We start from the raw sequence: 54992 nt of genomic DNA on the forward strand, positions 1-54992 counted from the left end.
GCGAAGGAGATCTTCGCGGGCGACCCCGAGGTCTTCCACGCCGGCAAGGCCAACGGCATCCTCGGCCCGATCATGGGCGAGCACTCCCTGCTGCTGCAGGACTCCATCGAGCACAAGCGCGCCCGCAAGCTGCTGATGCCGGCGTTCAACGGGCACGCGCTGCGCGAGTACCAGGCGCTCGTCACCGAGGTCGCCCGCGCCGAGGTGGGCACCTGGAGCCCGGGCGAGGAGTTCCGCTCCCTCGACCGGATGAACCGGTTGACGCTCGAGGTGATCCTCCGCGTCGTCTTCGGCGTCACCGACGAGTCCCGGCTGGCGCGCCTGCGTCCGTGCGTCAACGCCGTCGTCAACATCAGCCCCGCGATCCTGCTCGGCTGGGGCTACCCGAAGCTCCAGAAGTTCGGCCCCTGGAAGCGCACCGTCGACAACCAGCGCCTGCTCGACCAGCTGATGTACGCCGAGATCCGCGAGCGCCGTACCGCTTCCGACCTGGCCGAGCGCACCGACGTGCTCTCCAAGCTGATCGTCCAGGGCGAGGACGGTGACGCACTGAGCGACACCGAGCTCCGCGACCAGCTCGTCACCCTGCTGCTCGCCGGTCACGAGACCACTGCGACCGCCCTGGCCTGGGCGCTCTTCGAGGTCGGCCGCAGCCCCGAGCTGCTGGCCCGCTGCCGGCAGGCGGCGACCGAGGGCGACGACGACTACCTCGACGCGGTGATGAAGGAGTCGATGCGCCTCCACCCGGTCATCCCGATGGTGGTCCGCACCCTGATGCAGCCGGCCACGATCGGCGGCTACGACCTGCCGAAGGGCACCACGGTCGGGCCGTCGATCATCATCGCCCACCAGCGCGAGGACAACCACGAGGACCCCGAGGTCTTCCGGCCCGAGCGGTTCCTGGGCCACAACCCGCCGACCAACACCTGGATCCCGTTCGGCGGCGGCGTCCGCCGCTGCATCGGCGCCGGCTTCGCCCTGATGGAGGGGGTGGCCGTGCTGCGCGAGGTGTTCGCGGCGTACGACGTCACCGCCGTCGGCGACGACGAGCCGCAGGTCCGCAACATCACCAGCGTCCCCCGCAACGGCGCGAGGATCCGCGTCACCCGATAAACGATTCGTCCGCGACCGTGCACCTGGGGGACGATCGTCCCTTGTGATCGACCGTCTCAAAGCACTCCGGATGGACACCACGCCGCTGCGTGCGTCCCGCGACTTCCGCCTGCTCTTCCTCGCCGGGTCGGTCTTCTACTTCGGCGCGATGGTCAGCTACGTCGCGATCCCGTTCCAGGTCTACAAGCTCACCGGATCCAACTTCGCGGTCGGCGCGATCGGCCTGGTCGAGCTCGCCCCGATCGTCGTCTTCGGGCTGTACGGCGGCGCGCTGGCCGACCACGTCGACCGGCGCAAGCTGCTGATCGGCACCGGCCTCGGGCAGGCGGTCTTCACCGCGATCCTGGCCGCGAACGCCTTCCGCGACGACCCCGACGTCTGGGTCATCTTCGCCGTCTCCGTCGCCCTCGCGTCCTGCTCCGCGCTGCAGCGGCCCTCGCGCGAGGCGCTGCTCCCGCGCACCGTCGCCCACGAGCAGCTGCCCGCGGCCAACGCGCTGTCCTCCTTCGGTATCCAGATCGGCCTGCTCGCCGGTCCGGCCGTCGGCGGCCTGCTGGCGGCGTACGTCGGCATCGGCTGGTGCTTCGTCATCGACGCCTGCGCGCTGGTGGTCGCGTCCTACCTCTACCTGCTGATGCGCTCCTACCCGCACCGCGAGCAGACGACCCCGCCCAGCCTGGCCGGGATCAAGGAGGGCATGGTCTACGCGTTCCGGCGGCGCGACCTGCTCGGCACCTACTTCGTCGACATCGTCGCGATGATGTTCGCCGCCCCGGTCGTGCTGTTCCCCGCGATCGCCGACCAGGTCTTCGGCCAGCCCCAGCTGCTCGGGATGCTCTACACCTCCGAGGTGGTCGGCGCGATGGCCGCGACCGCGCTGAGCGGGTGGACGGCGCGGGTGCACCACCACGGCCGCGCGATCGTGCTCGCGGCCGCCGGCTTCGGTGCGATGGTCGCCCTCGCCGGCCTGATGCCCAACATCTGGCTCGTCGCCCTGTTCCTCGCCCTGGCCTGCGGCTTCGACATGATCTCCGGCATCTTCCGCTCGACCGTGTGGAGCCAGACGATCCCGGAGTCGATGCGCGGACGCCTCGCCGGCATCGAGATGCTCTCCTACTCCGTCGGCCCGCTGGCCGGCCAGGTGCGCGGCGGCGTCACCGCCGACCTGTGGTCGGTCCGCGGCGCCGTCGTCAGCGGTGGCCTCGCCTGCGTCGCCGGCGTCGGCATCACCGCCGCCTGGCTGCGCGACTTCTGGACGTACGACGCCCGCACCGACGAGCACGCGGTCGCCGAGCGCGCCGTCCGTCAGGCGGCCGGGGAGGACTGACCCGGGTCGATCAGTCGTCCTTCTCGGTCGACGCGTCGCTGTGGCTGCCCACGTCGACGTCCGCCAGGTCGCCCTCGGCGTCCGTGTCGTTCGGGGCGACCGAGGTCGACGAGGGACTCGAGCCGACGGGGTTGCGCAGGAAGGTGACCGAGGGTGCGCTGTGCACGATGGTGTCCTGGGCCCACCGCTCGCTGAACCCGGCGAGGAACGCCAACGAGGCGAAGAAGAGGTTGGCCCGCCACTGGTCCGTCGGGACGTCGATGGGCACCAGCCCGCCGGCGACGAAGACGAAGAGCGCCAGACCGAAGACGGCGCCGATCACGGGGCGGATCGCACCGGCGAGGCCGGTGACGCCGTGGCCCTGCGCGCTGTCGATGTTGAGCGTCGAGCGCCGGGTGATCCGCGCCATCACGCTGACCACGCCACCCACGGCACCGCAGGCGAAGCAGACGCGCGCCTGGTCGGCCAGGTCCTCCACCCCGCGCCCGGCGAGCGGGTGGGTCCACCCGTCGGCGTAGTAGATGAGCAGACCGCAGGCGGCCATCCCGATGGGGATGCCGAGCAGGTAGTCGCGCAGTGACGCCCGCTTGGCGGCCTCGTCGACGAAGCGGTCGAGGCGGGTGAGCTCCGCCCGCGCCGACGCGATGGCGGAGGCGACGCGTTCGTTGCGCTCCCGTCGAGCGGTGTCGTCGAGGGCCTTGCCGTTCGTCGGCTCCGTGGCGTCGAGCACGCTGAGCAGGTAGACGATGATCGAGTAGATCATCTCCAGCAGGACCCGCCGGGACCGGCCGCCGAGGAGCAGCAGGGACTTGCGCTCCATGCGGCGAGCCCGCCAGATGGCGGTCTCGAACTCGGGTTGGACGCACGCGGTCGCGGTGCCGTCGTACCTGACGCACAGCGACCGTCGCTGGACCAGCCGACCGAACCAGCTGTTGGGTCGGAGCACCCCGGCGCCGGCGTGGATCCGCTTGGCGAAGTAGAGCTCCTGGAGCGAGCCGCGGTGCTCCTGGAACTGCCGGTGCGCCCGGGCGTAGCGGTCGGGGACCTCCTGGTAGGCCGTGATCAGCTCGTCGAACCCGGGGTCGTCAGCCGTCGCCACGAGGAGGCCGTGACTGGCCGGGCGGTCGTGCGGCACCTCGGCGGGGCCCCTCGGGCTCGCGAGGTCCGGGCGCGGCTCGCGACCCTTGACGGAGCGACTCGGCCTGCGCCCGATGGTCTCGCGGACCTCGGGCTTGGTGGCCACGTCGGTGGCGGGTGTTCTCGGCTGGGCCATCATGACCCCCTTCGACAGTGAGGATCTTTTCGACGTTCCTCCGACTCCCCGTGTTCGAACATGATCCGTTCGGGCCATGCCCGATGGCCCCGATGGGGAGTTGTGCTGCACGGGGGGACCAGGGGTGCCCTGGGGTCAGGTCCGGCGGAGCCGTCGTGCGAGGTACGGCGCCGTCGCACTGTCCTCGGCCTGCGCGACCTCGACCGGGGTGCCCGTCGCGACCACCCGGCCGCCCGCGTCGCCACCGCCCGGGCCGAGGTCGATGACCCAGTCGGCGGTGGCGATCGCGTCCAGGTCGTGCTCGACCAGGACCACCGTGTTGCCGGCGTCGACGAGCCGGTGCAGCTGGCGCAGCAGGAGGGCGGTGTCCGCCGGGTGCAGGCCCGACGTGGGCTCGTCGAGCAGGTAGAGCGTGTGACCGCGGCGGGCCCGTTGGAGCTCGGTCGCGAGCTTGATGCGCTGGGCCTCGCCGCCGCTGAGCTCGGTCGCCGGCTGCCCCAGGCCCAGGTAGCCGAGCCCGACGTCGCGCAGGGTCTCGAGGCTGCGCGAGGCCGCCGGCACGTCGCCCAGGAACGCCGCGGCGTCGTCGACGGACAGGTCGAGGACCTCGGCGATGTGCTTGTCGCGATAGGTGATCTCGAGGGTCTCGGCGTTGTAGCGGGCGCCGTGGCAGGTCGGGCACGGCGCATACGTGCCGGGCAGGAACAGCAGCTCGACGGCGACGAACCCCTCGCCCTGGCAGGTCTCGCAGCGCCCTTCCGCGACGTTGAACGAGAACCGGCCGACGCCGTACCCGCGCGCCTGCGCCTCGGCGGTCGCGGCGTACAGCTTGCGGACGGAGTCGAAGAGTCCCGTGTACGTCGCGAGGTTCGACCGGGGCGTGCGGCCGATCGGCCGTTGGTCGACGAGCACCAGCCGGTCGAAGGACTCCGCGGCGACCGGGTCCTCGGCGAGCACCTGGCTGACCAGGGTCGACTTGCCGGAGCCGGACACCCCGGTGACGGCCGTCAGCACGCAGAGGGGGATGTCGACCGACAGGTCCTGGAGGTTGTGGCGGGAGACCCCGCGCAGCTCGAGCCAGCCCTGCGGCGCCCGGACCTCGTGCTCCAGACGCTCGGCGCGACCGAAGAGGTGGGCGCTGGTAGCCGACTCCGCCACGTCCTCGAGACCGGCCACGGGGCCGCTGTAGAGCACCCTTCCCCCGGCGTCGCCCGCGCCCGGACCGATGTCGACGACCCAGTCGGCACGCCGTACGACGTCGAGGTCGTGCTCCACGACGAACAGCGAGTTGCCGGACGCCTTGAGGCGGTCGAGCACGTCGAGCAGCGGCTCGGCGTCGGCCGGGTGCAGCCCCGCGGAGGGCTCGTCGAGGACGTAGACGACGCCGAACAGGCCCGAGCGCAGCTGCGTCGCGATCCGCAACCGCTGGGCCTCGCCGGGCGACAACGTCGTCGAGCTCCGCCCGAGGCTGAGGTAGCCCAGGCCGAGGTCGAGGAGCACCTCCACGCGCGCGACCAGGTCGGCGCAGATGCGTACGGCGACCTCGTTGTCCTCGCCGGGGCGCTCGGCGACCGGGCGCAGCAGCGCGACGACCTCGGTGAACGGCAGGTCGTTGACCTCGGCGATCGAGCGACCCGCGAACCGCACCGCGAGCGCCTCCGGCCGTAGCCCGCTGCCGTGGCAGTCGGGGCAGGGCGCGTCCTCGACGAACCGCAGCGCCCGTTCGCGCATCCGCTCGCTCTTGGAGTCGGCCAGAACGTGCATGACGTGCTTGCGGGCGCTCCAGAACTTCCCGTAGTAGCCGTAGTCGATGCGGTCCCGCTCGGGCTTGATCAGGACCGAGGGCTGCTCGTCGGTGAAGAGCAGCCAGTCCCGGTCCTTCTTGCGCAGTCGGCGCCACGGTCGGTCGACGTCGATGCCGAGGCCGGTGACGATGCTGCGCAGGTTGGCGCCCTGCCAGGCACCCGGCCATGCGGCGATCGCGCCGTCGCGGATGCTGAGCGACGGGTCCGGGACCAGCAGCTCCTCGGTGACGTCGTGCACGACGCCGAGGCCGTGGCAGCGCGGACACGCGCCGGCCACGGTGTTGGGCGAGAAGGCCTCGGCGGCCAGGTGCTCCGCCTCGGAGGGGTAGACGCCCGCCCGGGAGTAGAGGATCCGCAGCAGGTTGGACAGCGTCGTGATGGTGCCGACCGACGAGCGGGAGGTCGGCGCTCCGCGGCGCTGCTGAAGCGCTACCGCTGGCGGCAGGCCGGTGATCTCCTGGACGTGCGGAGCCCCGACCTGCTGCAGCAGCCGCCGTGCGTACGGCGCGACTGACTCGAAGTAGCGGCGCTGCGCCTCGGCGTACAACGTGCCGAACGCCAGCGACGACTTCCCCGACCCGGAGACCCCGGTGAACGCGACCATGGCGTCACGGGGGATGTCGACGTCCACGTTGCGGAGGTTGTGCTCGCTCGCGCCGCGGACGCGCACGAAGTGGTCGGTCGCGTCGGTGGTCACGTCTCCTCGTACCCAGCCGGGTGGGAAGGCAACGGGATCAGTCGCCCACGCCGAGCGCCGCAGCGAGGCCCTCGGGGTCGGCGACGGCGAGTGTCGCGCCCGGGTGCCGGATGGCGCCGGTCGTGTCGATGGCCGTCACGGGCTCGGCGAACTCCAGGCAGAGTGCCCGGTCACCGTTGCTGGCCATCGTCACGCCGCGGTCGCTCAGCGACAGGTGCGGGGGACCGGCGGTCTTGACGAAGCCGAAGCCGCCGGTGACCTGCGCGCCGACCACGTTGGCGCGCGGGGTCAGCAGCTTCCACGGCCCGTAGTGGACGTAGAGCCACTGCGGGCCGACCTCGACCGACGTCGTCGCGGGGGTGATGCCGAACGGCCGCGCGGCCGCGGCGTACGCCGGGGTGAAGGCGAAGTCGAACTCTCGGACCACCTCGATCGGTGATGCCGGCTCGTCCGCGGCAGGCGCGACGAGTCGGCGCAGCGCGGCCCGCGCCAGTGGCCGGTAGGCCTGGCCCGGGACGGCGCTCGGACCGTGCACCTGCATGACTGCCCGGCTCCCGCCCGCCGCCGTGGGCAGCACGTAGTGGCGCATCCGCACCCGCGCCGGCCCGAGGACCACCTCCCACGACCAGGCGCGCAGCCCGGCATCGACCTCGACGACCTCGTAGTCGACGGCGACCGGGCCCGGCCCGATCACCCGGCCGGTGCCACCCACCCGCACCTCGGGATCGTCGGTCCTCACGTCCCGGATCTGCGACGCCCACGACGACCACTGCGACGGGTGGGTGAACCGCCGCCAGACGGCGTCCGGATGCGCGGTCCCCGAGGCCTCGACCAACATCTCCCGAGCCTGGCAGACCCCTCCAACCGGTCGGACGACCTGCCGCTCAGCGCGGTCGTGCCCCGAGACGTCATACGAATCGAGGCATGGAGACCTCGATCCGTATGACGTCCGTGCATCTGCAGCAGGCGCTCCGCCGACTCAGCCGATCAGCTGCCGCTCGCCGACCGGCACGACGGCCTCGACCCGGTTGCCGGCCGGCGCCAGGGGGCACGCCCAGGCGGGGTCGTAGGCGCAGGACGGGGCGTAGGCGAAGTTGAGGTCGACGACCAGGTGGTCGGGAGTGCCGCCGAGGTCGGCGCCCTTGACGGTGTCGAGGAGGTAGCGGCCGCCGCCGTAGCTGCCGTCGGGCTCGCCGCTGCTGCCGTCGCGGAGGGGCAGGAAGAGACCGCCGCCGTACGTCGCGAGGCGCCAGAGGTCGAGGGTGCCGAGGCCGGGGAGGGTGAGGGTGCCGAGGCGCTCGAAGGGGACGACGCCGTCGGTGCCGGTCTGCACCTCCCAGGGCGTCGGGTCGGCGGGCTGGATCTCGACCTCGAAGCGCCAGGCGGGGTCGTACGGCGCGATGTCGAGGCCCGTGAACGACGAGCGATCCTCGTCCAGCAGTGGGCTGGCAGGGTGGTGGGCGAAGAGGTCGTCACGACTCCGACGCCAGGCGGCGTGGCCGGCCTCCGGGGTGGCGGCGGCCCGTACCTCGGCGTACAGCGCGAAGACGCGGCGGCGCCAGTCGACGACGTCGAGAGCAGGGACAGCAGCGGCAGCGCTCATCGCTCCTCCAGGTAGGTGAGCTCGGCGCCGCGGTCGACGACGTCCTGGGTGGTGGTGACGTCGATGCGGGGGTCGTGGGCGATGTCGAAGAGCGTCTCGACGCTCACCGGGAGGTCGACCGTCCGCGGATCGCGGTGCAGGCGGGGGCCGTTGAAGGTGACCATGACCGTCTGCCCGTCGCTCTTGGGGACGAGGACGAACACGCCGCCGGGGTCCTCCTCGGGGTCGTCGAGGTTCCAGCGCAGGGTGCCGCCGTCGGTCTCCTCGCACGCCTGCGTGTAGAGCCCGACCGTGGCGTCGCAGTCGGTCAGCTCAGGTACGTCGAGCCTCCCGAGCGTGACCGTGAGGCCGTCGCCCGGATCGTTCTTGGTCGGGTGGTACCTCAGGTCGACGGCGACCGCGTCGTCGTCGAAGGCGTCGAACCAGTCGAAGGGCTCGGTCCCGGCGGTGTCCGGCGTGCCGGCGTGGTCGGCGGCGACGTACGCCAGCGCACCCGGGGTGATCGAGGGGTCGTCGTCGCAGCCGGTCGTCGCGAGCGCCAGCGCGCCCAGCCCGAGGACCGGCGCGACGACCCGCGCGATCATCGCTCGTCCAGCATCCGGGCCAGGAAGCGGCGGGTCCGCTCCTCGCGGGGGTCGGTGAGCACCTCGGCGCCGCCGCGCTCGGCGACGACACCGCCGTCGAGGAAGAGCACCTGGTCGGCGACGTCCTGGGCGAAGCGCACCTCGTGGGTGACGATGACGAGCGTCCAGTTCTCGGCGGCGAGGTCGCGGATGACCGCGAGCACCTCGCCCACCAGCTCGGGGTCGAGGGCCGAGGTCGGCTCGTCCAGCAGCAGCACCTCGGGCCTCAGGGCCAGGGCGCGGGCGATGCCGACGCGCTGCTGCTGGCCGCCGGAGAGCTCCGCGGGGTAGGCGTCCTCGCGGCCGGCCAGACCCACCTGCTCGAGCAGCGTGCGCGCGTCGGCGGTCGCCTCGTCGACCGGTCGGCCCTGCACCTGCACCGGCCCCTCGATGAGGTTGCCGAGCACCGTCTTGTGCGGGAAGAGGTGGTGGGACTGGAAGACCATGCCGCTCCGGGCACGCAGCGCCTTGACCGCTCGACGATCAGGCGGGGTCGCGAAGTCGATCGAGGCGTCGCCGATCCGCACGAGTCCGGCGTCGGGGGTCTCGAGCACGTTCATGGATCGCAGGATCGTGGTCTTGCCCGAGCCGGACGGCCCGAGCAGTGCCGTCACCGTCCCGGACTCGGCGGTGAAGTCGACGCCCTGCAGCACGACGGTGTCGCCGAACGACTTGGTCAGCCCGCTGACCTCGATGAGGTTGCTCATGCGACGTACCTGCTCAGTCGTCGTTCGAGCGGGCCCTGCGCCAGGCTGACGAGGTAGCAGACCACCCAGAAGTACAGGGCGGCCATCACGTAGAGCGGCAGGTACTCCGTGGTCGCGGCCGCCGTCACCTGCGCCTCCCGGAAGAGCTCGGGGACCAGCACCAGCGAGGCCAGTGCGGTGTCCTTGATCAGGGACAGCAGCGTGTTGCCCAGCGGCGGTACGGCGATCCGCGCCGCCTGCGGCAGGATGATCCGCCGCATCGACTGCCCGTAGTCCATGCCGATCACCGTCGCGGCCTCGTACTGGCCGCGTGGCACCGACAGGATCGCCGCGCGCACCACCTCCGCGGCGTACCCACCCACGTTGAGGCTGAGCGCGAGGATCGCCGCGGGGTAGGGATCGAGGTCGATGCCGATCGCGGGCAGGCCGAAGAAGACGATGAAGAGCTGCACGAGCAGCGGGGTGCCGCGGATGACCGAGATGTAGGCGCGGGCGATCCAGTCGAGGACCGTGATCGACGACAGCCGCGCGAGCGCGGCCGCGATCGCGAGCGCCAGGCCGATGACGAAGCTGATGATCGTGAGCGGGATGTTGCCCTTCACCAGTCCGACGAACATCGGCCAGGCGGTGTCCTTCACGACCTCCCACGTCGTCCGCGAGTCCGAGGCCTGCACGTCGACGTCCTCGGAGCCGCCCTTCACCGTGACGTCGGCGCCGAAGTAGTCGTCGGAGATCTTCGCGAGCGTGCCGTCGTCGGTCAGCTTCTTGATCGCGGCGTCGGCCTCCTGCTGCAGCTGGGGGTCGCTCTTGCGGAAGGCGAGCGCCTGCTCGAGGGTCTCGTCGCCGGCGTCGCCCGCGATCTTGACCTGGTCGTTGCCGGACGTCGCGAGGTAGTCGAGGACCGCGATGTTGTCGTTGACGATCGCGTCGACCCGGCCCTGGACGACCAGCTGGACGCCGGGCCCGAAGTCCTGGACGTACTGCACCTTCGCGCCCGCGTCCTTGGCGACCTGCGCCCAGTTGCTGCTGGCGGTCTGCGCCGTCGTACGCCCTTTGAGGTCGTCGAGCGACGTGATGTCGTCGGTGTCCTTCGCGGTGACGATCACGCCGTGCGAGTACGTGTACGGCGTGCTGAAGAGGTAGCGCGCCTTGCGCTCGGGGTTGATCGTCACCTGGTTGGCGATGACGTCGATGCGCTTCGAGTCGAGCGCGGGGAAGAGCGAGTCGAAGGGCGCCTCGACGAACTCGACCTTCCAGCCCGCCTCCTCGCCGATCGCCTTCATCACCTCGATGTCGAAGCCGGTCAGCTCGTTGGTGTCCGGGTCGCGGTAGCTGAAGGGCGGGTAGACGCCCTCGGTCCCGACCTTGACGACCCGCTCCTCGTCCGCGTGCGCGGCGGTGGGTACGCCGAGCGCCACGGCGCACGCCAGCACGAGCAGCGCGAGCAACCGGGGGAGGGGGAGAGGCACCTGCCCTTCCTACCCCACTGCGCCCGAACTGAACGTGTGTGTCCGCCGATGACCGGGCACTGGGGGTGGATGACCCGTCCCCATGTCCTCGCACTCATCCAGGCCGGCGGCGCCGGCGGGCGGATGGACGTCCTGACGCGGGAGCGTGCCAAGCCGTCGCTGCCCTTCGCGGGCGTCTTCCAGCTCGTCGACTTCCCGCTCTCCAACCTCGCCAACAGCGGCATCTCCGACGTGTGGCTCTCGGTGCAGTTCCAGGGCGCGGCGCTGGGCGAGGGCGTGTCCAACGGTCGGCCCTGGGACCTCGACCGCAACCGCGGCGGGCTGCGGCTGCTGATGCCGCAGGAGGGCACCGGCGGGACCGACGAGGAGGGATTCGCGCACGGCAACGCCGACGAGCTGTACCGCTTCCGCGACCAGGTCGTCGCGGAAGCGCCCACCGAGCTCGTGGTGCTCAGCGCCGACCACGTCTACCGCTTCGACGTCATGGAGGCGGTCGAGACGCATCGGCGTACGGGCGCGGAGTGCACCGTCGTCACCACGCAGATCCCGGTCGGGGAGGCGACGGACCACGCGACCGTGGTCGCCGACGACGATGGTCGGGTGACCGGCTTCGCGTACAAGCCCGAGGACCCGGCCACGGGGACCGTGGCGACCGAGATCCTCGTCTACGACCCTGCCGTCCTGGTGCCGCTGCTGGAGGAGCTGCACCGCGAGCTGGGAGCCGATGCGCCCGCGGGCGACAGCGGCCTCGGCGACTACGGCGAGCACCTGGTCCCCCGGTTGGTCGAGCGCGGGCGCACCTTCGTGCACGCGATGCCCGGCTACTGGAAGGACCTCGGCCAGCCGCACAAGTACGTCGCAGCCCACCACGACGTCCTCACCGACGACCTCGGCGTGCTGAACGACCCGGACTGGCCGATCCTCAGCCACCAGCAGCAGCGCGCGGCCGCCCGGGTCCTCGACGGAGGTCAGGTAGTCGACAGCCTGCTCAGCCCCGGCTCCTGCGTGCGCGGCACCGTGACCCGCAGCGTGATCGGCTCCGGGGTCGTCGTCGAGGAGGGTGCCGTCGTCCGCGACAGCGTCGTCTTCCGCGACACCCGGGTCGAGGCCGGCGCGCAGGTCGACTGGGCGATCATCGACCAGGACTGCGTGATCGGCGCCGGCGCGGTCGTCGGGTCGCCGGACACGGATCCCGACGACCCGGACGCGATCGTCCTGGTCGGTCAGCGCTCGACCGTCGGCGCCGACGTCGGCATCGCCGCCGGGTCCGGGTTGGAGCCGGGCACCACGGCCTGAGCGTCAGCTCCTCGGCCACGTTCGGTAGTCCCTGACGAAATGGTCCTGGATCGACCTGAACGAGAGCCGTTCCGTCAGGGACTACGCCGAGCCTGGGGCAACCGACCGGACCTGGGTGCTCCCGGGGAGCCGATCAGGCCTGCGAGCCGAGCCAGTCGTCCCAGCCCGGACCGCGGACGAGCGCGTCGTCGCCGGGGAGCATCGCGCCGGCCATCAGGCTCGCGGGGGCCTCGACCGCCTCGACGGTGACGTCCTGCCCCGAGTGCTCGACGAGCGCGCGGACCTGGTCGACCAGGTTGACCCGCTGCGGGCCCGCGAGGTCGGTGTCGCCCTCGATGACGCCGGTCGCCAGGTCGAGCAGCACCTCGACGATCTCCTGGGTCGCCACCGGCTGGGTCGGCACGTCGATGATCGTGGCGACCCCGTCCTGGGTGTTCCACGCCAGCATCTGCGAGGCGAAGTCGAGGAACTGCGTCGCGCGCAGGACCACCACGCCCGGCGCCGTCTCGCGGTACGCCGTCTCCTGGGCCAGCTTGGCGACGTAGTAGTCGTAGTCGGGGCTGCGGTCCACGCCGACGATCGAGAGCACGACGGTCCGCCGTACGCCGGCCGCGGCCGCGGCGGTGCCGATGTTGCGGGCGACCGTCGGGAAGAAGGTCGCCGCCTGGTCGAGCGGGCACGCGGTCACGTCGACCACGGTGTCGACGCCGGCCAGCGCCTGCTCCAGGCCGCTGTCGGGGGAGAGCAGGTCGAAGCCGGTCTCCCGGGCGACCTCCACGACCTCGTGACCCTGCTTGCGGGCCAGGGCGGTGAGCTGCGAGCCGATGCGGCCGGTGGCCCCGGCGATGGCGATCCTCATGTCGTGCTCCTCATCTGATTAACGCGGATAGTTGATATCCGTGATTAGAGCACAGAACTCGGACACTTGTCATCCATGAATTCGGTAGGATGGCGTCATGAAGCTGTCCGGAGGCGTCGAGTGGGCCGTGCACTGCTGCGTCGTGCTCAGTCGCGCCGAGGGGCCGGTCCCGGCCACCCGCCTCGCCGAGTTCCACGGCATCTCGCGCACCTACCTGGCCAAGCACCTCCAGCAGCTCTCGCGGGCCGGGCTGGTCAGCTCGACGGAGGGGCGGGTCGGCGGCTACGCCCTGACCCGGCCGGCCGACGCCATCACGCTGCTCGACGTCGTGCAGGCGATCGACGGCCGCGAGCCGGCGTTCCGCTGCACCGAGATCCGGCAGAACGGCCCGCTCCCCGCGAGCCCGCAGGCCTGCCGGAAGGCGTGCGGCGTGGCCCGGGCGATGCACGCGGCCGAGCAGGCCTGGCGCGACTCGCTCAAGGCGGTCACCGTCGCCGACCTGGCCGCCGGTGTTGAGCACGACGTCGGCCCGGACACGTTCGTCCGCGTGCGGGAGTGGCTGGGGTCGTAGGCCCCGACCGGCGACCGCGAATCTCGACCGCCGCCTCACGACCGCAGCGCGGCCCACGCCAGGCACGCCAGCGCCGCGGTCGAGGTCGCGGTGCGGACGACGTTCCAGCGCACCCAGGCCGTCTCGAAGTCCGCGCGGGAGCCGCCCGCGGCGAGCGCGTCGTTCAGGGGGATGTTGCCGACGCCGGTCACGACGACGGTCGCGACGGCGAGGGCGGCGCCGGCGATCGCCCAGGTGCGCGCCGGGCCGCTCGTGGTGACGACCGCGAGGACGGCGAGGGCGGGGGCGCCGAGGAAGCTGAGCATGAAGACCGGGTTCACGATCGCGACGTTCATGTGGTTGAGCGACGAGGTGAAGGTGCGGTCGTCGGTCTTCGCGAGCCCGGGCATCACGCCGCACGCCCACACGTAGTAGGTGCCGGCCTGGAGGCCGGCGGCGACGGTGGCCGCGAGGAGGACGGGGGAGCGGAGGGTCTCGAGGAGGTCGGTCATGGGATCAGCACACCGCGGATCGGTGAGACGATCCATCGCCGTACGGCGCTCTTCCATACGCGAGCGTCTCGCCGTACGGTGAGGGCATGGACGGCCTCGCTGCGCTGCTCGACGGACCCCGCGCCCGCGGGGCGTTCCTGCTCCGGTGCCTGATGGACGCGCCCTGGTCGGTGCGGCTGCAGGACGAGTCGCCGCTGTCGCTGACCGCCGTCGTGCGCGGCGGACTGTGGGCGCTGCCCGACGGGGGCGAGCCGTTCCGGCTCGAGGCGGGCGACGTCGTGGTCGCCCTCGGCCCGGACCACTGGACGATCGCCGACGAGGTCACGACGCCGCCGCAGGTCGTCATCCATCCCGGCCAGCACTGCACCACGCTCGACGGGCAGTCGCTCGAGGAGGAGATGCACCAGGGCGTACGCAGCTGGGGCAACAGCGCGGTCGGCGAGACCGTGATGCTCACCGGCGCCTACCTCTTCGAGGGCGAGGTGAGCCGGCGGCTGCTGCGGGCGCTGCCCCGGTTCGTCGTGCTCAGCGAGCGCGAGGTCGGCTCACCGCTGGTCACGCTGCTCGCCGACGAGATCGTCAAGGACGAGCCCGGCCAGGACGCCGTCCTGGACCGGCTCCTCGACCTGCTGCTGATCGCGGTGCTGCGGGCCTGGTTCGCGCGGCCCGACGCCGATCCGCCGGCCTGGTACGTCGGCCAGTCGGATCCCGTCGTCGGCCCGGCCCTGCGGCTGATGCAGCACCACCCGTCGCACCCGTGGTCGGTGGCCGAGCTCGCGGCTGCCGGCGGCGTCTCGCGCGCCGCCTTTGCCCGCCGCTTCACCGACGTCGTCGGCGAGCCGCCGATGACCTTCCTGACCGGCTGGCGCCTCGCCCTGGCCGCCGACCTGCTCCGCGACCCGTCCGCCACCCTGGCGAGCGTCGCCCACCAGGTCGGCTACTCCACGCCGTTCGCGCTGAGCACCGCCTTCAAGCGGGCGTACGGCGTCAGCCCCCGCGACCACCGGCTGCTGGTCGCCTGACGCCGTGCGTCAGCGGATGGTGCCGACCCCCGGGATGAGCGGCAGGTCGAGCGCGGTGACCCAGCCGGCGGGCAGGTCGTTGACGGCGGGTACGGCGTTGAGCGCGCGGAGTCCGGTCGCGAGGCAGCCGGCGACGGCGGGCGCGCGGCCGGAGCCGTCGGTGAACCGGAAGGCCGTCTCCTGGCTGATCGACGGCGAGCCCGTGATGTCGACGCGGTAGACGTCGTCGCCCGACCCGGCAGGCCAGTCGGGGGCGGCGTCGAGGCCGATCCGGTTGACGTGCTCGAGGGAGATGACCTCGCGGCCGTCGTGCACGCCGTTGATCGCGAAGCGGATGGCCGCGACCTGGCCCGCCTCGATGACGCCCTTGGCGGTCTTGCGGTCGGTCGGCGTCACCCACTTCTCCCAGGTGGTGGTGATGTCGTCGAGCTCGATGCCGGCGGCGTGCGCGATCATCGGCACGGTCGCGCCCCACGCCATGATCAGCAGCTCGGGGATCTCGAGGAGCGGCGTGAAGTCGGGCGAGCGGCCGATGCCCATCTCGTCCTCGTAGTCGCCCTCGTAGTCGGTGTAGTCGAGGAGCTCGGACGCGCGCACCGAGTCCACCCGGCCGCACAGCCCCATCAGGGTCATCGGGAAGAGGTCGTTGGCGAAGCCCGGGTCGATGCCCGTCGTGAAGCAGGACGCGCCACCCTCCTCGCAGGCCTGGGTGATCGGGTCGATCCAGTTGGACGGCGTCTGCTTCATCCCCGGCCAGACCCACGGCGTCATCGCGGTCGAGCAGACGTCGATGCCGGCGCGCAGGAAGGCGGACATCACCCGGATGTTGTCGTCGGCGTACTGCGCCGTCGGCCCGTAGTGCACCAGGGCGTCGGGCGCGAGCGCGATGAGCTCCTCGACCGAGTCGGTCGCGATCACCCCGGTCGGCGCGATGCCGCAGATGGTGCCGGCGTCGACGCCGACCTTGGCCGGGTTGGAGACCCCGACGCCGACCAGCTCGAAGACCGGGTGGTCCACGATCTCGGCGATCACCATCGACCCGACGACGCCGGTGCCCCAGACGACGACCCGCTTCTTGTCCATGACAGTCCTATCGATCGAAGGCGGCGCGGACCCGGTCCTCGGTGAGGCCGTAGTCCTTGAGCGTGTAGGTGTGCGAGGGCTTCGCCTTGCCCTGCTTGGACTCCTGGTCGATCGCCTCGATCGCCGACTGCACCTCGGGGGTCCAGTCGAGCCCGAACTGGTCGTAGACCCGACGCGTCACCGCGAGCGGGTCCGTGACCAGGTCCTTGAAGGCGATGTCGATGAACTGGGCCTGGTCGTACTTCGGCCGCGCGTCGTGGAACGCGTGGAAGGCCCGCGACCACAGGTCCAGCTGGGTGTGGCCGATGACGCCGCCGACGTACGTCGAGCTGTGGCCGACCGTCGTCTCGGCCGACAGCGAGCACGACGACGCGATGCAGGTGACCGGGTCGCGGTGCGTGTAGATGATCAGCGCATCGGGATAGACGGTCATCAGCGCGTCGAGCGCGGTCATGTGCGAGGGGTTCTTCAGGATCCAGCGCTTGTCGGGGTCGTTGAGCCCGACCAGCTGGAGGTTCTCCTTGTGCCGCGCGTAGGCGTCGGTCCAGTCCTGCTGCTTGAGCCACTCGGTGTAGCGCGGCAGGTTGGCCAGCGACTCGTACGAGTTCGACTTGCCGGTCTGCCGCAGCAGGCGCCAGCACTCCTCGACGGTGGTCGCGTCCATGTAGTGGATCCCCATGAACTCGGGGGATTCGACGTGGTGCGCCGAGAACGCCTGCTGCATCGCGTTGAAGATCGGGTCCGACTCCCAGGTGTCGCGCGGGGGGCGGGGCTGGGGGTACTGCGTCAGCCACATCTCCAGGCCCTGCGACCTCGGGTCCGCGTGCAGGTAGCGGTGCAGCGCCGTGGTGCCGGTGCGCGGCAGGCCCATCAGGAAGATCGGCCGCTCGATCGGCACGTCGCGGTGCTCGGGGTGCGCCGCGAACTGCGCCTGCGTCAGCAGTACGCCGACCAGCGCGCTCTTGACCTCGGACCGCTGGAAGTAGTTGCCCCGCGGCGTCAGGCCGGCCTCCGGTGACGCCAGGTCCTCGGTGAGGACGCGCAGGCCCTCCTCGTGGGCGGTGCCACCGAAGTCGGTCATGCCCGTGGTGCGCTGGGCGGCCGCGACGATGTCGTCGTAGGACCCGACGTCGGGGCGCTCCCGCACCATGATGTTGTCGCTCATGGTTTCGAGGCTCGCTTCGCTCGCACCTCAACCACCGTCAGTCGTGGAACTCGCCGCAGTCGACGGTCAGCATCTGGCCCGTCACGGCGGAGGCCAGGTCGCTGGCGAGGAAGAGGGTCGCGCGGGCGACCTCCTCGGACGAGGCCAGCCGCTTGAGGTCGGTCGGCGCGGCCTTCTCGGCGTACACCTGCTCGTGCGTCTTCTCCTCGACCGCCGCGAGGAAGTCGAAGTAGCCGCGGTTGACGTCCTCGTAGATGTACGACGGCGCGACGCTGTTGACGCGGATGCCGCGCGGGCCGAGCTCGGTGGCCAGCGACGACGCGAGGTGCTCGAGCGCGCCCTTCGAGAGCTTGTAGCCGGCGTACTCGGGCTGCGACGAGAAGACGACGCAGGAGTTCAGCATGATGATCGAGCCGTGGGACTCCGACAGCCCGTCGGCGAAGAGCGCCGAGAGCCGAAGCGGCGCGAAGACGTTGGTCTCGTTGACCTTCGCGAGCTTGACGGGGTCGATCGTGCTGATCGGGTCCATGGGCGGGATCGTGAACGCGTTGTTGATGACGCAGTCGACCCGGCCGAACGCCTCGAGCGTCCTGTCGCGCAGGTTGGCGCGCGACTCCTCGTTGCGCACGTCGGTGACGACGCTGACAACCTTGACGCCGTAGCCCTCGAGCTCGGCCTGCAGCTCGAGGAGCCGCGACTCGGTGCGGCTCGCGATCACCAGGTCGGCGCCCATCTTCGCGGCCTCCACGGCCAGCGACCGGCCGAGGCCGGGGCCGATGCCCGAGATGACGACGACCTTCCCCTTCAGCAGGGGTACGGCGTTGTAGCGGTCCTCGATCGAGGTGTCGTGGGCTTCGGCAAGGCCAAGCTCGGTCATCAGCTGATCATCCTTCGGGCAACGGAGCGCTGTCGCGCGGCGATCCGCGCGGCGTACTCCTCGGGGGTGAGGGGGGTGAAGTGCGGGACTCGGGACGGTACGTCGGCCAGGGGCATCACCTCGGCGACCGGACCGTCCTCCGGGCCGAGGTCGCGCTCGAGGCGCTGCCAGCGCAGCATCAGCGCGCCGGTGCGGTGACCCGTGGTCTCGAGCCAGTTGGCGATCGGCGTGCCGCCGGGCGGCGTCTCCGAGATCACGAAGCGCATGAGTCCGTCGGGGTCGACCTGCGCCTGGGCCTTGGTGAGCGAGGTCTGGTGGGTCTCGTAGTCGGTCGAGGCGTACCAGTCCGAGCCGATCTGGATCGCCTGGTAGGAACAGTCCGTGCACGCGGGCACGGTGATGACCAGCGCCTGGTCCTCGGCGAGGTCGTAGTGCCCGATCGACGAGCGCTGCGACGAGAGGCCGCCCGGCGTCGACTGCGGAGGGGTCGGCACGTTGGCCGGCTCCTTGTACTGGAAGAAGTGTGGGAAGGCGATCCAGGTCTGGATCGACCCGACCAGGCTCTTGGCCGCGACCTCGTAGCGCTGCGCGATCCGCTCGCGCCGCAACGGCTTGGCGGGCTGGCCGAGCGTGTCGACGCGCTCGATCGTGATCGTGCCGCGCTCCTCGGTGTCCCAGTCGTTGAAGACCTCGCGCACGATCATCGTCTTCGCGCCCGGCTCCGCGACGTAGCGGAACTCGAAGTTCCCGTCGGTGTCCTTCTCCAGCTCGCGGTCGTCGAAGGCGAGCATCGAGCCGGCCGCGGAGTCGGCGGAGTAGGAGCCCGACATGACCTGGAACGAGAGGTCGGCCGACGTCCCGCGCCGCCCGCGTACGACGTACTCGACGCCCTCCTTGAGGTAGGCGTTGAAGTAGATGGCGTCCGGGTTGTCCAGGCCCTGCCGCGAGAACTGGTGGGTCGGGTTGATCATCAACGGTCTGTCCAGGTCGTGGTCGAAGGCCATCTGCATGGCCATCCGGATCCGCCCGGCCAGGTAGTCGTAGCCCTCGAGCCGGTCCTGCTCGGTCCTGATGAACGGCGCGTTGGCGACCAGCTCCTCGGCCTCCGCGATCGCGTCCTGGAGGACCTTGGTCAGGCCGTAGCTCTCACTCACGGATTGACCTTGTGGATGATGTTCTCGGCGAACTGCTCGAGGTGCTTGATCTTCTTGTCGAGCGGCTCGGTGTCGGGGCCCTTGATGTAGGGGACCCGGAAGCCCACGATGCAGTCGGTGACGCCCTTGTCCTCCAGGCGCTTCACGCCGTCGGGGGTGTAGGCGTCGTACGAGATCACGTGCACCTCGAAGTCGTCGCGGGTGTCGCCCTCCTCCTCGCGGATCTCGGCGAGCCGCACCAGCATTCGGTCCAGCTCCTCGCCGTCGCCGCCGGCGTGCATCCAGCCGTCGCCCTTCACCACCGCGCGACGCAGGGCGGCGTCGGCGTGGCCGCCCACCAGGAGCGGGATCTTCTCGGTCGCGCCGGGGCACTGCTTGAGCGCGTCGACCTCGTAGAACTCGCCGTGGTACTCGAAGAACTCACCGGTCGTGAGGCCGCGCAGGATGTCCATGCACTCGTCCATCCGCTTGCCGCGCCTGGCCCAGTCGACGCCCATCGCGTCGAAGTCCTCGGGCCACGGCGAGATGCCGACGCCGAGGCCGAGCCGGTTGTCCGACAGGAACGCCAGCGACGAGGCCTGCTTGGCGACCAGCACCGGCGGCCGGATCGGGAGCTTGAGCACGAACGGCGTCAGGCGCAGCGTGGTCGTCACCGCGAAGAGGTGCGCGCACAGCACCATCGTCTCGATGAACTCCTTGCCGTCGAGGAACTCGCGGTCCCCCGTGTCGGTGTAGGGGTACTTCGAGTCGGAGTCCTTCGGGTAGATGACGCTGTCGGCCACCGTCATGCTGGTGTAGCCGGCCGCCTCGGCCGCCTGCGCCAGAGGGGCGTAGTACGTCGCCTGCGTCATCGCCTCGGCGTAGCTGAATCGCATGGGCCACACACTAGAACGTGTTCCAGTTTTGTGCCAGAGTTCCAGCGTGGACCTCCAGGAGATCAGCGACCGCATCGAGATCGAGAACGTCGTCATCCGCTACACCCGCGGCATCGACACCGGCGAGTGGGACAGGCTCGACACCGTCTTCACGCCCGACGCCCAGATCAACTACGTCGAGTCCGGCGGGATCGAGGCGTCGTACGCCGAGGTGAAGACGTGGCTGGCCGAGGTGCTGCCGGCGTTCTTCCCCCAGCGCATGCACTCGCTGCACCAGCTCGACATCGCGATCGACGGCGACGAGGCCACCTGCTCGGCGTACTTCCACAACCCGATGCCGATGGACGATGGTCAGGGCGGCGAGAAGGTCGTCGAGTTCGGCGGGATCTACCACCACGTTCTCGTGCGGACGCCGGACGGCTGGCGCAGCCGCAAGCTGCACGAGGAGATCGTGTGGAAGCGCGGGATGTAGGGGGCCGGTAGATGGGACTGCCCGAGGAGAAGCCCGAGGGCCTGGACTCGCCAGTGACCGCCAAGGTCATCAAGTACATGGCGAAGGCGCAGGTCCGGGTCTTCCGGCTCACCAACGGCCGGATCGGGTCGAAGTGGCGGGTCGGGGCCGGGTGGAAGAAGCCCGTCCCGACGCTCCTGCTCGACCACGTCGGCCGCAAGTCGGGCGCGAGGTTCACGACCCCGCTGCTCTACCTCGAGGACGGCGCCGACCTCGTCGTGGTGGCCTCACAGGGTGGCCTGCCGAAGAACCCGCAGTGGTACCCCAACCTGCTCGCCTGCCCGGACACGTCGGTCCGGGTCCGCAAGGAGGGCGTCCGCCGGGTCCGCGCGCGCACCGCCGACGCCGACGAGCGCGCCGCGCTGTGGCCGCGGCTGGTCGAGCTCTACGCCGACTTCGAGAAGTACGCGAAGTGGACCGACCGGGAGATCCCGGTCGTCATACTCACCCCGAGATGACCGCACCGAAGATCAAGTCGCGTCCCACGGGACTCAACCACCCGCTCTACAAGCGCGCCATGGGCCGCATCGCCAAGGCGCACGTGTGGATCTACCGCCGCAGCAACGGCCGCCTGCTCCACCAGTGGCGCAACGGCTCGGCGCTCTTCCACCCGGTGCCGGTGCTGCTGCTCGATCACGTCGGCCGGAGGTCGGGGACCCCGTTCACGACGCCGCTGCTCTACCTCGACGACGCGCCGGACGTCGTGATCGTGGCCTCGCAGGGTGGCATGCACCACGACCCGCAGTGGTACCTCAACCTGTTGGCGCACCCGGAGACGACGGTGCAGATCAGGGCGGAGCTGCGCCCGGTCCGGGCCCGGGTCGCCACCACCGACGAGGCGGCTGCCCTCTGGCCGCGCCTCGATGCCCTCTACGCCGACTTCGTCAACTACCGTCGGTGGACGGATCGGGAGATCCCGATCGTCGTGCTCGAGCCCCGCTGAGAGAATGGCGGCGTACGAGCCCAGCAGCGGAAGAGGAAGACGTGGCCGAGAAGGAGCCGGACCGGCTTGGCGAGGAGCACCCGATCGTCGCGGGCCTGGTGGCCCTGGTGGGCGTGGGGCTGGTCGTCGGCCTGGTGATCGGGCTGGTCGTGCTGGCGGGGACCAAGGTCCTCGGACTCGGCGGCGACGACTCGAGCTCGACCGCCGACGGCCAGGCGAGCCTGTACCTGCCGACGCCGTCGAAGACGGAGTCGGCCTCCGACCCGGAGATCACGCTGGCGCCCGGCGAGTCCGAGAGCCCCTCCGGCAAGCCGTCGAAGACCGCGAGCAAGTCACCGAAGGCCGAGATCAGCCTCTCCGCGACGACCACCGAGGTCGGCCCGATGGAGCAGTTCCAGCTGACCGGCGTCTACCCCGAGGGTGAGGGCGCGATCCTCACGGTCCAGCGCTTCCAGGACGGCTCCTGGGTCGACTTCCCGGCGACCGGCTCGGTCAGCGGCGAGACCTTCCAGATCGCCGTGCAGACCAGCAAGGTCGGCGAGAACCGGTTCCGCGTCGTCGACAGCGACACCGACCTCAAGTCCGACGAGGTCCGGGTCACCGTCACCGGCTGATCCACGTCCGGTCCGCCGGCGCAGGCGGTCGGCCATGGCCGGCTGTCCGGCGAGGATGCCGGCCAGCACCAGCAGCAGGCCGAGGGCCTGGCTGCCGCCGAACGACTCGCCCGCCAGTGCGACGCCGATGATCGTGCCCGAGACGGGGTTGAGCAGGCCGACCAGCGCGACCGCGCCGGCAGGCAGCCGGCGCAGGCCGCGGAACCACACGACGTACGCCACGACCGTGCCGGCGAGCCCGAGGTAGAGGAAGCCGCCGATCGCGCTCGGGTCGAGCGGGGGCGGCGCCCCCTCGACGAGCAGGGCGACCGGCAGCAGCACCAGTCCGCCGGCGACCAGCTGCCAGGCGGTGAACGTCAGCATGTCGACCGGCGGCTTCCAGCGCTTGACGAGCACGAAGCCCACCGACGACATCGCGACGGCGCCGAAGGACGCCGCGACGCCGAGCGGATCGACGGCGAAGTCGGCGCGCAGCACGAGCAGGGCGACGCCGGCCGCGCCGACGCCGGCACCGACCAGGGCCGCGGCGCGCGGACGCTCGCCGATCAGCGCCCACGCGACCAGCATCACGACGATGGGCGCGGTCGCGGTGAGCGTGGCCGCCGTACCGCCGGGGAGTCGGTACGCCGCGATGAAGATGAGCACGAAGAAGGCGCCGATGTTGAGGGTGCCGAGCACGAGTGCTCGCCACCACCAGATGCCCTGCGGCAGTCGCGGGCGGAAGGCGAGCAACACGAGGCCGAAGGGCAGCGCGCGGACCAGCGCGCCGAAGAGCGGGCGCTCCGGCGGGAGGAACGTCTCGGTCACGTAGTAGCCCGACCCCCACGCGATGGGGGCGAGGGCCGCCAGGGCGAGCGTGCTGCCCCATCGGGCGGACGAGGTAGTTTCCATGGAAGACATAATAGTTTCCAGGTGAGATATATTCCAGGTCATGGCCACCACCTCCGGACGCACCGTGATCGTCGGTCACGACGGCTCGCCCACCGCCGGCCTCGCGCTGGCCTGGGCGCTCGACTACGCGGCCCGCTGCGGAGCCCGGGTCCGCGTGATCCGCAGCTGGTCGCTGTCGACGGCGCCGCGCCCGGCGTCGATGACGCGGGGCTACGTGCCACCGCTCGAGGACTTCGAGGAGGCCGTGCTCCAGGCCCTGCGCGCGGACGTCGACGCGACCGTCGCCGAGCAGGCGGCTGACGTCGAGGTCGCGTGCGAGGCGGTGCGGGCCGCGGCGGCGAACGCGCTGATCGAGGCGTCGCGCGAGGCGGACCTGGTGGTCGTGGGTGCCCGTGGGCTCGGCGGCTTCAAGGGTCTGGCGCTCGGGTCGGTCAGCGAGCAGTGCGTGCGCCATGCCGGCTGCCCGGTCGTGGTCGTCCGCGACGAGCACTCCGCCGACATCGACCGGCTGCGCGAGTCCGACGACCTGATCGGGGAGTAGGTCGGTGGCGGCCGAGGAGCCGGAGCCTGACCACGTCGCCCGCATCATGGCGAAGTGGCACGAGGCGATGCCCGGCCTCGACGTCTCCCCGCAGGGCGTGATCGGTCGGCTGCACCGGCTGGCGGCCCGGCTGACCGAGGAGCTGGTCGCCGTCTACGCCGAGTTCGGGCTCGGCGAGGGGGAGTTCGACATCCTGGCCACGCTGCGGCGCGAGCCGCCGCCGTACGCGCTGACGCCACGCGACCTGGCGGACTGGACCATGGTCTCCTCCGGTGCGGTCACCAAGCGCGTCGACCGCTGTGTCGAGCAGGGCTGGGTGACGCGTCGGGTCAGCGATGCGGACGGTCGCGGCCGGGTGGTCGCGCTGACCCCCGCCGGCCTCGACCTCATCGACCGGGCGTTCGTCGCCCACATGGCCAACGAGCAGCGGCTCGTCGCGCTGCTGCCCGAGACGGAACGGGCCCGGCTCGCCAGGACCCTCGAGTCCTGGGGCCGGGCCCTCGACGCCTGATCCTCAGTCGGGGATCCAGTCGAACGTGTCCGGGTTGGGGCCGGTACGGCCGTCCTCGCCCCGGTCGAGGGCGCTGATCGCGGCGACCTGGTCCTCGGTCAGCGAGAAGTCGAAGATGTCGAAGTTCTCGCGCATCCGCTCCTCGCGCACCGACTTCGGGAAGACGATGTCGCCGCGGTCGATGTGCCAGCGCAGGGTGACCTGCGAGGGCGTCTTGCCGTGGGCGGCCGCGATCTCCCCGATGACCGCGTCGTCGAGCACCTTGCCCTGGGCGATCGGCGACCAGGCCTCGACCTCGACGCCGTGCCGGATCGAGGCCGCGCGGGCGTCCTCGTTGGTGAAGTAGGGGTGCACCTCGATCTGGTTCACCGCGGGGACGACGCCGGTCTCCTCGATGATCCGGTCCAGGTGGGCCGGCTGGAAGTTGGAGACGCCGATCGACGTCGCGCGGCCGTCGGCCACGAACTCGGCGAGGGTGCGCCACGTGGAGACGAAGTCGCCGTCGTAGCGCGTGGGCAGCGGCCAGTGGATGAGGAAGAGGTCGATCCGGTCCAGGCCCAGGCGACCCAGCGTCTCGTCGAACGCGCGGCGCGCGGCGTCCGGCTCGTGGAAGGTGTTGTTGAGCTTGCTGGTGACGTAGAGCTCGTCTCGCGCGATGCCGGAGGCCTTGATGGCCTCGCCGACGCCGGCCTCGTTGCCGTACATCTGCGCGGTGTCGATGTGGCGGTAGCCGACCTCGAGTGCGGTGCCGGTGACCGCGGCGGTGTCCGCGGGCGGCACCTGGAAGACGCCGAAGCCGAGCTGGGGGATGGTGGTCTCGTTGTTCAGGACGACGTTGGAAACGGTCATGCCAGTTCCATCTCCTGTCGGGGGGTCGAACATTCCCGTGCGTGAGGATGGACTCATGGAACCTGTTCTGGAGTTCACCGACTACGACACCCGTCTGGGCGCGTACGCCGTCGTCGTGCGCGACGGTCACGTCCTCCTCGCGCTGTGGGACGAGCCGGAGGTCCCGATCCTGATGTGGTCGCTGCCGGGCGGTGGCGTCGAGCTGGACGAGACGCCGGCCGAGGGGGCGATCCGGGAGGTGCGGGAGGAGACGGGGTACGACGTCGAGCTGACCGGGCTGCTGGGGGTGGAGACCTTCGTGATGGCGCCCGAGAAGCGGTTCGAGCGCGTGGGCGATCGTCCGCAGAAGAACGTCCAGGTCGTCTACGAGGCGACCGTGACCGGGGGTGAGCTGACCCACGAGCTCGGCGGGTCGACCAGCGAGGCGCGGTGGATCCCGCTGGCGGAGGTGCCCGCGCTCGACCGGATCGGGCTGATCCGGAAATTCATCGGCTGACCCGGGAATGGTCGACGCCGTACCTCCGTTGAGACGAGTAAGCAAAGTTGAGTTGATCGGACTCAACTTATTTGTCAGACTGACGTCGGCCCCGCAGGATGGGGGCTGAAGCAGCACCCGATACCCGGAGGTACACAAACATGGCACGTGCGGTCGGCATCGACCTCGGCACGACGAACAGCGTCGTCGCCGTCCTCGAGGGTGGCGAACCCACCGTCATCGCAAACGCCGAAGGTGCCCGGACGACCCCGTCCGTCGTCGCCTTCGCCAAGTCCGGAGAGGTCCTGGTCGGTGAGGTCGCCAAGCGGCAGGCCGTGACCAACGTCGACCGGACGATCCGCTCGGTGAAGCGCCACATGGGCACCGACTGGAAGACCGACATCGACGGCAAGGACTTCACGCCGCAGCAGATCAGCGCGTTCGTCCTCCAGAAGCTCAAGCGCGACGCGGAGGCCTACCTCGGCGAGACCGTCACCGACGCGGTGATCACGGTCCCGGCGTACTTCTCCGACGCGCAGCGCCAGGCCACCAAGGAGGCCGGCGAGATCGCGGGCCTCAACGTGAGCCGGATCGTCAACGAGCCGACCGCGGCAGCGCTGGCCTACGGCCTCGACAAGGGCGACGACCAGACGATCCTCGTCTTCGACCTCGGTGGCGGCACGTTCGACGTGTCCCTCCTCGAGATCGGCGAGGGTGTCGTCGAGGTGAAGGCGACCTCGGGCGACAACCACCTCGGTGGTGACGACTGGGACGCCCGCGTCGTCGACTGGATGGTCAAGAAGTTCAAGGACAACAACGGCGTCGACCTCGGCGCCGACAAGATCGCCAAGCAGCGTCTCCAGGAGGCGGCCGAGAAGGCGAAGATCGAGCTGTCGTCGTCCTCCGAGACCACGATCCACCTGCCGTACATCACGCACGGCGAGTCCGGCCCGCTCCACTTCGAGGAGAAGCTGACCCGCAGCGAGTTCCAGAAGCTGACCGCCGACCTGCTCGACCGCACGAAGGCGCCGTTCCAGAGCGTCCTCAAGGACGGTGGCGTCGACGTCAGCAAGATCGACCACGTCGTGCTCGTCGGCGGCTCCACCCGAATGCCGGCCGTGACCGACGTCGTCAAGGAGCTGCTCGGCGGCAAGGAGCCCAACAAGGGCGTCAACCCGGACGAGGTCGTCGCCGTCGGCGCCGCCCTCCAGGCCGGCGTCCTCAAGGGCGAGGTCAAGGACGTGCTGCTCCTCGACGTCACCCCGCTGTCCCTCGGCATCGAGACCAAGGGCGGCGTGATGACCACGCTGATCGAGCGCAACACCACCATCCCGACCAAGCGGTCCGAGATCTTCACGACCGCCGACGACAACCAGCCGTCGGTCGAGATCAAGGTCGCCCAGGGCGAGCGCCAGATGTGGTCGCAGAACCAGCCGCTCGGCAACTTCGAGCTGACCGGCCTGCCGCCGGCGCCGCGAGGCATCCCGAAGGTCGAGGTCACCTTCGATATCGACGCCAACGGCATCGTGCACGTGACCGCGAAGGACCAGGGCTCCGGCAAGGAGCAGTCGATGACGATCTCCGGCGGCTCCGCGCTGTCGAAGGACGACATCGACCGGATGGTCAAGGAGGCGGAGCAGTACGCCGAGGAGGACGCCAACCGGCGCGCCGCGGTCGAGACCCGCAACCAGGCCGACCAGCTCGTCTACACGACCGAGAAGTTCCTCGCCGACAACGCCGAGAAGCTGCCCGAGGACGTGAAGACCGAGGTCCAGGCCGACGTCGACGCGCTCAAGGCGATCCTCGAGGACGCCGAGGCCAGTGCCGAGACGATCCAGGCCGGTGTCACCAAGCTCGGTGAGTCCAGCCAGAAGATGGGCGCCGCGATGTACGCCGCCGCGGAGGCCGAGCAGGCCGCCGCCGGTGGCTCGGACGGCTCGACGGGCGAGGCCGACGACGACGTCGTCGACGCCGAGATCGTCGACGAGGACCCCGCTGAGGGCGAGGCCAAGTGACCGAGCCGTCCCAGGACGAGCAGGTCATCCCCGAGTCGGAGGAGCAGGAGACCCCTGCTCCTCCGGCCGAGGGCCCCGCGGAGCCGGGGGAGGTCGAGGAGGACGAGCTGACCGTCGCGCAGCGCACGGTCGGTGAGCTCACCAACGACCTCCAGCGGCTGCAGGCCGAGTTCGTCAACTACAAGCGCAGGGTCGAGCGGGACCGCGACCTGATCCGGGAGAACGCGACGTACGCCGCGCTCGCCCCGATCACCGAGGTCCTCGACACGATCGACCGGGCTCGCGAGCACGGCGATCTCGACGCGGGCTTCCAGACGGTCGCCGACCAGCTGGAGCGCGTGGTCGCCGGCCTCGGGCTCACCAAGTTCGGTGCGCCCGGCGAGGCCTTCGACCCGACGATCCACGAGGCCCTCTCCCACATCGGAGAGGACCCCGACGTCGAGGTGACGACCTGCAAGGTCGTGGCCAAGGCGGGCTACCGGATCGGCAGCCGGGTCGTCCGGGCCGCCCAGGTCCTGGTCGTCGACCCGCCGAGCGGTCCGACGGCCTGATCACGACAACGACGAGGAGGGAGGTGTGCGATGAGCACGAATGACGGTTTCCGGGCCGACTGGGCGCAGAAGGACTTCTACGCCACGCTCGGCGTCAGCAAGACCGCGACGGCCGACGAGATCAAGAAGGCCTACCGCAAGCTCGCGCGCGCCAACCACCCCGACTCCAACCCCGGCGACACCGCCAAGCACGACACGTTCAAGGCGGTCGCCGAGGCCTACGACGTCGTCGGGGACGCCGACAAGCGCGCCAAGTACGACGAGATGCGCAGCGCGTACGCCGGTGGGTTCGGCGGGGGCTTCAGCGGCGGCGGGTTCCCCGGCGGCGGTGGTGGCGGCTTCGACCTCAACGACCTGCTCCGTGAGCGGAGCGGCGGTGGCGGCGGCGGGTTCGGCGACATGTTCGGCGACCTCTTCGGCGGCAGCGGCCGAGGTCGGCGCGCGCCCCGGGCCCAGAAGGGTCCGGACGTCGACACGACCGCGACGATCAGCTTCACCGACGCCATCGACGGCGTCACGGTGTCGCTGCGGCTGACCTCCGACTCCGCGTGCCCCGACTGCAAGGGCACCGGCGGCAAGCCGGGCACCAAGCCGCACGTCTGCCCGCAGTGCGAGGGCGCCGGCTTCGTGCTGGGCAACGCGGGCGGCGGCTTCTCGATCAACGAGACCTGCCCGATGTGCGGCGGGCGCCAGCTCGTCTACGACGAGTCCTGCCCGACCTGCCACGGCAGCGGCCGCGGCACCTCGGCGCGCACCATCCAGGCCCGCATCCCCGCCGGCGTCAAGGACGGCCAGCGGATCCGGCTGCGCGGCAAGGGAGCCCCCGGCGACCACGGTGGCCCGGCCGGCGACCTCTACGTCACCGTGAAGGTCTCCGGGCACCGGCTCTTCGGCCGCAAGGACGACAACCTGCTGCTCGACGTGCCCGTCTCCTTCGACGAGCTCGCGCTGGGCGCCGACATCAAGATCCCCACCCTCGGCGGTGCCCCGGTCACCCTCAAGGTGCCGGCCGGCACGCCCAACGGGCGGACCTTCCGGGTCCGGGGCCGGGGTGCGACGAAGTCCGACGGCACCAAGGGCGACCTGCTCGCGACCGTCGAGGTGCAGGTGCCCGCGGTGCTCGACGCGGCCGCGCGCGAGGCGGTCGAGGCCTACCGGGCCGCGACCGCCGGCAAGCCGCTGCGCTCGAAGCTCTTCGAGGAGGCCTGACCTCGTGGCCGGGCGTCGACCGTTGGAGCCGCCGGGCCCCGACAGCGCCGTCTACGTCATCTCCATCGCCGCGGAGCTGAGCGGTCTGCACCCGCAGACGCTGCGCACCTACGAGCGGATGGGGCTGATCACGCCCGGCCGCACCGGTGGCGGCGGCCGTCGCTACACCCACCGCGACGTCGAGCTGCTGCGCGAGATCAGCGACCTGACGGCCGCCGGGATCGGCATCGAGGGCGTACGCCGGATCCTCGACCTCGAGCACCGGATCGCGGCCCTCGTGCAGCGCAACGACGAGCTCCAGGCCGAGCTCGCCGCGACCCGCGAGGCGCTGCGCCAGGCGGCGATCGCGCGTCGCGGCGACACTCCTCCCAACAAGCTGCCAGCCGTGCGTCAACCCGAGCCCGGCCAGTCCGTCGTCGTCTGGCGACGGGGTCGCTGACCCCCACTACTCACACAGATCACCCGCAGGGAGAAGCCATGAGCACCTTCGGAGCCGAGAAGTTCACGACTCGCAGTCGCGAGGCGATCGAGGCCGGACAGCTGGCCGCGACCACCGCCGGCAACACGCACGTCGAGCCGATCCACCTGCTGGTGGCGCTGCTGCGCCAGGAGGACGGCACCCCCCGCAGCCTGGTCACCAAGGCCGGCGTGGACGCGAAGGCGCTGACCGCGAAGGCCGAGGCGGCCCTCGGTGCGCTCCCGACCGCGAGCGGCGCGACCGTGCAGCAGCCGTCGGGCTCGGCGGCGCTGACCCGCGTGCTGGCCGCCGCGCTCGACCTCGCCAACGGCATGAAGGACGACTTCGTCGCCACCGAGCACCTGCTCATCGCGATCGCAGGCGTCGAGAGCAGCGCCCAGAAGGTGCTGCTCGACGCCGGCCTCGCCGAAGCCGGGCTGCGCGAGGGGCTGACCGCCGTCCGCGGCAACCGCCGGGTGACGAGCCAGGACGCGGAGTCGACGTACGAGGCGCTGGAGAAGTACTCCGTCGACCTCACCGAGGCGGCCGAGGACGGCCGGCTCGACCCGGTCATCGGCCGCGACTCCGAGATCCGTCGGGTCATCCAGGTCCTCTCGCGGCGTACGAAGAACAACCCGGTCCTGATCGGTGAGCCCGGCGTCGGCAAGACCGCCGTCGTCGAGGGTCTGGCGCAGCGCGTCGTCGAGGGCGACGTACCTGATTCGCTGAAGGGCCGTCGGGTGCTCAGCCTCGACCTGGCCGCGATGGTCGCGGGCGCGAAGTTCCGCGGCGAGTTCGAGGAGCGGCTCAAGGCCGTGCTCGAGGAGATCAAGGACGCCGGCGGGCAGATCATCACGTTCATCGACGAGCTGCACACGGTCGTGGGCGCGGGCGCCGGCGGCGACTCCGCGATGGACGCCGGCAACATGCTCAAGCCGATGCTGGCCCGCGGCGAGCTGCACATGATCGGCGCGACCACGCTCGACGAGTACCGCGAGCGGATCGAGAAGGACCCCGCACTGGAGCGGCGCTTCCAGCAGGTCTTCGTCGGCGAGCCGTCGGTCGAGGACAGCATCCAGATCCTGCGCGGCATCCAGGAGAAGTACGAGGCGCACCACGGCGTTCGCATCACCGACGCCGCGCTGGTGGCCGCCGCCACCCTCTCCGACCGCTACATCACCGGCCGCAACCTGCCCGACAAGGCGATCGACCTGATCGACGAGGCCGCGTCGCGGCTGCGGATGGAGATCGAGTCCTCGCCGGAGGAGATCGACCAGCTCCGCCGCCAGGTCGACCGGCTCAAGATGGAGCAGTTCGCGCTCGAGAAGGAGAGCGACGACGCGTCCAAGGACCGGCTCGACAAGCTGCGCGCCGACCTCGCCGACAAGGAGGAGTCGCTGCGCGCGCTCGAGTCCCGCTGGGACCAGGAGAAGTCCTCGCTCGAGGGTGAGGGCGAGCTGCGCCGGCGGCTGGACGCCGTCAAGGTGCAGGCCGATCGGATGATGCGCGAGGGCAAGCTCGACGAGGCCAGCGAGCTGCTCTACGGCAAGATCCCCGAGCTCGAGAAGGCGCTGGCCGCCGCCGCGGAGACCGACCACACCACCATCGACCCGCTGGTCGGCGACCAGGTCGGTGCCGAGCAGGTGGCCGAGGTCGTCGAGGCGTGGACGGGCATCCCCGTCGGCCGGATGCTCGAGGGCGAGACGGCCAAGCTCCTCAAGATGGAGGAGGTCATCGGCGAGCGCCTGATCGGGCAGCGCGGTGCCGTCGTGGCCGTCAGCGACGCCGTACGCCGTTCGCGCGCCGGGCTCTCGGACCCCAACCGGCCGACCGGGTCGTTCCTCTTCCTCGGTCCGACCGGCACCGGCAAGACCGAGCTGGCGAAGTCGCTCGCCGACTTCCTCTTCGACGACGAGCGCGCGATCGTGCGCATCGACATGAGCGAGTACTCCGAGAAGCACTCGGTGGCCCGGCTCGTCGGCGCCCCTCCGGGCTACGTCGGGTACGACGAGGGTGGCCAGCTCACCGAGGCGGTCCGGCGCCGTCCGTACTCGGTCGTGCTGCTCGACGAGGTCGAGAAGGCCCACCCCGAGGTCTTCGACATCCTGCTGCAGGTGCTCGACGACGGCCGGCTCACCGACGGCCAGGGCCGCACGGTCGACTTCCGCAACACGCTGATGATCCTGACCAGCAACCTGGGCTCGAACTTCCTGGTCGGCCCGGCGCTGGACGCCGATCGCAAGCGCGAGTCCGTGATGGCGACGGTGCGGGGGTCCTTCAAGCCGGAGTTCCTCAACCGGCTGGACGAGATCGTCATCTTCGACGCGCTCACCATCGACGAGCTCGCCCACATCGTCGACCTCCAGCTCGCGATGCTCGAGAAGCGGCTGGCCGTCCGTCGGATCACCATCGACGTCACCGACGAGGCCAAGCGCTGGCTCGCGGACACCGGCTACGACCCGGCGTACGGCGCCCGCCCGCTGCGCCGCCTGATCCAGAACGCGATCGGCGACCCGCTGGCGAAGCTGCTGATCGGGGGCCAGGTCGCGGACGGCGGCAGCGTCACCGTGGACCGGTCGCCCGACGGCGACGGCCTCGTGCTGACGTCGGCGTGATGAAATGACGCTGTGAGCGAGCCGACCCCGGAGCGACCCCGCCAGGTGACCATGGCGGGGTGGCTGATCATGGTCGGCTCCGCCTTCGCGGTCCTGCTCGTCGTGGACCGGCTGTCGGGGCTGCACTCGCTGGAGACCCAGGACGCGATCAACGACTTCGTCTCGACGCCTCCGGGCTCCGACCTGGGGGTGAGCGCCGACGCCGCCGTCACCGCGATCCGCACCCTCGGGATGGTGACGGCGGGCTGCGCCACGGCCGCAGGCATCCTGGGCTTCCAGGTGCTGCGCCGCAGCCGCAGCGCCCGCGCGGCCGTCACGGTGCTGGCGGTGCCGCTGTTCCTGGCCGGGATGGTCACCGGCGGCTTCATCACCTCGGTCGTGGCCGCCTCGGCCGCGATCCTCTGGCTCCAGCCGGCCCGGTCGTGGTTCGACGGCACGCCGCCGCCCGAGCGTCGTACGGCGCGGGCCACAGCGCCCGTCGTGGCACCGGTCGCCCCTCCAGCCAGCCCCTTCGCGCCGCCGGCCGCCCCGGTGGCCCCGGCGGCTCCGGTCGCGCCGGCCCCCGCCGCCGCACGGCCGCCGGCGGTGCTCTGGGCCTGCGTGCTCACCTGGGTGTGCACCGTCGTGGTGACGGTGGCGCTGGTGGCCAGCGCGATCGCCCTGGCGGTCTCGCCGGACCTGATGCTCGACGAGCTGCACCGGGAGAACCCCGAGCTGGCGCAGCAGGGGATCTCCGACGACCTGCTGATGGGGCTGACCTACGTGATGGTGGCCGGCCTCGTGGTCTGGTGCCTCTCGGCGGCGGGCCTGGCGGTGCTGGTCTTCCGCAGGGTCGACTGGGCCCGGATCGTCCTGGTGGTCTCTGCGTCCACCACCGCCGCGCTCTGCCTGATCGGTGCCGCGATGGGCGCGATCGTGCTGCTCCTCCCGCTCCTCGCCAGCGTCTGCTGCATCGCCCTGCTGCTGCGCTCCGACACCCGCCCGTGGTTCGCCCGCCCGGCTACGCCGACAGGTCCGCCTTCGCCAGGCGCGTGAGCCCCTCCTCGATGACCGCGGAGTCCTTGCAGAAGGCCCACCGGACGAGCTGCTGGCCGGCGTCGGAGTCGTAGAAGCCCTGGGTGGGGATGGCGACGACCCCGGCCCGCTCGGGGAGGGCGCGGCAGAAGGCGAGCCCGTCCGTCCATCCCAGCGCCGAGATGTCGGTGGTGGCGAAGTACGTGCCCTCCGGCACGAGCACGTCGAGGCCGACCTCGGCGAGGCCCCCGCACAGCAGGTCGCGGCGGACCTGGAGATCGGCGGCCAGGGTGGTGGGGAAGTCCGGCTCCTCGTCGAGGGCGAAGGCCACGGCCGGCTGCAGGGGTGACCCGGAGGTGAAGGTCAGCCACTGCTTCGCGGCCAGCACGGCGCCGACGAGCTCGGCCGGTCCGGTCGCCCAGCCGACCTTCCACCCGGTGAACGAGTAGGACTTCCCGGCGCTCGACAGGGACAGGGTCCGCTCGAACATCCCCGGCAGGGTCGCGATCGGCACGTGCTCGCGGCCGTCGTACACGAGGTGCTCGTAGACCTCGTCGGTGATCACGACCAGGTCGTGCTCGACCGCGATGTCGGCGACGGCCTGGAGCTCCTCGCGGGTCAGCACCGTGCCGGTCGGGTTGTGCGGCGAGTTGAGGAGCAGGAAGCGGCTGCGCGGGGTCACGGCGGCGCGGAGCTCGTTGACGTCCAGCCGGAAGGTGGGCGCCCGCAGCGTCACCGGACGGCGTACGCCGCCGGCCATCTGGATCATCGCCGTGTAGGAGTCGTAGTAGGGTTCGAGCACCACGACCTCGTCGCCGGGGTCCACCAGCCCGAGCAGGGCGGCGGCGATCGCCTCCGTGCAGCCGGTCGTGACGACCACCTGCGTGTCGGGGTCGAGATCGATCCCGTAGTGGCGCAGCTGGTGCCGGGCGATCGCCTGGCGCAGCGCCGGCGTGCCGGTGCCCGGCGCGTACTGGTTGAGCCCGCCCTCCAGGGCGCGCACGGCGCGGGCGATCACCTCCGGCGGTCCGTCGGCGTCCGGGAACCCCTGGCCGAGGTTGACCGACTGCGTGCGTACGGCGAGCGCGGACATCTCCGAGAAGATCGTAGGCGGGATCCCGTCCAGGCGGTGCGCGAGCATGCCGCCCAACCTAACGTCGATAGTGTTGCGTCCGTGGACGAGACGCTCGCAGCCGACATCGACGCCATCTGCCGACTGACCGGGGAGTTCACGCTCCGCTCGGGCCAGCAGGCGACGGAGTACTTCGACAAGTACCTGTTCGAGGCCGACCCCCAGCTGCTGCTGCGGGTCGCGCGCGAGATGGTCCGCCTGCTCCCCGACGACACCGACCTGCTCGGCGGCCTCGAGCTCGGCGGCGTGCCGATCGCCACGATGGTCAGCAGCCTGACCGGCCGGCCCGCGCTCTTCGTGCGCAAGAAGGCCAAGGAGTACGGCACCTGCAAGCTCGCCGAGGGCCCCGACGTGGCCGGTCGCCGCGTCACGCTGGTCGAGGACGTCATCACCACCGGTGGCGCCGTACGGGACGCGACGAACGCGCTGCGCGAGGCGGGCGCGATCGTGGAGGTCGTCGTCTGCGCGATCGACCGGAGCCCGGCGGGGGAGAACCCGCTCGCGGACGTCGGTCTCGAGGTGCGCCCGGTGCTCACCAAGGCACAGCTGGACCTAGCCCGCGGGTGACTCCTCGGGCAGGTCGGGCACGGTGACGTTGTCGGTGTGCCGCGCCGCGTCGCGCTCGGCGTGGTGGTGCCGGCGCCGCTTGATCGCCTCGAAGCCGATCGGGATGACCGTGAAGAGCAGGATCACGAAGATCGCGTAGTCGATGTTCTCGGAGAGGAACGGACCCACCCGGGGCACGTTGCCGAGGAAGTAGCCGAGCAGGGTGATCGAGACGACCCAGAGTGCGGCGCCGACCAGGCTCCAGGAGAAGAACTTGCGGCGGTCCATGCGCGTGACGCCGGCGACGACGGTGATGTAGGTCCGCACGAAGGGCACGAAGCGCCCGATCACGAGCGCCTTGCTGCCGTGCTTCTCGAAGAACGCCGACGTGTCGTCGAAGTACTTGCGCTTGAGGATCCGGCCGTCGCGGTTGTAGAGCGGCGGCCCGATCGCCCGGCCTATCTCGTAGCCGACGATGTTGCCGAGCAGGGCGGCGGTCGTCAGCAGGACGACCGCGACGACGAGCTCGACGAACGGGGTGCCGATCCCGAGCACGTGGATCTGGCCGCCGGCGATGAAGAGCCCCAGCGCGAAGAGCAGCGTGTCGCCGGGCAGGAACGGGAAGAACAGCCCGCACTCGATGAAGACGATGACCAGGCTCAGCCAGATCAGGCTCGAACCGAACTCGGAGAGGAGCCAGTCGGGGTCCATCCACTTGATCCCGAACAGCATCGGGTTCAGGTGGGGGGACGCGAGGAGCGCGGTCACGTACAAACGGTACCTGCCGAGTCCGAATGCCGTGGGATCGATCCCCTAACGTTTCCCAGATGGACGACCGCGCGCCGTACGACCCGATGCCGCACGGTCCCCCCGAGGTCGGGGTCGGCCCCTGGGAGGGGCCCTGGCCGGAGGGTGCGCAGTACGACGCGCAGCTGCTCGCCGAGGGGGACCGGCGCAACGTCGTCGACCGCTACCGGTACTGGACCGTGGCGGCGATCGTCGCCGACCTCGACACGCGGCGGCACGACTTCCACGTGGCGATCGAGAACTGGCAGCACGACTTCAACATCGGCACGATCGTGCGCTCCGCCAACGCGTTCCTGGCCGCCGAGGTGCACATCGTGGGCAAGCGGCGGTGGAACCGACGCGGTGCGATGGTCACCGACCGCTACCAGCACGTCCGGCACCACGCCGACGTCGCGGAGCTCGCGGCGTACCTCCACGAGCAGGGTGTCGTCCTGTACGGCGTCGACAACCTCCCCGGCTCGCTGCACCTGGAGACCACCGCGCTCCCGCGACAGGTCTGCTTCCTCTTCGGTCAGGAGGGCCCCGGGCTCTCCGACGGTGCCCGGGAGTCCTGCGACGCGACCTTCTCGATCGCCCAGTTCGGCTCGACCCGGTCGATCAACGCCTCCTCGGCCGCCGCGATCGCCCTGCACTCCTGGGTCCGCCAGCACGCCGACCTGTCCGGCGACGCCGCCTGGCGGGGCTAGTGATGTGTCTTGGACGAGCAGCCGAGGACGAAGGAGCGTCGGTCGAGCGGCACGGCTGACCGGAGCCAGGTGCGGGTGGAGACGTGGTGTGGGCAGATCCGGTGGTCCGCCCTGTCGATGTTCTTCGGGGTCGGCTTCTGGTGCACGACCACCGCGAACTCCAGCCGCCAGTCGTGCCGGTCCGCGCAGGTCGTCTGCACGTACTTCCGGCCCACGAAGCACCGAGCGAGCGCGTCGGGGAGGTTGCGGCCGGCCCGCGGGAGCACGTCCGGGAGGTCACCGAGTGCCCGGTCCTCCACGGCGGCGAGGTGGCAGCTGAACCAGCGCGCACCGGCGGCCTTCTCCGCGTCCGTCGGCTCGAACCAGAACCACGTGTACTGCGAGTACATGAGCTGCGCGGGCTTCGACCCGACCTTGGCCGAGAACGCCGCGCCGCACTGGGCGCCGACGTCCTTCCCGATCGCCTTCTCGGAGGAGCTCCAGGTCAGACCTGTCGTGAGCGTGCCCACCTCGATGACGACCGTCGTGTGGTCGGCGGCGCAGTCGATGGGCTCCTTCGGGACGCTGTGCTCGAAGCCGTCCTTGAGCGTGAGGTCGTAGCAGGAGCCGACGGCGGGCGCACCGGCCAGGGCGTCGGGGGTGGTGTCGTCGGCGTCCGCCGGCACGTGGGCCAGCCCGGCGACGAGGAGGAAGCCGGCGGCGAGGGTGGCGGCGCGGCGCAGGGCTGCCGCAGGGACGCGGGTCATGGTCTCTCCCGAGATCGTGGTCGATGGTGCGGCGCTCAACGTAGAGGCCGTCCCGCGACCCGCGCGGCGAAATTCGAGAACTAGTGGTGCTCCTCGCTCAGCGCGCCGCGGAGCGACTCGAGACCGCGGTGGCTGTGGGACTTCACCGTGCCCTGGCTGATCCGCAGCTCCTGCGCGGTCTCGGCCACCGAGAGTCCCAGCCAGTGCCGCAGCACCACGACCTTGCGCTGCATCGGCGGCAGCTCCTGGAGCGCGTCGAACAGCGCCGAACGGTCCTCGACGGGGAGCTCCTCGCGGCCCGGCCGCTCGACGTCGGGGAGGCCGGCCGACTCCCGCCGCCACGGGCGCCGGTGCTCGTCGACGTCGGCCCGGACGATGATCGTGCGGACGTAGGCCTCCTCCCGCCCGTCCCGGTTGACCCGTGGCCACGCGACGTACAGCTTCGTGAGCGCGGTCTGGGTCAGGTCGTCGGCGCGGTGCCAGTCGCCGCACACGGCGTACGCGATCCGGCGCAGGTGGGTGCGCCGGGCCTGGACGAACTCCACGAATCCCTCGTCCCGAGATGCACGGCTCATCGCAGCCCCTCTTCCGCGGCGTACTGCAAGCGGGCGTGGTTGAGGAGCTCGTCGAAGCTCGCCCCGACCACGTCGCGCGGCGGGGTGGTGATCACGTCGAGCTGGCCGTCGACCACCCGCCAGACCACGAAGAAGGACCGGTCGTCGCCGCCGACCGTCACCACGGCGGCTCCCGTCGGGGTGCCCGGCGCCGCGAAGTTGGCGCCGAGCCGCGGGTGGTCGGTGCGCTGCACGATGTCGGCGCCCCGGGCGGCGACGACCTGTCCGCCGGCATCCAGGCGCACGGTCTCGGGCCAGCCGTCCTCGCCGGGAGCCGCGTCGCCCGTCTGCGAGGCGACCCAGTCGGCGAAGCTCGCCCAGCCGTTGCTCGGCACCGCGGACGTGTAGCCGAAGCCCGTCGCCTTCCGTTCTGCGAGGACCCACATCCGCTGGCCCTGGTAGGTGAGGTCGAGGGCATCGGACAGCTTCGGCGGCGCGTTGCCGAAGGGATTGCGCAGCCGCTCGTGCACGACCACGCCGGCCCGGATCTGCAGCTCGCCGTCGAGGTAGCGGATCGGGGTGTCGTCCTCCCAGGTCGGCCCGGAGGCGGGGGCGGCCGACGACGGCGACGGGGTCGGCTCGTGGGCGATCTGGCTGCCCGTGCCGGGCGAGGAGCCCGAGGTGGCGACGGCGTACGACGCCCCGAGTGCGACGACGACGGCGCAGGCAGCCGCGGCCGCCGTTCCGCGGCGGCGCCTCAGTGCCCGCGATCCGGCGGCGAGCTGCTCCTCGAGCGGCGGGTGGGCAGGACCGTCGCCGAACGAGCGCTCGAGCCGGTCCCTGATGTCGGTGTCCATGTGATGGATACGCCGTCCGCGCCGGATTGGTTGTCACGTCAGGTGAACTGCCCGTCGGGCGACCGGCGGGTAGCCACTAGGGTCGGAGGGAGAGAAACGACGTCCGTCCGAGGAGCGCAGCCAGATGCCCATCGTCACCCCTGAGAAGTACGCCGAGATGCTGGACACCGCCAAGGCGAACGCGTTCGCCTTCCCGGCGATCAACGTGTCCTCCTCGCAGACCCTGAACGCCGCGCTCCAGGGCTTCGCCGACGCCGGCTCCGACGGCATCATCCAGGTCTCGACCGGCGGCGCCGAGTACCTGTCCGGGCCGACCGTCAAGGACATGGTCGCCGGCTCGGTCGCCTTCGCGGCGTACGCCGCCGAGGTCGCGAAGAACTACCCGGTCAACATCGCGCTGCACACCGACCACTGCCCCAAGGACAAGCTCGACGGGTTCGTCCGGCCGCTGCTGGCGATCTCCGAGGAGCGGGTGTCGCGCGGCGAGGCACCGCTCTTCCAGTCGCACATGTGGGACGGCTCGGCCGTGCCGCTCGACGAGAACCTGGTGATCGCCGAGGAGCTGCTCGACCGCTGCATCAAGGCGAAGGTGATCCTCGAGATCGAGGTCGGCGTCGTCGGCGGCGAGGAGGACGGCGTCGAGAACGCCATCAACGACAAGCTCTACTCGACGCCCGCCGACGCGATCGCGACGGCCAAGGCGCTCGGCTACGGCGACCGCGGCTACTACATGACCGCGCTGACCTTCGGCAACGTGCACGGCGTCTACAAGCCGGGTGGCGTGAAGCTGCGGCCCGAGGTGCTCAAGGAGGCCCAGGAGGCGGTCGTGGCCGAGTTCGGTCTCGACGCCGGCTCCAAGCCCTTCCACCTGGTCTTCCACGGCGGCTCGGGCTCGGCGCCCGAGGAGATCGCCGCCGCCGTCGACTACGGCGTGGTGAAGATGAACGTCGACACCGACACCCAGTACGCCTTCACCCGGCCGGTGGCCGCGCACATGTTCCAGAACTACGACGGGGTCCTCAAGGTCGACGGCGAGGTCGGCAACAAGAAGCAGTACGACCCGCGCGCGTGGGGCAAGGCTGGCGAGGCCGGCATGGCCGCCCGCGTCGTCGAGGCGTGCCAGAACCTGCGATCGGCGGGCGCGTCGATCGGCTAGTCCTCAGCGGACGTCATCCGGGCGGAGCAGGCGCCTGCTCCGCCCGTACGACGTCCCAGGGTCCTACTCGGTGACGGCGGCAACCGGCTGTGCCGCCGGCGCGAAGTGCTTCGGCCGCTCGTAGAACATGACCGCGACCAGCCCGACGGCGTAGACGAGCGCGGGCAGCAGCAGCGCGTGCTGCATCGCTTGGGAGAAGAGATCGGCCGCCGTCGGGTCGGCGATCTGGGCGGCACCCGCGTCGCCCTGCGCGGACGCGCCGGGCAGGTAGTGCGCCAGCATGCTGTCCATCAGCACCGCGATCGCTGCCGACCCGATCACCGCGCCGACCTGGCGGGTGGCGTTGTAGACACCTGAGCCGGCGCCGGCCAGCTGCATCGGGAGGTTGCGGGTCGCGGTGGCACCCGTGGGTGCCCAGATGAAGGCGTTGCCGATGCCGACCAGCACCTGGAAGACGCAGATCTCCCAGATCGGCGCGTCGGGCGTGAGCCGCCAGGTGAGGAGCAGCATGCCGAGCATGCTGATCGCGAACCCGAAGCCGAGGATGATCCGCGGGTGCACCCGGTCGGTCAGGTCGCCGACGGTCTTGGCCAGGAGGATCGACATCACCGCCATCGGGAAGAGCAGGAGCGCCGCGTGCGTGGGGTCGAACCCGCGCACTGCCTGGGCCCACAGCATCAGCGGGTAGCCGAACGACGCGGCGACGAAGCCCATCACGCTGATGGCGACCGTGGACACGGCGAAGTTGCGGTCACTGAAGAGGCTGAGTGGGACCAACGGCTCGCGTTTGTTGGCCCGCTGCCACAGGACGAAGACGACCAGCAGTGCGACGCCAGCGACGATCATCGCGATGATCCAGCCCGCCCAGTCCTGCTGGTGGCCCTCCTGGATGCCGAAGGCGAGCAGGAAGAGACCGACGCCGGAGAGCGCGACGCCCAGCCAGTCGAAGACGTGCTCGTGGGTCGACAGGCTCGGCACCAGGCGCCAGGCCAGCACGAAGCCGACGATGCCGATCGGCACGTTCACGAAGAAGATCCACTCCCAGCCGAGACCGTCGGTGAGGACGCCGCCCAGGATCGGCCCGACCACCATGGCGATGCCTGCGGTGGCACCCCACACGGCCATCGCCTTGCCGCGGGTCTGGGCCGGGAAGATGCGGGTGATGATCGCCATCGTCTGCGGCGTCATCAGCGACGCGCCGAGGCCCTGGACCACGCGCGCCAGGATCAGGGCGCCGACGGTGCTGGTGAGCCCGCACCACAGCGAGGCGAGCGTGAACACGGTCAGGCCGGCGAGATAGAGCCGCTTGGACCCGAACCGGTCGCCGAGGCGACCGGTGATCAGGATCGGCACGGCGTAGGCGAGGGTGTAGGCACTGGTCACCCACACCACGTCGTTGACCGACGCATCGAGGTCTTCGATGATCGTGGGCGTCGCCACGGTCACGATGGTCAGGTCGACCAGGATCATGAAGAAGCCGAGCACGAGCGCGAAGAGCGCGGGCCAGGGCTTCTTGCCGCCGACCAGATCGGTCGCAGCGGAGGGGCTCGTAGTGGTCACGGAAACACCTAACACCCGACCATGGACAATTGCTTCCATGACTTCGTTCAGTGGCAACGACCTGATGGCCGGCCCCCCGCCCACCCTGCTCCCCGAGGACCCGGCGGCCGCCGAGCTGGTGCCCGGCGCGGACGCGATGGACGTCGTGCGCCGGCACCCCGACTCGCCCGTCGCCTGGGCCACGCTCGCGACCCTGGCCGCGGACGCCGAGGACGACCCGGTGACGATCTACGCCTACGCGCGCGTGGGCTACCACCGCAGCCTCGACATGCTGCGCCGCAACGGCTGGAAGGGCCACGGTCCGGTGCCGTGGGAGCACGAGCCCAACCGGGGCTTCCTGACCTGCCTGGCGCTGCTCGCCCTGGCGGCGCGCGCGATCGGCGAGGACGCGGAGTGGGAGCGGTGCTCGGAGTTCCTGCGCGACTCCAGCCCGAGCGGCTTCACCGAGCTGCTCGGCGACGACGCCTGACCTAGCTCCGCGCCAGGCGCACCAGGTCCGCCGCCGGCCCGCTCGGCCGGCGCGCGGGCAGCCACACCGCCCGCAGCACGCGGGACAGGTCGAGCCCGTCGACCGGCACGACCACCAGCTGGCCGGTCGCGACCTCACCGGCGACGGCGAGCTCGCTGAGCACGGCGGCCGCCTCACCCGTCGCGGCGGCGACCTTCACCGCTGAGGTGCTGGCGAGCTCGAGGCGCGACGGCCCGAGCTCGAGGCCGGCCCGCCCGAGCGCGCGGACCAGGGTCTCCCGCGTGCCCGACCCGGCCTCGCGGAGCACCAGGTCGCCGGCGACCAGGTCGGTCGCGTCCAGCGGCGTACGCCGTCGCGCCCAGGCGTGGTCCGGGCCGACGACCACCACGAGTGCGTCCCGCGCGACGGTCGTCGACGCCACCGACCGGGGCACCGTCGGCGACTCGACGAAGCCCAGCGCGACCTCGCCGCGCTGGACCCGGTCGACCACGTCGAGCGAGTTGCCGACCTCGAGGCTGACGTGGAGGTCGGGGTGGGTACGGCGGAAGCGGGCCAGCCACTGCGGGGCGAGGTACTCGGCCACGGTCAGGCTCGCGGCCACCGCGAGGTGCGCCGCCCGCTGCTCGGCCAGCGACCGGGCGCCGATGCTCACCCGGTCGATCGCGGTGATCGCCTCGCGCGCCCAGGCGACGACCACCTCGCCCTCGGTGGTGAGCCGCGACCCGGCGGGCGTGCGGACCAGGAGGGTGAGGCCGAGCTGGCGCTCCAGCCGGCTCAGGGCACGGCTCGCGTTGGGCTGGGCGATCCCGACCTCGCGGGCGGCCGCGCCGAGCGATCCGGACTCCGCCACCCGGACGAGCAGGTCGAGGGCGGTGACATCTGGTCGGGCGCTCATGCGTTGATGATATGAGTCCCGACCCGATCGACGGCTACCGGCGCGCGCCGCGTCGTCCGAGGGTGGAGGCATGCTCCGCACCGGTCTCCTCCTCGCCGCCGCCGGCGGGCTCGCCGCCCTCGGCGTGCACGCGCTGGTGCCGGTGCTCAGCCCGACCCTGGTCGCGATCGTGCTCGGCATCGTCGTCGCGGGCTCCGGCCGGCTCGCACCGTCGGCGCGCCCGGGACTGCGGGTCGCGTCGCGACAGGTGCTCCGCGTCGGCGTCGCGCTGCTCGGGCTCCAGCTCCTGCTGCCCGAGATCGTGGCGCTGGGCTGGCCGCTGCTCGTCGTGATCGCCGCGGTCGTCCTGCTCGGCATCGCCGGGACGCTGGCGCTCGGCCGGCTGCTCGGCGTACCCCCGGAGCGCTCGCTGCTCGTCGCCTGCGGCTTCTCGATCTGCGGCGCGGCCGCGGTCGCCGCCGTGGAGGGGGTGCGGGAGTCCAAGGACGAGGACGTCGCCGCGGTGGTCTCGCTGGTGGTCGTCTTCGGCAGCGTCGTGATGCTGGCGCTGCCGCTCGGCGCGGTGGCGCTGGGCTTCGACCCGGTCGCGGCGGGAGCGTGGTCGGGGGCATCGATCCACGAGGTCGGCCAGGTCGTGGTGGCCGGCGGCCTGGTCGGGGGAGCGGCGCTCCAGGTCGCCGTCGCGGTCAAGCTCGGCCGGGTGCTGATGCTGGCGCCGGTGCTGGCGGTGCTCTCCCTCCGGAGCCGTCGTACGGCGGCGGTGCGGCCGCCGCTCGTCCCGGGCTTCGTCCTGGCCTTCGTGGCGTGCGCCGCGTCGCGGACGCTCCTGCCGCTGCCGGATGTGGTGCTGGACCTGGCCGGGTGGGTGCAGGCGGGCGCTCTGGCGATGGCGATGTTCGCGCTCGGCTGCGGGCTGGAGGTCGCCGCGCTCCGGCGTACCGGCGCCCCCGTGCTCGTCCTCGCCGGCGGCGCGACCCTGCTCGTGGCGCTGCTCGGGCTGCCGGCTGCGTTCGTGGCGGGGTGACGTGAAACGCGCCGCGGTGCGTCGGCGCGCCGTGCGGGTTTCACCGGCCAGCCGCCGAAACCCGCAGGCCTGTCAGCCGAGACCCGCACGACACGCCGTGGTGGGTCGGCGTGTCGCGCAGGTTTTGGCGGTCAGCCGGTGAAACCCGCAGACACGCCGCAGCGACTACGCCGGCGGGGTCAGCAGCCGGCGCACGGTGTCGGCACCCAGCGCCAGGAACAACGTGGGCAGCCGGGGGCCGCGGTCGGCGTCGACGAGCAGGTTGTAGAGCAGGCGGAAGAAGTCCTTCTGGTCCTGCTTCACCTGGTCGGTGGGGGCGTCCTCGAGGCCGAGCCCGCGGGCCAGCTTGGGCACGCCGTAGATCAGCGTCGTCGTGCCCTCGAGGTCGAGGTGGTCGGGCAGCCGGTCGAGCAGCTGACGCAGCCACAGCTCCTCGTCCTCGTTGAGCGCGGCCAACCGGGCGGCGTCGGGCGTCTCGCGGACCGTCGTGCGGTCCTCGACCGGCACGAAGTCCGACATCCAGGTCATCGCCTTGCCGAGGCGGGGCTCGAGCTGGGCGACCGACGCGTGCTCGTGGCCGACGTCGCCGACGATGCGGCTGATCAGCTCGGCGCTGCCGGCGGTCACGTCCGCCACCGACGAGAGCAACTTGAACGGCACCACGACCTCCGGCGTCGGCAGCCGCCCGGCGGACGTGGTCGACGACGCGCGCTCGAAGGCGAGCACCTGCGCGTCGCGCTTGTCGGGGTTGGCGGCCTTCTTGCCGAGCGCGTCCCACTCGTCGTACAGCCGCACGACCTCCGCGCCGAAGTCCACGTTGAAGGCCTGCTTGGGCGCACGCCGCACGTAGAGCCAGCGCAGGATCGGGGCCTCGAGGATCTTGAGGGCCTCGGCCGCGGTCGGCACGCCGCCGCGCGAGGACGACATCTTCACCTGGCCACCGGCGCCCACGAACGAGTAGCCGACGAACGACGGCGCCCGGCCGCCGTAGATCTTCACGAGCTCCTTGCCGACGGTGTACGACGAGCCGGGGCTCGCGTGGTCCACGCCGCCGGGCTCGAAGTCGACGCCCTCGAAGTGCCAGCGCATCGGCCAGTCGACCTTCCAGACCAGCTTGCCCTCGCTCTCGGTCGTCAGGTTGGTGACGCCGTCGTAGGAGCACGCGGTGCAGGTGTAGGAGAGGTCGGTGGTGTCCTCGTCGTACGCCGTGATGATCGTCGTGTCGCGGCCGCAGTCGCGGCAGTAGGGCTTGAAGGGGAAGCGGGCGAGGTCGTCGGTCGCGCCCTGCCCGGTCAGACCGTTCTCGTCGTCGTTGGCCACCGAGTCGGCCATCGCCGCGGCCTCCTGCTCGCTCTCCGGGGCGGCGGTCGCCGCCTTCGTGCGGTAGCGCGACATGACCTGCTCGATCTCGTCGCGGCGGCGTACGGCGGTGAGGATCTGTTCGCGGTAGGTGCCCGCGCGGTACATCTCGGTCTGGGAGACCTCGACCATCTCGACGCCCAGCTCACGCAGGGAGGCGACCAGCGGCTCCTTGTAGTGCTCGGCCCAGGAGTCGTGGCAGCCCCACGGGTCCGGTACGGCGGAGAGCGGTCGGCCGATGTGCTCGGACCAGGAGGGGTCGACCCCGGCCGGCACCTTGCGGAAGCGGTCGTAGTCGTCCCAGCTGTGCAGGTGGCGGGCCGCGAGGCCGCGCCGCTTGATCTCCTCGGCCACGAAGTGGACGGTCAGGAACTCGCGCAGGTTGCCGAGGTGGACGGGACCGGACGGACTCGCGCCGGAGGCGCAGGTGATCACGTGGTCGCCGAGGTCCTCGCCGTACTGCTGCTGCGCGTGCCGGATCGCGTCGTCGGCCGCGCGGGTGACCCAGTCGTGGGGCGGGGAGTCGGGCATGTCGCAAACGCTACCGGCCGCGCACGTGGTCCCCGCACGTGGCTGGTGCCGGGGCCACCGCCCAGTGGCGGCCCCGGCACCTCACGACGCGGACGTCCCCCGAGCACGACCGCATCCCCCGATGTGGGTCGTGCGCGGCTGGTCACGCCCCGAGAGCCCTCGCGGCCCGTCCACGCGTCGCCGGATCATGACATTGACCGTTCCGTGCCAGACCGAGCGAAGTGGCCTCTGGCACTAAGATGCCACCATGGTCCTGTCCGGCGACGTGCTCACCGTGCTCGGCCATCCCGCCGCGCTCGAGGCGGCCTACCAGCGGCTGCGCCCCCAGTCGGGGCGCCAGGTCGCCCGGGTCGCCGCCGCCCTGCTCCGCTCACCGGAGGAGCTCCTCGACGACCTGGCGCCGCTCGTCGAGATCGGTGCGGTCCGGGTCCGGGGCACCGTCCTCGAGGTGGCGACCCCGGTCGAGCTGCTGCGCGGCGTCGTCGAGGGCCAGGCCGTGGTCGCGGGCCGCACCCAGGCGCTGCTCGAGGGCGTCGGGCGGGCCATCGAGCTCCTCGCCGCCGAGCAGCGGCTCTCGGTGACCGGACGCGCCGGTGACAGCCAGCCGGTCGAGGGGGAGCTGTGGGTGGGCGGCGACGTCCTCGCCCGGGTGCGCGCCACCCTGCTCGGCACCACCGGCGACCTCGCCTGGTTGCGGCCCGACCAGTGGCGCGGACCGCGGGAGGACCGGATGATCGAGCTGGTCGCCGAGGTCGTCGCGCAGGGCCGCAGGTCCCGGGCGATCTACCCGGTCCGCGCGCTCCACGACGCCCCCGAGGTGCTCGCCGCCCGCCTCGGCGCCGGCGAGGAGATCCGGGTGCTGCCCGAGCTGCCGACCCGGCTGCTCGTGATCGGCGACACCCACGCCGTCGTGCCGGAGCCGCTCGGGCTTGCAGACCTGCCGCTGGCCGTGGTCCAGCAGCGAGGGCTCGTCCAGGCGATGGGCTCGTGGTTCGAGGAGCTGTGGGGTCGGGCCGCCGTACCGGCCCTCGACGCCGCGGAGCCGCGCCTGGACCTGCGCCAGTTCCTCCTCGAGCAGCTCGCCGCCGGCGCCCACGACGAGCAGATCGCGCGCAAGCTCGGCATCAGCCTGCGCACCGTCCGGCGCCGGGTCTCGGCCCTGATGACCGAGCTCGGTGCCGACTCCCGCTTCCAGGCGGGCGTCGAGGCAGGGCGCCGCGGCTGGCTGTAGGCCGGCGTCAGGTCAGGGCAGCAGCATCGAGTACGCCGACGGCTCCAACCGCCAGGTGCGCTGCCGCTCGGGTCCGTAGATCTCGCCGTCGGCGCTGCACCAGAACGGCCCTCCGGAGACCGACACCGTGGTCCCGCGCAGGTAGGTGACGTCGTCCCGCTCGTGGTGGGTCGCGGCCCCGAGGTGCGCGGCGTACATGAGCCGGGCGACCGGCCCGGTCGAGCGGGACACCATCACGTCGAAGCGGCCGTCGCGGGCGTCGGCCTCCGGCGTCAGCCGGGCGCCGCCGCCGACGGACGGTCCGTTGCCCACCGCTGCCATCAGGATCGGCTCGTCGAGGTCGACCACGACCTCGCCGTCGACCTCGATCCGGACCCGGATGATCGGCGGGTTCCACGCGGTGAGGGCGGCGCCGATCGGGTAGCCGATCTTGCCGAGGTTGACCTTGCCGACGCCGACCGACCCCAGCCGCTCCTTCCACCGGTGTCCGCGCCGGCTCGCGTTGGCGCCGGCGCCCACGTGCACGCTGTTGACGACGATCTCGCCCACCTCGTCGACGACCAGGTCCATCGAGCGCGGCTGTCCGTCGAGCACCAGCGCGGCGGCGTCCTCGATCTCGAGCGGCACCCCGACGCCGCGGGCGAAGTCGTTGCCGGTGCCCATCGGCAGCAGTCCGAGCACGGCGTCCTTGAGCTCGCGGCGCCGGTAGAGCGCGGCGATCACCGCGTGCAGGCTCCCGTCGCCGCCGGCGACGACGATGCGGCGCGACCCGGCGCGGTGCAGGACGCCGTCCAGCTCGCCCGGGTTGGACGTGGCGGCCACCTCGACCGAGGCCTGCGCCCGGAGCACGGCGAGGGCCGCGTCGAGACGCTCCTCGTCCGACGTGCCCGCCTCGGAGTTGGTGATGACGAGGAGTGGATCCACGAGGCGGACCCTAACCCGACGACTCCGGCGAGGTGATCACCCTTTGGTAGCGTGTGGCCGCAAGAGCTCCGGTGCACTTGTGCCGGAGCTGCTTCGTTTTCTGAGGAGGATCATGCCCGCGATCGCCATCATCGGAGCCCAGTGGGGCGACGAGGGGAAGGGCAAGGCGACCGACCTCCTCGGTAGCAAGGTCGACTACGTCGTGAAGTTCAACGGCGGCAACAACGCCGGGCACACCGTCGTCATCGGCCAGCCGGACGGGTCCAGCGAGAAGTACGCGCTGCACCTGCTGCCCAGCGGCATCCTGAGCCCCGGCGTCACGCCGGTGATCGGCAACGGTGTGGTCGTCGACCTGGCCGTGCTCTTCGAGGAGCTCGACGCGCTGGTCGCGCGTGGCGTGGACGTCAGCCTGCTCAAGGTGAGCGCCAACGCGCACGTGATCGCCGACTACAACCGCACGATCGACAAGATCACCGAGCGGTTCCTCGGCAGCCGCCGGATCGGCACCACCGGGCGCGGCATCGGCCCGACGTACGCCGACAAGATGAACCGGATCGGCATCCGGGTCCAGGACATCTTCGACGAGAAGATCCTGACCCAGAAGGTCGAGGGCGTCCTCGACCTCAAGAACCAGATCCTCACCAAGATCTACAACCGACGTGCGGCCACCGTCGAGCAGACCGTCGAGGAGCTGCTCGCGTACGCCGAGCGGCTGCGGCCGATGGTGTGCGACACCGGGCTGCTGCTCAACCAGGCGCTCGACCGTGGCGAGACCGTGCTGCTCGAGGCCGGCCAGGCCACGCTGCTCGACGTCGACCACGGCACCTACCCGTTCGTCACGTCGTCGTCCGCCACCTCCGGCGGCGCCTGCACGGGCTCCGGCATCCCGCCGATGCGGCTCAACCAGGTGATCGGGATCGTGAAGGCCTACACGACCCGCGTCGGCGAGGGCCCCTTCCCGACCGAGCTCGAGGACGAGTTCGGCGAGCACCTGCGCAAGATCGGCGCGGAGTACGGCACCACCACGGGCCGCCCGCGTCGCTGCGGCTGGTACGACGCGGTGATCGCGCGCTACGCGGCCCGCGTCAACGGGGTCACCGACTTCGTGCTCACCAAGCTCGACGTGCTCACCGGCCTGGAGAGGGTGCCGGTCTGCGTGGCGTACGACGTCGACGGCGTCCGCCACGACGAGATGCCCGTCAACCAGACCGACTTCCACCACGCGCAGCCGATCTACGAGTACCTCGACGGCTGGTGGGAGGACATCTCCGAGGCCCGCACGTTCGAGGACCTGCCGGTCAACGCCCAGCGGTACGTCGAGGCGGTCGAGGCGATGTCCGGCGCCCGGATCTCCGCGGTCGGCGTCGGCCCGTCGCGCGCCGCGACCGTGGTGCGCCACCAGCTGATCTGATGAAGGTCCTCGTCATCGGCACCGGCGGCCGCGAGCACGCGCTGGCGCTCGCGCTGTCCCTCGACCCCGCGGTCACCGAGGTGCACGCCGCACCCGGCAACCCCGGCATCGCGGAGGTCGCCACCCTGCACGACGTCGACCCGATGTCCGGGGCCTCCGTCGCCGACCTGGCCGTCGCGCTGGTCGTCGACCTGGTCGTCGTCGGTCCCGAGGCACCGCTGGTCGCGGGCGTGGCGGACGCGGTGCGCGAGCGCGGCGTCGCGGTCTTCGGCCCGTCGCGGGCGGCCGCGCAGCTCGAGGGCTCGAAGGCGTTCTCCAAGGAGGTCATGGCCGCCGCCGGCGTGCCGACCGCCGGCTCGCGCACCTGCACCACCACCGCCGAGGTGGAGGCCGCGCTCGACGCCTTCGGTGCGCCGTACGTCGTGAAGGACGACGCCCTCGCCGCGGGCAAGGGCGTGGTCGTGACCCGCGACCGCGACGAAGCAATTGCGCACGCGGTGGCGTGTGGCCGCGTCGTCATCGAGGAGTTCCTCGACGGACCCGAGGTCTCGGTCTTCGCGATCTGCGACGGCACCACGGCGTACGCGCTCCAGCCGGCGCAGGACTTCAAGCGGATCTACGACGGCGGCCGTGGCCCCAACACCGGCGGCATGGGCTCCTACACGCCGCTCACCTGGGCGCAGCCCGACCTGGCCGAGGTGACGCTCGAGCAGGTCGTGCGCCCGACGCTCGCCGAGATGGCCGACCGCGGGACGCCGTTCGTCGGGTGCCTGTACGTCGGCCTCGCGCTGACGGAGGCCGGTCCTCGCGTCATCGAGTTCAACGTCCGCTTCGGCGACCCCGACATCCAGCCGGTGCTGGCCGTGCTCGAGTCGCCGCTCGGCGTGCTGCTGGCGGCGGCGGCCGAGGGAAGGCTGGTCGACGTGCCGGCGCCGGTCTTCGGTGACGGAGCCGCCGTGACGGTGGTCCTGGCCTCGGCCGGCTACCCGGAGTCCTCCTCGAAGGGGGACGTCATCCGCGGGGTGGGCGCGGCGAACGGCGTCCACGACGTCGACGTGGTCCACGCCGGCACGGCCCTGTCGGGGGACTCGCTCGTCACCGCAGGCGGCCGCGTGGTCGCCGTACGGGCGCGCGGCTACGACGTCGACGACGCCCGGTCGCGGGCGTACGCCGCCGCCGACCTGATCACCTTCGACGGCCTGCAGCGCCGCACCGACATCGCGGCCGAGCCCCTCGGTGTGGTCGAGGGCGCCTCCGTCCGTTGAATCGAGACTTCTGACGCTTGAATCCAGAGTTTTCTCCGGATTCAAGCGTCACAACTCCCGACTCGACCGTCAGAACTCTCGACTCAACGGACGTGGGAGGATGAAGCACGTGACCGTGCCGAACATCCTCGCGACCCGCTACGCCTCCGCCGAGCTGCGGGAGATCTGGTCGCCGGAGCACAAGATCGTGCTCGAGCGGCAGCTGTGGATCGCGGTGCTGGAGGCCCAGCGCGACCTCGGCATCGACGTGCCGGACGGCGTCATCGAGGCCTACCGCGACGTCGTCGCCAAGGTCGACCTCGAGTCGATCGCGGCGCGCGAGCGGATCACCCGCCACGACGTCAAGGCGCGGATCGAGGAGTTCTCCGCGCTCGCCGGGCACGAGCACATCCACAAGGGCATGACGAGCCGCGACCTGACCGAGAACGTCGAGCAGCTCCAGGTCCGCCAGTCCCTGGCCCTGGTCCGCGACCGCGCCGTCGCCGCGCTGGGCCGCCTCGGCCGCCTGGCCGCCGAGCACGAGACCACCGTGATGGCCGGCCGCTCCCACAACGTCGCCGCGCAGGCGACCACGCTCGGCAAGCGGTTCGCGACCGTCGCCGACGAGATGCTGATCGCGCTCGACCGGATCGAGGGCCTGCTGGCCCGCTACCCGCTGCGCGGGATCAAGGGCCCGATGGGCACCGCGCAGGACATGCTCGACCTGCTCGACGGCGACGCCGCCAAGCTCGAGCAGCTCGAGGAGCGGGTCGCGGCGCACCTCGGCTTCGAGCACGTGCTCACCAGCGTCGGTCAGGTCTACCCGCGCTCGCTCGACTTCGACGTCGTCTCCTCGCTGGTCCAGCTGGTCGCCGGCCCCTCCAACCTCGCCACCACGATCCGCCTGATGGCCGGCAACGAGCTGGTCACCGAGGGGTTCAAGGAGGGCCAGGTCGGCTCGTCCGCCATGCCGCACAAGATGAACAGCCGCTCCGCCGAGCGGGTCAACGGCCTCTCCGTCGTGCTCCGCGGCCACCTCTCCATGATCGGTGAGCTCGCCGGCGACCAGTGGAACGAGGGCGACGTCTCCGACTCCGTCGTACGCCGGGTGGCGCTGCCGGACGCGTTCTTCGCCGCCGACGGGCTCTTCGAGACGTTCCTGACGGTGCTCGACGAGTTCGGCGCCTTCCCGGCCGTGATCCAGCGCGAGCTGGACCGCTACCTGCCGTTCCTCTCGACGACCAAGGTGCTGATGGCCGCGGTCCGCAACGGCGTGGGCCGCGAGGCCGCGCACGAGGCGATCAAGGAGGCGGCGGTCGGCACCGCCCTCGACATGCGCCAGGGCCAGGCCGACAACGACGTCTTCGCCCGCCTCGCCGCCGACGCCCGGCTCGGCCTCACCGAGGACCAGCTCGCGTCGCTGGTCGCCGAGCCGATCACGTTCACCGGCGCCGCCGTCGCCCAGGTCCAGACGGTCGTGCGCCGGGTCGCCGAGGTCGCCGCCCGGCACCCCGAGGCCGCGGCGTACTCGCCCGGCGGCATCCTCTAGGACTGCAACGCCAGGGCGACTGCCGGACATGAGCGTGGCATGACGGAGAGTCGCGAGGAGACCTACCGCCGGCTGTACGGCACGCACTTCGACGCGGTGCTCGGCTACGCGCTCCGGCGTACCGACCGGCCCGAGGACGCCGCGGACGTCACCGCCGAGACGTTCCTCGTCGCCTGGCGCCGGCTCGCGCACGTGCCGTCCGGGACGGAGACTCGCCCCTGGCTGTACGGCGTGGCGCGGCGGGTCCTCGCCAACCACCGCCGCGGTGACCACCGCCGGACCGCGCTCGGTGGCCGGCTGCGCAAGGAGCTCGCGAGCTCGGTGCCCGACGCCAGCGACGACGTGGTGCAGCGCGCGGACGTCACCGAGGCGATGCGCCGGCTGAGCGCCCGCGACCAGGAGGTGCTCGAGCTGCACCTGTGGGAGGGGCTCGAGCCCCGCGAGATCGCCGAGGTCCTCGGCCTCACCACGGTGGTCGTGCGGCCCCGGCTCTCCCGGGCCCGGGCCCGCCTGCGCGACCTGCTCGGCAACGATCCCGAGCCACCCGGACATCTCTCCTCCCGACAGTCACAGCTCACCCGGAAGGAGCGCTCATGAACCCCCTGCTCACCGACGACGCCGTCGCCGACCTGCCGCTCCACGCCGGGCGGGCCGACCTCCTGGAGGAGATCATGAGCACGCCCGTCCTCGACGACCGACCGGTCCGCACCGACGCCCCCCGACGCCGTACGACGTGGCTGGTGCCGGTCGCCGCGGCCGCCGCGGTCCTCGCCCTGATCGCCGGCAGCGCGTGGTTGGTCGGTGGCCTCGGCCTGCGGGGTCCCGAGGTCGCCGGCGGCTCCGGCGTCTACCGGGCGATCCTCGACGCGCCGGGCTGGACGGTCGAGAGCGTCAACGCCGACGACGACTCCGGCGAGCTCACCTACGTGAACGGCGACCGGCAGTTCGAGATCAGCTGGTACCCCGCCTCCGAGTACGCGGGCTACGTCGAGGACCGCCGCCACATCACCGCGACGCCGACCGACGGGCAGCCGATCGAGGTCCTCGGCCGGGACGCGCTGATGTGGATGTACGACGGTGCCGGTCCCACCGCCATCCGCGACGTGGCAGACGGCCACTTCCTCGAGCTGCGCGGCAAGACGATGACCACCGCGGCGTACCTCGCGCTGCTCGACGACGTCCGCCTGGTCGACCGCGACGCGTTCGCGGCAGCGATGCCGTCGTCGTACGCCGACGGCACCGCCCGGCAGGCGGCGCTCGACGTCGTGCTGGCCGAGCTCCGGGACTACGTGCACCCCCTGATCCCGCCGGCCAGCCAGCGCTCGGGCTTCTCCTCGAACCAGGACGACCCAGACCTGCTGGGCGTCGAGGTCGCACGCGACGTCGCCTGCGAGTGGCTCTCCGAGTACGTCGAGGCCCGGCGGGTCGACAGCGACCGGCGCGCCCAGCGGGCCGCCGGCATCCTCACGACCGTCCGAGAGTGGCCGGTCCTGCAGGAGGCCACGGGCGCCGGCGCGGAGGAGGCCGAGGCGATCTGGGGGTACGCCGACCAGGTGCTCGCGGGCGAGACGCCGTCGGGCTACGCCAAGGACCTCGGCTGCGCGGGCTGAGCTAGGAGGTCCGGGCCTGCCGCAGCGACCGGATCGCCATCAGCAGCGCCAGCGAGACCAGGGCGGCTCCGGTGAGCAGCGCGGCGCGGAAGCCGGAGAGCTGGTAGGTGGTCACCAGCACGGCCGCGCCGATCGAGGCGCCGATGCGCTGGCCGGTCTGCAGGGCACCGCCGGCGGCGCCGCCCATCCGCGGTGGCACCTCGGAGAGCGTCAGCGTCATGTTCGGGGAGACGACCGCGCCGGCGCCGAGGCCGGCCAGCAGCAGCGTCGGGGCGAGCCACGGCCAGACCGGGTCGTGGCCCGGCACGAGCAGGGCGACCAGGACGACGCCGAGGATCATCGTCGTGAGCGCGCCGACGGTGAGTCGGCGGCCGAGGTCGGAGACGACGCGGCCGGCCAGCGGGGCGCTCACCGCCGAGCCGAGCGCGAACGGCATCAGCAGCAGGCCGGCCTCGAGGGGCGTCGAGCCGAGCCCGTCCTGCAGGTAGAGCGAGGTCACCAGCAGCACCCCGGTGAAGCCGGTGAAGTAGAGCGCTCCGACGGCCAGCCCGTTGACGTAGCCCGGCAGGCTGCGCAGCAGGCGCAGGTCCAGCAGCGGCGGGTGCCCGCGCCGCGCCGTACGCCGCTCCCACGCGACGAAGGCCCAGCCGAAGACCGGGACGCCGGCGAGCAGCAGCAGCGGGAGCCGGGCGCCGCCCTCGACCCGGACGACCGGGTAGAGCAGGCAGAGCACGGTGGCCCCGAGGAGCAGCGCACCCGGCACGTCGATCCGGTTGTCGGCCGGCTCGGTGCGCGGCGTACGACGGGGCACCATCGCCATGACCGCGACCATCGCGACGAGCCCGATCGGGACGTTGACCAGGAAGAGCCACCGCCAGCCGTCGTCCTCGCCCGCGACGGCGATGATCAGGCCTCCGAGGACCGGTCCGACGGCGGACGAGACGGAGACCGTCAGCCCGAAGACGCCGAACGCGCGACCGCGCTCCGCCCCGCGGAAGAGCTGCTGGATCAGGCCGGAGTTCTGCGGCGTCAGCAGCCCGGCGCTGGCGCCCTGGGCGAGCCGGGCGAGCACCACGAGCGCGGCGTTCGGTGCGAAGCCCACCGCCGCGCTGGAGACGATGAAGCAGGCCAGCCCGATCAGCATCAGGCGGCGTCGGCCGTACGCGTCGCCGAGCCGACCGCCGGCGACCAGGGTGAGGCCGAACGCCAGCGCGTACCCGGACACGACCCACTGGATGGTGCCGGCCGAGGTGTGCAGACCCTCCTGCATCGAGGGGATCGCGACGTTGACGATCGAGACGTCCAGCAGCGCCATGAACCCGATGACGAGCGAGACGCCGAGGATCCGCCAGCGCCGCGGGTCCGGCTCGTACTGGGGCTCGTCGACACAGGGTGCGTCGACGGCGTGCTCGGTCACGCTCTCACCGTGCCCGATGGGTGGTGGGCGCATCCGCGGGCGGGCAGGATGTGGGGATGACGAGAGCCGTCCGCGCCG

At 71.6% G+C, this 54992-nt stretch carries 55 protein-coding genes (2 of these 55 running past the window's edge); 29 read left to right on the plus strand and 26 right to left on the minus strand.

Annotated features, from left to right (window positions below; all coding sequences use genetic code 11):
- Window positions 1–1113 carry the 3' portion of a cytochrome P450 gene (locus ASC77_RS18395; protein ID WP_156391169.1) on the plus strand. The gene continues 261 nt to the left of window position 1, outside the view, so the window shows 1113 of its 1374 coding nt (coding positions 262–1374); its start codon lies beyond the left edge, outside the window; it ends in the stop codon at window positions 1111–1113.
- Between the two features lie 70 nt (window positions 1114–1183).
- Window positions 1184–2440 (plus strand): MFS transporter, encoded by a 1257-nt coding sequence (locus ASC77_RS18400; RefSeq protein ID WP_056156291.1) that lies wholly within the window; start codon window positions 1184–1186, stop codon window positions 2438–2440.
- Between the two features lie 10 nt (window positions 2441–2450).
- On the opposite strand, the gene ASC77_RS18405 is transcribed toward ASC77_RS18400, so the two are convergent.
- From ASC77_RS18405 to ASC77_RS26260, 7 genes are all read right to left on the minus strand, one after another.
- Window positions 2451–3713 carry a hypothetical protein gene (locus tag ASC77_RS18405; protein WP_156391170.1) on the minus strand — a complete coding sequence of 421 codons (1263 nt, stop codon included), beginning with the start codon at window positions 3711–3713 and terminating at the stop codon, window positions 2451–2453.
- Window positions 3714–3848: 135 nt separating this feature from the next.
- Entirely contained in the window at window positions 3849–6215 is a 2367-nt protein-coding gene (locus ASC77_RS18410; RefSeq protein ID WP_056156295.1) for an ATP-binding cassette domain-containing protein, read from the minus strand.
- A 37-nt stretch (window positions 6216–6252) separates the two neighbouring features.
- Entirely contained in the window at window positions 6253–7053 is an 801-nt protein-coding gene (locus ASC77_RS18415; protein WP_056156297.1) for an SRPBCC family protein, read from the minus strand.
- Between the two features lie 141 nt (window positions 7054–7194).
- On the minus strand, window positions 7195–7818 hold the full coding sequence (locus tag ASC77_RS18420; protein ID WP_056156299.1) for a DUF1684 domain-containing protein: 624 nt from the start codon (window positions 7816–7818) through the stop codon (window positions 7195–7197).
- Window positions 7815–8402 (minus strand): hypothetical protein, encoded by a 588-nt coding sequence (locus tag ASC77_RS18425; protein ID WP_056156302.1) that lies wholly within the window; start codon window positions 8400–8402, stop codon window positions 7815–7817. Before ASC77_RS18425 ends, ASC77_RS18420 begins: the two co-directional genes overlap by 4 nt.
- Window positions 8399–9148 (minus strand): amino acid ABC transporter ATP-binding protein, encoded by a 750-nt coding sequence (locus tag ASC77_RS18430; RefSeq protein ID WP_056156304.1) that lies wholly within the window; start codon window positions 9146–9148, stop codon window positions 8399–8401. The genes ASC77_RS18425 and ASC77_RS18430 overlap by 4 nt, the downstream gene beginning before the upstream one ends.
- On the minus strand, window positions 9145–10617 hold the full coding sequence (locus ASC77_RS26260) for an ABC transporter substrate-binding protein/permease (protein WP_082574897.1): 1473 nt from the start codon (window positions 10615–10617) through the stop codon (window positions 9145–9147). The genes ASC77_RS18430 and ASC77_RS26260 overlap by 4 nt, the downstream gene beginning before the upstream one ends.
- Window positions 10618–10686: 69 nt before the next feature.
- Between ASC77_RS26260 and ASC77_RS18440 the strand changes: the two genes are divergently transcribed.
- A complete protein-coding gene (locus tag ASC77_RS18440; RefSeq protein WP_056156632.1) occupies window positions 10687–11913 on the plus strand; it encodes a glucose-1-phosphate adenylyltransferase family protein in 1227 nt (408 codons plus the stop codon).
- A 133-nt stretch (window positions 11914–12046) separates the two neighbouring features.
- On the opposite strand, the gene ASC77_RS18445 is transcribed toward ASC77_RS18440, so the two are convergent.
- Window positions 12047–12772 carry an SDR family oxidoreductase gene (locus ASC77_RS18445; RefSeq protein WP_056156306.1) on the minus strand — a complete coding sequence of 242 codons (726 nt, stop codon included), beginning with the start codon at window positions 12770–12772 and terminating at the stop codon, window positions 12047–12049.
- 97 nt (window positions 12773–12869) lie between these two features.
- Here ASC77_RS18445 and ASC77_RS18450 point away from each other — a divergent pair, with 97 nt between their 5' ends.
- Window positions 12870–13343, plus strand: coding sequence for an RrF2 family transcriptional regulator (locus ASC77_RS18450; RefSeq protein ID WP_056156308.1), 474 nt, complete (start codon window positions 12870–12872; stop codon window positions 13341–13343).
- A 35-nt stretch (window positions 13344–13378) separates the two neighbouring features.
- Here ASC77_RS18450 and ASC77_RS18455 read toward each other — a convergent pair whose 3' ends face one another.
- On the minus strand, window positions 13379–13834 hold the full coding sequence (locus tag ASC77_RS18455; RefSeq protein ID WP_056156310.1) for a DUF1772 domain-containing protein: 456 nt from the start codon (window positions 13832–13834) through the stop codon (window positions 13379–13381).
- 86 nt (window positions 13835–13920) lie between these two features.
- On the opposite strand from ASC77_RS18455, the gene ASC77_RS18460 reads away from it, so the two are divergent.
- On the plus strand, window positions 13921–14856 hold the full coding sequence (locus ASC77_RS18460) for an AraC family transcriptional regulator (protein ID WP_056156311.1): 936 nt from the start codon (window positions 13921–13923) through the stop codon (window positions 14854–14856).
- Between the two features lie 9 nt (window positions 14857–14865).
- On the opposite strand, the gene ASC77_RS18465 is transcribed toward ASC77_RS18460, so the two are convergent.
- The 5 genes from ASC77_RS18465 to ASC77_RS18485 are packed head-to-tail and all read right to left on the minus strand — an operon-like array spanning window position 14866 to window position 20010.
- Window positions 14866–15939, minus strand: coding sequence for a dihydrodipicolinate reductase (locus ASC77_RS18465; RefSeq protein WP_056156313.1), 1074 nt, complete (start codon window positions 15937–15939; stop codon window positions 14866–14868).
- Between the two features lie 7 nt (window positions 15940–15946).
- On the minus strand, window positions 15947–17104 hold the full coding sequence (locus ASC77_RS18470) for a sulfotransferase family protein (protein WP_235547786.1): 1158 nt from the start codon (window positions 17102–17104) through the stop codon (window positions 15947–15949).
- A 37-nt stretch (window positions 17105–17141) separates the two neighbouring features.
- Entirely contained in the window at window positions 17142–17981 is an 840-nt protein-coding gene (locus tag ASC77_RS18475) for an SDR family oxidoreductase (RefSeq protein WP_200945023.1), read from the minus strand.
- Window positions 17981–19135, minus strand: coding sequence for a hypothetical protein (locus ASC77_RS18480; RefSeq protein ID WP_056156315.1), 1155 nt, complete (start codon window positions 19133–19135; stop codon window positions 17981–17983). The genes ASC77_RS18475 and ASC77_RS18480 overlap by 1 nt, the downstream gene beginning before the upstream one ends.
- Window positions 19132–20010, minus strand: coding sequence for a TIGR03619 family F420-dependent LLM class oxidoreductase (locus ASC77_RS18485; RefSeq protein ID WP_056156316.1), 879 nt, complete (start codon window positions 20008–20010; stop codon window positions 19132–19134). Before ASC77_RS18485 ends, ASC77_RS18480 begins: the two co-directional genes overlap by 4 nt.
- A gap of 46 nt (window positions 20011–20056) precedes the next feature.
- Between ASC77_RS18485 and ASC77_RS18490 the strand changes: the two genes are divergently transcribed.
- Genes ASC77_RS18490 through ASC77_RS18500 form a run of 3 tightly spaced genes read left to right on the plus strand, consistent with a single transcriptional unit; the run spans window position 20057 to window position 21464 of the window.
- Entirely contained in the window at window positions 20057–20482 is a 426-nt protein-coding gene (locus tag ASC77_RS18490; protein ID WP_056156318.1) for a nuclear transport factor 2 family protein, read from the plus strand.
- An 11-nt stretch (window positions 20483–20493) separates the two neighbouring features.
- A complete protein-coding gene (locus ASC77_RS18495) occupies window positions 20494–20979 on the plus strand; it encodes a nitroreductase/quinone reductase family protein (protein ID WP_056156320.1) in 486 nt (161 codons plus the stop codon).
- Entirely contained in the window at window positions 20976–21464 is a 489-nt protein-coding gene (locus ASC77_RS18500; RefSeq protein ID WP_056156321.1) for a nitroreductase family deazaflavin-dependent oxidoreductase, read from the plus strand. The genes ASC77_RS18495 and ASC77_RS18500 overlap by 4 nt, the downstream gene beginning before the upstream one ends.
- 332 nt (window positions 21465–21796) lie before the next feature.
- Here ASC77_RS18500 and ASC77_RS18510 read toward each other — a convergent pair whose 3' ends face one another.
- On the minus strand, window positions 21797–22969 hold the full coding sequence (locus tag ASC77_RS18510) for an EamA family transporter (protein ID WP_082574901.1): 1173 nt from the start codon (window positions 22967–22969) through the stop codon (window positions 21797–21799).
- 40 nt (window positions 22970–23009) lie between these two features.
- Here ASC77_RS18510 and ASC77_RS18515 point away from each other — a divergent pair, with 40 nt between their 5' ends.
- Together ASC77_RS18515 and ASC77_RS18520 are read left to right on the plus strand one after the other, a co-directional pair.
- Window positions 23010–23510, plus strand: coding sequence for a universal stress protein (locus ASC77_RS18515; RefSeq protein WP_056156325.1), 501 nt, complete (start codon window positions 23010–23012; stop codon window positions 23508–23510).
- Window positions 23511–23514: 4 nt separating this feature from the next.
- On the plus strand, window positions 23515–24021 hold the full coding sequence (locus ASC77_RS18520) for a MarR family winged helix-turn-helix transcriptional regulator (protein ID WP_235547788.1): 507 nt from the start codon (window positions 23515–23517) through the stop codon (window positions 24019–24021).
- A 3-nt stretch (window positions 24022–24024) separates the two neighbouring features.
- Here ASC77_RS18520 and ASC77_RS18525 read toward each other — a convergent pair whose 3' ends face one another.
- A complete protein-coding gene (locus tag ASC77_RS18525; RefSeq protein WP_056156327.1) occupies window positions 24025–24870 on the minus strand; it encodes an aldo/keto reductase in 846 nt (281 codons plus the stop codon).
- A gap of 55 nt (window positions 24871–24925) precedes the next feature.
- On the opposite strand from ASC77_RS18525, the gene ASC77_RS18530 reads away from it, so the two are divergent.
- From ASC77_RS18530 to ASC77_RS26775, 7 genes are all read left to right on the plus strand, one after another.
- The gene (locus tag ASC77_RS18530; RefSeq protein ID WP_056156328.1) at window positions 24926–25366 is read left to right on the plus strand and encodes an NUDIX hydrolase; all 441 of its coding nucleotides are present in this window, start codon (window positions 24926–24928) and stop codon (window positions 25364–25366) included.
- 140 nt (window positions 25367–25506) lie between these two features.
- On the plus strand, window positions 25507–27360 hold the full coding sequence (gene dnaK / locus ASC77_RS18535; RefSeq protein ID WP_056156330.1) for a molecular chaperone DnaK: 1854 nt from the start codon (window positions 25507–25509) through the stop codon (window positions 27358–27360).
- Complete coding sequence (gene grpE, locus ASC77_RS18540; protein WP_082574903.1) at window positions 27357–27911, plus strand: nucleotide exchange factor GrpE; 555 nt, start codon at window positions 27357–27359, stop codon at window positions 27909–27911. Before dnaK ends, grpE begins: the two co-directional genes overlap by 4 nt.
- Window positions 27912–27941: 30 nt before the next feature.
- A complete protein-coding gene (dnaJ, locus tag ASC77_RS18545) occupies window positions 27942–29120 on the plus strand; it encodes a molecular chaperone DnaJ (RefSeq protein ID WP_056156332.1) in 1179 nt (392 codons plus the stop codon).
- 4 nt (window positions 29121–29124) lie between these two features.
- A complete protein-coding gene (locus ASC77_RS18550) occupies window positions 29125–29559 on the plus strand; it encodes a heat shock protein transcriptional repressor HspR (RefSeq protein WP_056156334.1) in 435 nt (144 codons plus the stop codon).
- 38 nt (window positions 29560–29597) lie between these two features.
- Window positions 29598–32192 (plus strand): ATP-dependent chaperone ClpB, encoded by a 2595-nt coding sequence (gene clpB / locus ASC77_RS18555; protein WP_056156336.1) that lies wholly within the window; start codon window positions 29598–29600, stop codon window positions 32190–32192.
- A gap of 12 nt (window positions 32193–32204) precedes the next feature.
- Window positions 32205–33227, plus strand: coding sequence for a hypothetical protein (locus tag ASC77_RS26775; protein ID WP_056156337.1), 1023 nt, complete (start codon window positions 32205–32207; stop codon window positions 33225–33227).
- Here the strand turns inward: ASC77_RS26775 and ASC77_RS18565 are convergent.
- Window positions 33193–34347, minus strand: coding sequence for a pyridoxal phosphate-dependent aminotransferase (locus tag ASC77_RS18565; protein ID WP_056156340.1), 1155 nt, complete (start codon window positions 34345–34347; stop codon window positions 33193–33195). The two genes, ASC77_RS26775 and ASC77_RS18565, sit on opposite strands and share 35 nt — an antisense overlap.
- Before the next feature lie 33 nt (window positions 34348–34380).
- On the opposite strand from ASC77_RS18565, the gene pyrE reads away from it, so the two are divergent.
- The gene (gene pyrE, locus ASC77_RS18570) at window positions 34381–34905 is read left to right on the plus strand and encodes an orotate phosphoribosyltransferase (protein WP_200945024.1); all 525 of its coding nucleotides are present in this window, start codon (window positions 34381–34383) and stop codon (window positions 34903–34905) included.
- Here pyrE and ASC77_RS18575 read toward each other — a convergent pair.
- A complete protein-coding gene (locus ASC77_RS18575) occupies window positions 34891–35652 on the minus strand; it encodes a DedA family protein (protein WP_235547790.1) in 762 nt (253 codons plus the stop codon). The genes pyrE and ASC77_RS18575 overlap by 15 nt on opposite strands.
- Window positions 35653–35711: 59 nt before the next feature.
- Here ASC77_RS18575 and ASC77_RS18580 point away from each other — a divergent pair, with 59 nt between their 5' ends.
- A complete protein-coding gene (locus tag ASC77_RS18580) occupies window positions 35712–36377 on the plus strand; it encodes a TrmH family RNA methyltransferase (RefSeq protein ID WP_056156343.1) in 666 nt (221 codons plus the stop codon).
- On the opposite strand, the gene ASC77_RS18585 is transcribed toward ASC77_RS18580, so the two are convergent.
- The 3 genes from ASC77_RS18585 to ASC77_RS18595 form a co-directional block, all read right to left on the minus strand.
- Window positions 36374–37123, minus strand: coding sequence for a hypothetical protein (locus ASC77_RS18585; RefSeq protein WP_056156344.1), 750 nt, complete (start codon window positions 37121–37123; stop codon window positions 36374–36376). The genes ASC77_RS18580 and ASC77_RS18585 overlap by 4 nt on opposite strands.
- Before the next feature lie 80 nt (window positions 37124–37203).
- Window positions 37204–37698 (minus strand): SigE family RNA polymerase sigma factor, encoded by a 495-nt coding sequence (locus ASC77_RS18590; protein WP_056156346.1) that lies wholly within the window; start codon window positions 37696–37698, stop codon window positions 37204–37206.
- The gene (locus tag ASC77_RS18595; protein ID WP_056156348.1) at window positions 37695–38534 is read right to left on the minus strand and encodes a hypothetical protein; all 840 of its coding nucleotides are present in this window, start codon (window positions 38532–38534) and stop codon (window positions 37695–37697) included. Before ASC77_RS18595 ends, ASC77_RS18590 begins: the two co-directional genes overlap by 4 nt.
- Before the next feature lie 124 nt (window positions 38535–38658).
- Here ASC77_RS18595 and fbaA point away from each other — a divergent pair, with 124 nt between their 5' ends.
- Window positions 38659–39690, plus strand: a complete 1032-nt coding sequence (fbaA, locus tag ASC77_RS18600; protein WP_056156350.1) for a class II fructose-bisphosphate aldolase — start codon at window positions 38659–38661, stop codon at window positions 39688–39690.
- A 63-nt stretch (window positions 39691–39753) separates the two neighbouring features.
- Here fbaA and ASC77_RS18605 read toward each other — a convergent pair whose 3' ends face one another.
- Window positions 39754–41250, minus strand: coding sequence for a DHA2 family efflux MFS transporter permease subunit (locus ASC77_RS18605; RefSeq protein ID WP_235547793.1), 1497 nt, complete (start codon window positions 41248–41250; stop codon window positions 39754–39756).
- A 37-nt stretch (window positions 41251–41287) separates the two neighbouring features.
- On the opposite strand from ASC77_RS18605, the gene ASC77_RS18610 reads away from it, so the two are divergent.
- Window positions 41288–41719, plus strand: a complete 432-nt coding sequence (locus ASC77_RS18610) for a DUF3151 domain-containing protein (RefSeq protein ID WP_056156354.1) — start codon at window positions 41288–41290, stop codon at window positions 41717–41719.
- Between the two features lies 1 nt (window position 41720).
- Here ASC77_RS18610 and ASC77_RS18615 read toward each other — a convergent pair whose 3' ends face one another.
- Window positions 41721–42614: a LysR family transcriptional regulator gene (locus ASC77_RS18615; protein WP_056156356.1), complete on the minus strand. Its 894-nt coding sequence runs from the start codon at window positions 42612–42614 to the stop codon at window positions 41721–41723.
- A gap of 70 nt (window positions 42615–42684) precedes the next feature.
- On the opposite strand from ASC77_RS18615, the gene ASC77_RS18620 reads away from it, so the two are divergent.
- Window positions 42685–43638, plus strand: a complete 954-nt coding sequence (locus ASC77_RS18620; protein WP_056156357.1) for a YeiH family protein — start codon at window positions 42685–42687, stop codon at window positions 43636–43638.
- 165 nt (window positions 43639–43803) lie between these two features.
- Here ASC77_RS18620 and lysS read toward each other — a convergent pair whose 3' ends face one another.
- Entirely contained in the window at window positions 43804–45528 is a 1725-nt protein-coding gene (lysS, locus tag ASC77_RS18625) for a lysine--tRNA ligase (RefSeq protein ID WP_056156359.1), read from the minus strand.
- A gap of 247 nt (window positions 45529–45775) precedes the next feature.
- Here lysS and ASC77_RS18630 point away from each other — a divergent pair, with 247 nt between their 5' ends.
- Window positions 45776–46759: a helix-turn-helix transcriptional regulator gene (locus ASC77_RS18630; protein WP_056156361.1), complete on the plus strand. Its 984-nt coding sequence runs from the start codon at window positions 45776–45778 to the stop codon at window positions 46757–46759.
- A 12-nt stretch (window positions 46760–46771) separates the two neighbouring features.
- On the opposite strand, the gene ASC77_RS18635 is transcribed toward ASC77_RS18630, so the two are convergent.
- On the minus strand, window positions 46772–47683 hold the full coding sequence (locus ASC77_RS18635; protein ID WP_056156363.1) for a diacylglycerol/lipid kinase family protein: 912 nt from the start codon (window positions 47681–47683) through the stop codon (window positions 46772–46774).
- A 112-nt stretch (window positions 47684–47795) separates the two neighbouring features.
- On the opposite strand from ASC77_RS18635, the gene ASC77_RS18640 reads away from it, so the two are divergent.
- From ASC77_RS18640 to ASC77_RS18660, 5 genes are all read left to right on the plus strand, one after another.
- The gene (locus ASC77_RS18640; protein WP_056156364.1) at window positions 47796–49094 is read left to right on the plus strand and encodes an adenylosuccinate synthase; all 1299 of its coding nucleotides are present in this window, start codon (window positions 47796–47798) and stop codon (window positions 49092–49094) included.
- Entirely contained in the window at window positions 49094–50359 is a 1266-nt protein-coding gene (gene purD, locus ASC77_RS18645; protein ID WP_056156366.1) for a phosphoribosylamine--glycine ligase, read from the plus strand. Before ASC77_RS18640 ends, purD begins: the two co-directional genes overlap by 1 nt.
- Window positions 50360–50459: 100 nt before the next feature.
- The gene (purB, locus tag ASC77_RS18650; protein ID WP_056156368.1) at window positions 50460–51887 is read left to right on the plus strand and encodes an adenylosuccinate lyase; all 1428 of its coding nucleotides are present in this window, start codon (window positions 50460–50462) and stop codon (window positions 51885–51887) included.
- Window positions 51888–51926: 39 nt separating this feature from the next.
- Window positions 51927–52484: an RNA polymerase sigma factor gene (locus ASC77_RS18655; protein ID WP_056156370.1), complete on the plus strand. Its 558-nt coding sequence runs from the start codon at window positions 51927–51929 to the stop codon at window positions 52482–52484.
- Window positions 52481–53497: a hypothetical protein gene (locus ASC77_RS18660; protein WP_056156372.1), complete on the plus strand. Its 1017-nt coding sequence runs from the start codon at window positions 52481–52483 to the stop codon at window positions 53495–53497. The genes ASC77_RS18655 and ASC77_RS18660 overlap by 4 nt, the downstream gene beginning before the upstream one ends.
- A gap of 1 nt (window position 53498) precedes the next feature.
- Here the strand turns inward: ASC77_RS18660 and ASC77_RS18665 are convergent, their stop codons facing one another.
- A complete protein-coding gene (locus tag ASC77_RS18665) occupies window positions 53499–54914 on the minus strand; it encodes an MFS transporter (protein WP_056156374.1) in 1416 nt (471 codons plus the stop codon).
- 56 nt (window positions 54915–54970) lie between these two features.
- On the opposite strand from ASC77_RS18665, the gene ASC77_RS18670 reads away from it, so the two are divergent.
- On the plus strand, window positions 54971–54992 hold the start of the coding sequence (locus tag ASC77_RS18670) for an acylphosphatase (RefSeq protein WP_056156377.1). 251 nt of this gene lie beyond the right edge of the window; the window shows 22 of its 273 coding nt (coding positions 1–22); the start codon lies at window positions 54971–54973; its stop codon lies beyond the right edge, outside the window.

Source organism: Nocardioides sp. Root1257 (genome assembly GCF_001425175.1).
Taxonomy (GTDB): Bacteria; Actinomycetota; Actinomycetes; order Propionibacteriales; family Nocardioidaceae; genus Nocardioides.

Coding starts and splice junctions, on each gene's coding strand:
- purD (WP_056156366.1), top strand. CDS start 49,094: ATGAAGGTCCTCGTCATCGGCACCGGCGGCCGCGAGCACGCGCTGGCG.
- clpB (WP_056156336.1), top strand. CDS start 29,598: ATGAGCACCTTCGGAGCCGAGAAGTTCACGACTCGCAGTCGCGAGGCG.
- ASC77_RS18485 (WP_056156316.1), bottom strand. CDS start 20,010: ATGCGATTCAGCTACGCCGAGGCGATGACGCAGGCGACGTACTACGCC.
- ASC77_RS18660 (WP_056156372.1), top strand. CDS start 52,481: ATGAACCCCCTGCTCACCGACGACGCCGTCGCCGACCTGCCGCTCCAC.
- ASC77_RS18425 (WP_056156302.1), bottom strand. CDS start 8,402: ATGATCGCGCGGGTCGTCGCGCCGGTCCTCGGGCTGGGCGCGCTGGCG.
- ASC77_RS18655 (WP_056156370.1), top strand. CDS start 51,927: ATGACGGAGAGTCGCGAGGAGACCTACCGCCGGCTGTACGGCACGCAC.
- fbaA (WP_056156350.1), top strand. CDS start 38,659: ATGCCCATCGTCACCCCTGAGAAGTACGCCGAGATGCTGGACACCGCC.
- ASC77_RS18595 (WP_056156348.1), bottom strand. CDS start 38,534: ATGGACACCGACATCAGGGACCGGCTCGAGCGCTCGTTCGGCGACGGT.
- ASC77_RS18465 (WP_056156313.1), bottom strand. CDS start 15,939: ATGGACAAGAAGCGGGTCGTCGTCTGGGGCACCGGCGTCGTCGGGTCG.
- ASC77_RS18400 (WP_056156291.1), top strand. CDS start 1,184: ATGGACACCACGCCGCTGCGTGCGTCCCGCGACTTCCGCCTGCTCTTC.
- ASC77_RS18440 (WP_056156632.1), top strand. CDS start 10,687: ATGACCCGTCCCCATGTCCTCGCACTCATCCAGGCCGGCGGCGCCGGC.
- ASC77_RS18615 (WP_056156356.1), bottom strand. CDS start 42,614: ATGAGCGCCCGACCAGATGTCACCGCCCTCGACCTGCTCGTCCGGGTG.
- ASC77_RS18455 (WP_056156310.1), bottom strand. CDS start 13,834: ATGACCGACCTCCTCGAGACCCTCCGCTCCCCCGTCCTCCTCGCGGCC.
- dnaK (WP_056156330.1), top strand. CDS start 25,507: ATGGCACGTGCGGTCGGCATCGACCTCGGCACGACGAACAGCGTCGTC.
- ASC77_RS18580 (WP_056156343.1), top strand. CDS start 35,712: ATGGACGACCGCGCGCCGTACGACCCGATGCCGCACGGTCCCCCCGAG.
- ASC77_RS18475 (WP_200945023.1), bottom strand. CDS start 17,981: ATGACCGAGCTTGGCCTTGCCGAAGCCCACGACACCTCGATCGAGGAC.
- lysS (WP_056156359.1), bottom strand. CDS start 45,528: ATGCCCGACTCCCCGCCCCACGACTGGGTCACCCGCGCGGCCGACGAC.
- ASC77_RS18445 (WP_056156306.1), bottom strand. CDS start 12,772: ATGAGGATCGCCATCGCCGGGGCCACCGGCCGCATCGGCTCGCAGCTC.
- ASC77_RS18495 (WP_056156320.1), top strand. CDS start 20,494: ATGGGACTGCCCGAGGAGAAGCCCGAGGGCCTGGACTCGCCAGTGACC.
- dnaJ (WP_056156332.1), top strand. CDS start 27,942: ATGAGCACGAATGACGGTTTCCGGGCCGACTGGGCGCAGAAGGACTTC.
- ASC77_RS18430 (WP_056156304.1), bottom strand. CDS start 9,148: ATGAGCAACCTCATCGAGGTCAGCGGGCTGACCAAGTCGTTCGGCGAC.
- ASC77_RS18415 (WP_056156297.1), bottom strand. CDS start 7,053: ATGTTGGTCGAGGCCTCGGGGACCGCGCATCCGGACGCCGTCTGGCGG.
- ASC77_RS18620 (WP_056156357.1), top strand. CDS start 42,685: ATGCTCCGCACCGGTCTCCTCCTCGCCGCCGCCGGCGGGCTCGCCGCC.
- ASC77_RS18450 (WP_056156308.1), top strand. CDS start 12,870: ATGAAGCTGTCCGGAGGCGTCGAGTGGGCCGTGCACTGCTGCGTCGTG.
- ASC77_RS18610 (WP_056156354.1), top strand. CDS start 41,288: ATGACTTCGTTCAGTGGCAACGACCTGATGGCCGGCCCCCCGCCCACC.
- ASC77_RS18530 (WP_056156328.1), top strand. CDS start 24,926: ATGGAACCTGTTCTGGAGTTCACCGACTACGACACCCGTCTGGGCGCG.
- ASC77_RS18525 (WP_056156327.1), bottom strand. CDS start 24,870: ATGACCGTTTCCAACGTCGTCCTGAACAACGAGACCACCATCCCCCAG.
- ASC77_RS18460 (WP_056156311.1), top strand. CDS start 13,921: ATGGACGGCCTCGCTGCGCTGCTCGACGGACCCCGCGCCCGCGGGGCG.
- ASC77_RS18590 (WP_056156346.1), bottom strand. CDS start 37,698: ATGAGCCGTGCATCTCGGGACGAGGGATTCGTGGAGTTCGTCCAGGCC.
- ASC77_RS18630 (WP_056156361.1), top strand. CDS start 45,776: ATGGTCCTGTCCGGCGACGTGCTCACCGTGCTCGGCCATCCCGCCGCG.
- ASC77_RS18510 (WP_082574901.1), bottom strand. CDS start 22,969: ATGGAAACTACCTCGTCCGCCCGATGGGGCAGCACGCTCGCCCTGGCG.
- ASC77_RS18405 (WP_156391170.1), bottom strand. CDS start 3,713: ATGGCCCAGCCGAGAACACCCGCCACCGACGTGGCCACCAAGCCCGAG.
- ASC77_RS18500 (WP_056156321.1), top strand. CDS start 20,976: ATGACCGCACCGAAGATCAAGTCGCGTCCCACGGGACTCAACCACCCG.
- ASC77_RS18420 (WP_056156299.1), bottom strand. CDS start 7,818: ATGAGCGCTGCCGCTGCTGTCCCTGCTCTCGACGTCGTCGACTGGCGC.
- ASC77_RS18585 (WP_056156344.1), bottom strand. CDS start 37,123: ATGACCCGCGTCCCTGCGGCAGCCCTGCGCCGCGCCGCCACCCTCGCC.
- purB (WP_056156368.1), top strand. CDS start 50,460: ATGAAGCACGTGACCGTGCCGAACATCCTCGCGACCCGCTACGCCTCC.
- ASC77_RS18565 (WP_056156340.1), bottom strand. CDS start 34,347: ATGCTCGCGCACCGCCTGGACGGGATCCCGCCTACGATCTTCTCGGAG.
- ASC77_RS18515 (WP_056156325.1), top strand. CDS start 23,010: ATGGCCACCACCTCCGGACGCACCGTGATCGTCGGTCACGACGGCTCG.
- ASC77_RS18640 (WP_056156364.1), top strand. CDS start 47,796: ATGCCCGCGATCGCCATCATCGGAGCCCAGTGGGGCGACGAGGGGAAG.
- ASC77_RS18470 (WP_235547786.1), bottom strand. CDS start 17,104: ATGAGCGACAACATCATGGTGCGGGAGCGCCCCGACGTCGGGTCCTAC.